Raw genomic sequence first — 56,198 nt, forward strand, 5'->3', positions numbered from 1 at the left:
ATAAGTCCAGCGGAAAGCGGGTGCAGCACATCCATATCAAGTACGATGGGCTGGGGTACATCCCTCTGGATGAACTGGAAGCAAAAGAAAAGGCGTGACCGAAGTCACGCCAAATCTTCCCCATTTCAGGAGCTTTTGCAAATACTGTTTTATGGGAACTCTGCTACACGGCATCTCCCATTTTTTATGCGATGGTTTCCAGCACCGGTTCCTCCGGCGGGGGAAGCAGGGTGGAGTGGGCTTCCACGAACTCTGCCGCCCGCTGGCTGGCGATGCCCTGCCGCACCTTGCGGAAATCGTTGGCAGGGAAGGTGCGCTCACCCTTCCAGTGCGCCAGCGCGGCCTCCACCTCGGCATCGGTGGGCCAGAGGTGTTCCCGCTCGGCCACCATCAGAAGGCCCAGACTGCCCCGCAGCTTCTGCTCTGCCTGTGCGTGGAGCTCGGTGCGGAACTGTTCCACGGTCTGGCCCCGCACCTTGAGGTACTGGTCAAAGTTGACGTTGTTGGCCTGCAGCCGCAGGTTGAAGTTCCGCTGTTCGGCAAAATAGTTGCCGGAGACCAGATCCTTGGGCAGGGTGCCCTTGACACAGCCGCCCAGCTGGAAGATAAGCTCCCGGCGGGCCAGTGCTTTGGCCTGCGCACAGCGCTGGGCATAGAGCTCCCGTGCAACCTGCTGGCGCAGGGCCGCCTTGCCTGCGGCATCGGCGGCGCGGTCTTCATCGCCGTGCCGGGTGTTCACTTCCAACTCAATGCTCACCTGACGGATGGGCCGGGGCTGGATGGGCTGGGTGAAGCCGGTGTAACGCTCCAGCTCCAGCGGCGGCAGGCAGTAGAACTCTGCTCCCGCCCGGAAGCCCTCGGCCCGGTTGACGGCCAGCAGCTCAAAATCCGGATCGGTCACGGGAACCAGATGCTCTTTTTCCACAAGCTCCTGATATAATGTGGAAAAACCGGTCAGGATAGCCCGGTTCACGGCGGCAGTCAGCAGGTCCTCTTCCGTCTGCGGCGGGTTCTCTGCGGCCTGCTCGGCCTGAATGGCCGCTTCCAGCTCCTCGGCGCTGGCGGAAAATACCACCCGGCAGTCCCCGGGCTGGGGCATTCCAATATGTTCCAATACCATTGCGGTGACCTCCTTTCAACGGCTAAAGCTGACCATCAGTGCCAGCAGCACAACGGCCAGACAGAAATAGAGGATCTCGGCCCCCAGAACGGAGCGGTCGCCCTCCACATACATCTTCTCGGGATCTTCGGGGTCGTAGTACAGCGTGACCGTTTCTCCGCTGGCAAAGCCCTTGCCTTTGGCGGCTTTGGGGTAGTGCAGGCGGTGGCTGCCGCCCTCGGTCTCGAACTCAAGCAGATAAGCCGCGCCGTCCCGGCTCTGAACGGTGCCTGCCACCCGGGCCTCCACACGCTGGCCCTTCTGCTGTAAGCGGCGGCGCTGCAGCACACTGCGCAGGCCCATGTAGAACATGATGCCCGCGCCGATGATGAAGATCAGAACATTGAACATTCAGTTTCCCTCATTCCGTCATTACTCGCCCGGCGGCATACAGGCCGGACGGTCAGCTTTTATTGTACCATATTCCGGCCCAAATGCCCCTGTACGGAGTGCCCGAAATTTAGAGCATTTTTTTGTCGAACAATTTTGAAAATAGTGCTTGACTTTTCTTGTGGCTGTGGTATAATAACTAACGTTCCGAGCCGAACGGCCCACGAACAAAACAGAATATGCGGATATGGCGGAATTGGCAGACGCGTTAGATTCAGGTTCTAATCGGGGCAACTCGGTGGAGGTTCAAGTCCTCTTATCCGCACCAAACAAGAAAGATCCGAACCTTTTCTCGATAGGAGAAGGGTTCGGATTTTTTATTTTCCTTGCGCTGGGATTTTCTGATTTACAAACCTGAAGTGCTGTATTATAATAAAGTAATCACACAACAGGAGGCTCCTCAGAATGTCCCACTTGATCGAAACGGTATACAACCTGCTCTGGGGTGATCTGTTCACCCTGCCGGTGGGCGGCGGCATCGGCATCTCGCTGATGGCGGTGCTGCTGCTCACGGCGGGCGTGTTCTTCACCCTGCGCACCCGGCTGCTGCCCGTGCGGCTGTTCCGGGATATGATCGCCGCTGTCTGCGAGAAGAACCAGAGCAGGGACAGCCTTTCCTCTTTTCAGACGCTCATCGTCTCCACGGCCACCCGGGTAGGCATGGGCAATCTGGTGGGCGTGGTGGCGGCAGTGTCTGCCGGTGGTGCCGGTGCGGTGTTCTGGATGTGGGTCACGGCCCTGCTGGGGGCCTCCACCTCCTTTGTGGAATCCACACTGGCCCAGAAGTACCGGCAGCCCGACCCGCTCTATGGCGGTCAGCGCGGCGGCCCGGCCTACTACATCCATGTGCTGGCCGAGCGCAAGCGGGGCAAAAAGCTGCGTCATTCTATCATCGCGGTGTTGTTTGCCATTTCGGGCCTCATCTGCTGGTGCGGCATCAGCCAGGTCATCAGCAACTCGGTCAGCTCTGCCTTTGCCAATGCGTTCTCCATCCCGCCCATTGTGACTACGGTGGTGCTGGTGGTGCTCTCGGCGGTCATTGTCCTGCGCAAAGATGCCACCGTGAAAAGCCTGGATGTTATCGTGCCGATCATGGCGGTCTGCTATTTCGTGATGACAGTCATCATCATTGCGGTAAATTTCCGCCAGCTGCCCGCTGTGCTGGGCCGCATCTTCTCGGAAGCCTTCGGCCTGCGGCAGGTTGCCGCGGGCGGCTTTGGCGCGGTGCTGATGAACGGTGTCAAGCGCGGCCTGTTCTCCAATGAAGCGGGCAGCGGTTCGGCCCCCTGTGCGGCAGCGGCTGCCTTCTGCGATGACCCTGTGAAGATGGGCTTTGTGCAGGCACTGGGTGTCCTGATCGACACGGTGGTCATCTGCAGCTGCACTGCCTTTATGATGCTGCTGGCTCCCGCAAATGTCACCACTGGGCTGACCGGCATGGACCTGCTGCAGGCAGCGGCGCAGTACCATCTGGGCAGCTTTGGCGTGGTGTTCATTGCCGTCACGCTGGCGCTGTTCAGCTTCTCCACCTTCATCGGCATCCTGTTCTATGCCCGCTCCAATGTGGCGTACCTCTTTGGTGACCGCTGGGGCTGGCAGACGGCCTATAAAGTGCTGGCCCTTGTCATGCTGATGGTGGGCGGCCTGGAAGCCTATACCGTGGTGTGGGACCTGGGCGATGTGGGCATCGGCCTGATGACCATATTCAATCTCATTGCCCTCTACCCCATGTCCGGCGAAGCCATTGCCGCCTTGCGGGATTACGAGCGCCGGAAACATCTGACCAAAAACTGACCCTGCCGACAGCTTCCGCAGAAAAGCTGCAAAAATCCGAAAAAAGTAGTTGACAAATCGCCCGCAGTCTGATAAAATAAACAAGTCGTCCGGCAACGGATGTGAACAGAATCTGGGCGTGTTCCCGAGTGGCCAATGGGGACAGACTGTAAATCTGCTGCTTTTCAGCTTCGGTGGTTCGAATCCACCCGCGCCCATAAAAAGACCGTCAGTGTAGAGATATGCTGACGGTTTTCTGTTTGCAGAAGGTTTGGGTTTTCATGCGGGCGGATTCGAACAGCTGCGGCCCCGTCGCAGAAGAAGGGGCAAAAACAGCCCGGTGGGCTGTTTTTAGCAGCGCGGCTTGCGTAATCCACCCGCGCCCATAAAAAGACCGTCAGCGTAGAGATACGCTGGCGGTTTTCTGTTTGCAGAGGATGGTGTGCAGAAAAGGAGAAGCGTGTTCCCGGGATCGGGAGCGCGCTTCTCCTTTAGTATATAGTAATTATAGTATCGGCTCAGATCTCGTTGCCGGGGAACCGGGGGATGCCGTCAAAGCCCTTTTGCAGGTCGGCATCGGTGGGGATGTAGTCGCTCATCTGGCCATCGTGGAACTTCTCGTAGGCCACCATGTCAAAGTAGCCGGTGCCGGTCAGGCCAAAGACGATGGTCTTTTCCTCGCCGGTCTCCTTGCACTTGAGGGCCTCGTCGATGGCGTGGCTGCTCTCGGGGGCAGGCAGGATGCCCTCTCACTGGTTTGGCTGGATTTTATCACGTCATTGTCCTGAAGTCAAGAAGGAGATTTCAATTTTTACAAAAAAATTTACGCCCCCGGCAGAAACAGCAGCGTGCCCCGGGTGGCCAGTACAGGCTGGAACAGGCAGCCCGCCAGCCCGGCGGTGAGCGCCACGACGAGAAACAGCAGTGCCAGGATCAGAACGAGCCGGGCCAGCCCGAAGCGGTGGTGCCCGGCGGGGACTTTTTTGCGCTGCATGGTCAAACCTCCCTTTGTATCAGAGCTCTGCGCCATCCTATGCCGGGCTGTGCCGATTGTGTGCGGGCGCAAAATGTGGTACACTGTTACCGACAAATCACGGAGGAACTGTTATGCTGACCATTACACTGCTGGGCACGGCGGCCACCATGCCCCTGCCGGACCGTGCCCTGACCGCCGCGCTGGCCGAATGCGGGGGCCATGCCCTGCTGTTTGACTGCGGCGAGGGCACGCAGGCGGCGGCCCGCCGCGCCGGGGTCAACCTGATGAAGCTGGATGCCATCTGCCTGACCCACTATCACGGCGACCATATCTTCGGCCTGCCGGGCCTGCTGCAGACGCTGGGCTGTCAGGGCCGGGAGCGCCCGCTGACCCTTTACGGCCCGGAGGGGTTGGGGGAGGTCTGGCCCGCCCTGCGCACCCTGGCCGGGCCGCTGCCGTATCCGGTCAGGGCTGTGCAGCTGGACACAGACCCCATCGACCTGACCACCCTTTCCTCCGGCTGGCCTGCGGGGGCGCAGCTTACGCCTTTCCGCACCCGGCACCGGGTGCCCAGCCGGGGCTACCGGCTCGACCTGCCCCGGGCGGGCCGCTTTGACCCTGCAAAGGCCCGGGCACTGAACGTTCCGGTGCCTGCATGGAAGCTGCTCCAGCGGGGCCAGAGCATCCCGCTGGAAAACGGGGCGGTGGTCGCTCCCGCGGATGTGCTGGGCCCGGCACGCCGGGGTCTGCGGTTCGTGTTCTCGGGTGATACCGCCCCCTGCCCGGCACTGGAACAGGCCGCGCAGAACGCCGACCTTTTCCTCTGCGATGCCACCTACCCCGACAACGAGCAGGAGGCGCAGGCAAAGCAGTGGGGGCACAGCACTTTTGCGCAGGGTGCGGCCATTGCAAAAAAGGCTGACGTGCGCCGGTTCTGGCTGATGCATTATTCGCCCATGATCCTTGAACCGGAAGCCGTCCTGCCCAATGCGCAGGCGGTATTCCCGGCGGCGGAGTGCGGCTTTGACGGTAAACAGATCATCCTGCAATATGACGAGGAAGCAACATGACAACGATCAAACTTGACCCGGGTGCAGCCCTGCTGCTGGATGCGCTCCATGGGGCGGGCCATGCGGCCTACGCTGTGGGCGGCTGTGTCCGGGACAGCCTGCTGGGGCTGGACCCCCACGATTGGGACCTCTGCACCAGCGCCCGCCCGGAGCAGGTGATGGCGCTGTTCGGGGAGGAAAAGTGTATCCCCACCGGCCTGCAGCACGGCACCGTGACGGTGAAGCAGGGCGGCAGGCTCTATGAGACAACAACCTTCCGCACCGAGGGGGCCTATTCCGATGGCCGCCACCCGGATGTCGTCTGCTTTGTGCCGGATGTGCGGGAGGATCTTGCCCGGCGGGATTTCACCATCAACGCTATGGCATACAGCGCCGAGGAAGGGCTTATCGACCCCTTTGGCGGGCGGGACGACCTTGCCGCCCATCTCGTGCGGGCGGTGGGGGAGCCGGAACGCCGCTTTGAGGAGGACGCGCTGCGCATCCTGCGGCTCTACCGGTTCGCGGCCCGGTTCGGCTTTGCCATCGACCCAGCCACCGGTACTGCTGCCCGGGCACTGGGGCCGCATCTGGACTGCGTTTCGGCGGAGCGCATCCAGGAAGAACTGCTCAAGCTGCTGGCGGCACCCCGGCCCGGAAGCTATCTGGAGCCCGCTATTCTGGCCGTTGTCCTGCCGGAGCTGGAACCGGAAAAACAGCCGGAACGGTTTGCGGAACTCTGCCGTACCATCGACCGGATCGAACCGACAGCGGAGAACGTGCCCGCCCGGCTGGCGGCCCTTCTCTGCCCGCTGGGAGAAGCCGGCGCCCGCAAAGCTCTGCGCAAACTGAAATGCTCCAACGCGCTGACGGATGAAGTGACGACCTTGGTGGGGGGGAGTGTCGGTAGCTTTCTCCTCGGACACGAGACGGGCCATTCCATCGCCCGCCCTATTGCCTGCGGCAACAGGGTCCCACCCCAGCGGACGGTCCTCGGAGAAACTCCCGACACTCCCGTCCAAACGCCCTGCGGGACACCCGTGTCCGAGGAGGAAGCTCCCGGTACGCCCGGCTCCGAGATGCAGCTTACAGCCAAACGTCTTTTGGGCCGCTATGAGCTGCCGACGATCCAGCGCCTGACCGCCCTTTGCAGTGCCCGGCATCCGGAACAGGCCGAGGCCTTTGCTGCCCTGCGGGCCGAGGCGGAGCGGCTGACAGTAGAAAATGCCTGCTGCCGGGTGAGCCAGCTGGCCGTGAATGGCCGTGACCTGATGGCGGCGGGGGTCAGACCCGGCCCGGGTCTGCGGCAGGTGCTGAACGCCCTGCTGGAGGCTGTCATCACCGGGCAGACACCCAATGAAAAAGACGCGCTGCTGGCAGCGGCGGCTCAATTTTCTGCGTCTTGACAAGAGAAAGAAGCTGCGGTAGTATTATACTACTGTTTTAGTGTGTTATTGAATGAGGGACGATATGACAGAAGCACAGAACACGAAGCGCCCCGGGGCACTCATCGCCATGAGCGGCGGTGTGGACAGCTCGGTGGCGGCATGGCTGATGCAGCAGGCAGGGTACGACTGCACCGGCATCACCATGCGGCTCACCCGCAACGAGACGCTGGGGCAGTCCGGTTTCCACACCTGCTGCTCCGAAAAGGACATCGAGGATGCCGCCGAGGTGGCCTTTGCGATGGATATCCCCTATGAGGTGCTGGATTTCACCGCCGACTTCCGGGAGAAGATCATCGAAAAATTCATCCGGGTATATGAGATGGGCGGCACGCCCAACCCCTGCATCGACTGCAACCGGTATATGAAGTTTGACCACCTGCTCCGCTGGGCTGAGAGCCATGGCATGGAGTATGTGGTCACGGGCCATTACGCCCGGGTGGAGCAGGACGAGGCCACCGGCCGCTGGCTGCTGAAAAAGGGGCTGGACGAGGGTAAGGATCAGAGCTATGTGCTCTATAACCTGACCCAGGAGCAGCTGGCCCATGTGCGCCTGCCGCTGGGGGGGCTGCACAAGGCCGAAGTGCGTGAGATCGCGGAAAAACAGCATTTCATCAACGCCCACAAGCATGACAGCCAGGATATCTGTTTTGTGCCGGACGGCGATTACGCCCGCTTCATGGAGGACTTCACCGGCAAGCATTACCCGGCAGGCGATTTTCTGGACGAGAACGGCAAAAAGGTGGGCACTCACAATGGCGCGGTGCGGTATACCATCGGCCAGCGCAAGGGCCTTGGCCTTGCCATGGGTGCGCCGGTGTATGTCTGCGCCAAGGATATGCAGGCCAACACCGTCACGGTGGGCCCGGAGGAGAACCTGTTTGACCGCATCGTCTATGCCGACGAGGTGAACTGGATCGCCATCCCGGAGCTGACCGCGCCCTTGCGGGTCACGGCCCGCACCCGCTATCACCAGACCGAGCAGGCTGCCACCGTCTACCCGGCAGGAGAGGGGCAGTTCCGACTGGAATTTGACCAGCCCCAGCGTGCCCCCACGCCCGGTCAGGCCGTGGTGCTGTATCAGGGGGATGTTGTGCTGGGGGGCGGCACCATCGTTGCGGTGGAATAAACCGCTCAGGCGCTTTGCAGGAAAGTGATAAAGTAAAACGAGAGCAACTGTGCCGAACCGGTAAAATGAACGACACAGTGTAAAATGGAGGAGCAAGTATCTATGCAGGATCAATATTCCCGCACCCAGCTGCTGCTGGGCAAGGAAGCAATGGAAAAGCTGCACAATTCCCGTGTGGCGGTGTTTGGCATTGGCGGCGTGGGCGGCTACACGGTGGAAGCGCTGGCACGCAGCGGTGTGGGTGCGCTGGATCTCATTGATGATGACAAGGTCTGCCTGACCAACCTGAACCGCCAGATCGTGGCCACCCGCAAGACCGTGGGCCAGTACAAGGTGGATGTGGCCGAACAGCGTATCCACGAGATCGACCCCAACATCAAGGTCACCACCTACAAGATCTTCTTCACCCCGGAAACGCAGGATCAGTTCGATTTCACCCAGTACGACTATGTAGTGGATGCCATCGACACCGTCACCGGCAAGATCGCGCTGGTGGTCAAGGCCAAGGAGGCCGGTACCCCCATCATCTGTGCCATGGGCGCGGGCAACAAGATGGACCCCACCCGCTTTGAGGTGACGGATATCTACAAGACCTCCGTCTGCCCGCTGGCCAAGGTGATGCGCACCGAGTGCCGCAAGCGGCGGATCAAGCACCTGAAGGTCGTCTACTCCAAGGAGCCTGCCATGACCCCCATCGAGGATGATTCCATCAGCTGCAAGAACCACTGCATCTGCCCCCCGGGCACCCAGCGCAAGTGCACCGTCCGGCGCTCGGTCCCCGGCTCCAACGCCTTTGTGCCCTCGGTGGCCGGGCTCATCATCGGCGGCGAGGTCGTGAAGGATCTGGTTGGATTTGTGCCGATGAAAGGTTAAAAACGAGAACGCCCCTCTCCGGTCTCACAGATGCCGGAGAGGGGCGTTTTGGGTCAGGGGGGAGCTGCTTCCACGGCATGGGCACAGGTGGAGCGTGCATCGGGCCGCAGGGCTGCCGCCTGCCCGGGCGTAGCCATTGGCGGTCACCCCAGCAAACACAATGTTGAAATACGTTCATTTGACAAAATACTTTTGCTAATTTATACTGGGATGCATATTCACATGCAAAAATCAAGGATAGAAGATAGGAAGTATCGTCATGCTGACTCTGGATAAGATCTACCACGCCGCCTTTGTGCTCAAGGACGTTGCCCGCAAGACCGACCTGATTGAAGCGCCCAAGCTCTCCAAGGACTGCCACCTCTACCTCAAGACCGAGAACCTGCAGGTGACCGGCAGCTTCAAGGTGCGGGGAGCCTATTATAAGATCAGCCAGCTCTCCAGGGAGGAGAGCGAAAAGGGCGTGATCGCCTGCTCTGCCGGAAACCACGCACAGGGCGTGGCTCTGGCCGCCACCCGCAGGGGCATCAGGAGCATCGTCTGTATGCCGGACGGTGCCCCCATTATGAAGGTAGAAAACACCAAGAGCCTGGGCGCGGAGGTCTGTCTGGTGCCCGGCACCTATGATGATGCCCACGACAAGGCCGTGGAGCTACAGGCCGAGACCGGCATGACCTTCATCCACCCCTACGATGATGAACAGGTCATCGCAGGTCAGGGCACCATCGGTCTGGAGATCCTTGACCAGCTGCCCGATCTGGATGCCGTCATCGTGCCCGTGGGCGGCGGCGGCCTGATCTCCGGCGTGGCCTTTGCCATCAAGAGCCTGCGCCCCGAGGTCAAGGTCTATGGTGTGCAGGCCGAGGGTGCCCCCAGCATGTACCGCAGCCTGCATGAGCACAAGTATCAGACCCTGAAAAATGTGGCCACCTTTGCGGACGGCATTCAGGTCAAGACCCCCGGCGAGCTGACCTATCAGCTCTGCGAGGAATATGTGGACGACATCGTGACCGTCAGCGAGGACGAGACTGCCGCCGCCATCCTCTCCCTGATGGAGAACCAGAAGCTGGTGGCCGAGGGGGCCGGTGCGGTGCCTGTGGCAGCGGCGCTGTTCCACAAGCTGCCCATCGAGGGCAAAAAGGTGGTCTGCCTGATCTCCGGCGGCAACATCGATGTGAACATCCTCAACCGCGTCATCACCCGTGGTCTGGTGATGAGCGGCCGCAAGGCCAACCTGACCATCGCGCTGGAGGATAAGCCCGGCCAGCTGGAGCGGGTGGCCGCCATCGTTTCCCGCTGCGGCAGCAATGTGGTCTCTGTCCTGCACGATGGCTCTGACCCCAACATGCCCATCTCCAGCTGCTTCCTCAAGCTGGCGCTGGAGACCCGCGACCATGCCCAGATCGAGCAGATCCGGCAGGAGCTCACCAAAGAGGGCTTCCAGCTGGTGGCCGAGCGCGTTTGATTTTCTGACCGCCTCATCTGCCGCCTGCGGCGGCAGGTTTCTTCCAAAATAGCAAAAAGCGCTGTGCAGTCATTTCACTGCACAGCGCTTTTTCTTATCCATAAAAACGAAAAAGCAAACATTATTTCTGCACGCCGCTCTCGCACTGTTCGATGAACTGTTTGGCCACGCGGGGGCTGCGGCCGCCGGCGCGGATGGCGAAGGCCTCGGCCTTGACCAGCAGCTCTTCCATGGGCATCTGGATGTGGTGCTGTTTTGCCAGCTCTTCCAGAATGGCGGCAAAGCGGGCTTTCTCGGGCCGCTGGAAGGTGACAGTCAGGCCGAACCGGGCGGAAAGGCTCATCAGCTCCTGCCGGGTGTCGGCTTCGTGGATGTCGTCGCCGGTGCGGTCGGTCAGGGTCTCCTTGATGAGGTGGCGGCGGTTGGAGGTGGCGTACACCGCAATGTTCCGGGCCCGGCCGCCCACGCTGCCCTCGAGGATGGCTTTCAGGGCGGCAAAGTTGTCGTCGTTGGAGGAGAAGCTCAGGTCATCGATGAAGAGGATGAATTTGAGCGGGTTGGCCGCCAGCTGATCCATCAGGTCGGGGATCTGGTAGAGCTGGTTCTTCTTGACCTCCACCAGCCGCAGGCCGTCGGTGGCGTACTCATTGGCAATGGCCTTGACCGTGCTGGATTTGCCGGTGCCGGCATCGCCGTAGAGCAGAACATTGTTGGCGGGGGAACCGGCCAGCAGGGCGCGGGTGTTGGCAATGACCTTTTCCCGCTCCTTCTCGTAGCCCGGCAGCTCGCTGAGCTTCTGGGGGTCGGGGTACTTCACGGGCACCAGCTGGCCGTTCTCCACTGTGAACACGTGGTGCTTGGCAAACATGCCGTAGCCCTTCTTCCCGGCTTCCCGCATCCGCTGGTTATAGGCGGCGGTCAGGTCGAGCTGCCTTGCCTCCCAGCGGGGCAGGAACGCCAGCTCCCGGTTCTGCCGGTCGGCGGCTTCCAGCAGCGCGTCCAGCGTCAGGCCGCAGAGCTTCTGCAAAAAGTTCAGCTCGCTGTTCAGGGCAGCCTCCATCACAGGGGAGAGCTGGCCCGCAGCAGCCTGTCGCACACAGAAGGTCTCGGTCTCCAGCACGGCGTTGGAAAGATAATCGCCCAGATTGGTGGTGTGGGCAAATAGGGCGGCTTCAAAGGCGGCTACAGCATCGCACAGGGGGGCGATGGTATCGTCAGCCGCTTCCAGCCGGTCGGTCAGCGCCGCCAGCTTTGCCACAACGGGGTCGCCCAGCAGGGCACGGAAAACAACAAGCCCGTGGAGCCGGGCGTTCCATTCACGAAGTTGCATAGGAAAATCCTCTCTTTTTAACGGCCTTGCCCTCTCAGGCGCGCCGCGCCAGCTCCCCCAAAGGGGGAGCCATTGGCAGGCCGGTCAGAAGGCTGTTTATTTTTATAACAGTGTAGAATTGATTATACTCTTGGAAAAGGCGCTTAGCAAGGGTGTGTTCAATTATCTTCATCTTTCGGCTGATTCACTTTACAAATCGTCGATTGACAAAGGCCCGATTTATAGTATAATTGACCCAACGTTCAAATCGGAATGCAAGATGCGAAAAGTAACGTGTCTGAGGGAAATTTTGTTGAGAGTGTAAGAGGAAAAGGAACAGGAGCAACTTACCATGCAGTTGAATGGTTCGCAAATTTTTGTTGAAGTCCTCTGCGAACAGGGCGTGGACACCATCTTCGGCTACCCCGGCGGTGCTGTGCTGAACCTGTACGACGAGCTGTATAAGAACTCTGACCGCATCCACCATGTGCTGACCGCCCACGAGCAGGGCGCTTCTCATGCGGCCGATGGCTATGCCCGCGCAACGGGCCGCACCGGCGTGGTGCTGGCCACCAGCGGCCCGGGTGCCACCAATCTGGTCACCGGCATTGCCACTGCCTACATGGACTCCGTGCCCATGGTCGCCTTTACCGGAAATGTGCCGACCCCCGGTCTGGGCAAGGACAGCTTTCAGGAGGCGTACATCGAGGGCATTACGATGCCCATCACCAAGCACAACTTCACGGTGCGCAAGGTAGAAGAGCTGGCCGACACCATGCGTGCGGCGTTCCGTATTGCGCAGAGCGGCCGCAAGGGCCCGGTGCTGGTGGATATCCCCAAGGATGTCACCGCTGCTGTCTGTGAGTTCACTCCCAAGCAGCCGGAGCCGATCCGCACCGTGACCACCTACGACGAACAGCAGGTCAAGTGGGCCGCCGATATCATCAACGCGGCCAAGCGCCCGCTGGTCTATTTTGGCGGCGGCGTGCGGAGCGCGGCTTCCTGCCAGCCCCTGCGTGACCTGATCCACAAGGCGGAGATCCCCGCCACCTATACCCTGATGGCCGCAGGCGTTGTGCCCTATGGTGACCCGATGAACATCGGCATGGTCGGAATGCACGGCTGCTACACCTCCAACCGGGCGGTCGCGGATTGTGACGTGCTGATCGCACTGGGTACTCGCTTTTCTGACCGCGTGGCCCTGAACCCCAAGACCTTTGCCAAGAACGCCACCATCATCCAGATCGATATCGACCCCAGTGAGCTGGGCAAGAACGTGGATGTGGACCTTGCCATTGTCGGTGATGTCTGCTATGTCCTGAGCGGGATGCTCCCCCTCATTGAGGAGAAAAAGCACCCCGACTGGATGAAGATGATCCACGAGTGGCAGGCGCAGGATTACCACCCCGTGTCCGACCCCACCCGCCTGATGCCCCATCAGGTCATCGGCGAGGTGTGCAGCCAGTGCGGCCCTGAGGCCGTGTATGTCACCGACGTGGGCCAGCACCAGATGTGGGCGGCCCAGTACATCCGCCACACCAAGAGCCGCGGCTTTATCACCAGCGGCGGCCTGGGCACCATGGGCTTTGGTTATGGCGCGGCCATCGGCGCGCAGATGGCGCTGGGCCGGGAGCAGCGGGTGGTCATGTTCACGGGCGACGGTTCCTTCCACATGAACCTCAACGAAGCCTGCACCGCTGTCAGCTATGAGCTGCCCATCATCACGGTCATCTTCAACAACTCTGTGCTGGGCATGGTGCGCCAGTGGCAGACCACTTTCTACGAAAAGCGCTACTCCCAGACCGACCCCCACCGCCGCACCGACTTTGTCAAGCTGGCCGAGGGCTTTGGCCTGAAGGGCTACCGCTGTACCAACCTCCCCGAGTTCCAGGCCGCATTTGCCGATGCCCTCAAGCAGAAGGGCCCCACCTGGATCGAGTGCATCATCGACAAGGACGAAAAGGTCCTGCCCATGATCCCCGGCGGCGGCGACATCAATGATATCATCATGGAATAAGGAGGACTGACCCATGGAATCCAAACGCAGAGTCATCAGTCTGCTGGTGGACAACCAGAGCGGTGTTCTGGCCCGGGTGTCCAACCTGTTCTGCCGCCGCGGCTTCAACATCGACAGCCTGACGGTGTCCGCCACCAACGACCCGGCGGTCAGCCGCATCACCGTGACCATCACCAGCGATGAAAAGGCGCTGAGCCAGCTCATCCTCCAGACCGAGCGGCTGGAAGTAACCCGGCAGGTGTTCGTGCTGGACCACGAGAACTCGCTGGAACGGGAGCTGCTGCTGCTCAAGTTGGCTGCCGATGTCCACAACCGCAGTGAGCTGCGGGAGATCGCCAGCATCTACAAGGCAAAGATCATTGATCTTTCGCCCGACAGCATGGTGCTGGAGCTGACCGGCCGCCCTGAAAAGGTGGACGCGTTCCTCAAGATCCTGGCAGATTACAAGATCCTTGAGCAGTGCCGCACCGGCGTGACCGCCCTGGAGCGCGGCGGGATGCACCAGCACATGCAGAAGCCCCCGCAGGAGGTGCGGGCAGCCCAGCTGCCCCTGCCCGGGACCCATTGCCCGCAGTAAGGGAAGAAACCCCACCGTCAATGCTTCGCATTGCCACCGCCCCTAGTAGGGGCGGCTCTGGCGTTGCATAAAGCCCTGCAAGTTCCCCTTTCTGCCAAGGGCTCCCCTATTAGGGGAGCTGGCGAGCAGATGCGAGCCTGAGGGGTTCAACTCAGTTTTCCATAAAAATCAAAATATAAAAATAAAACAGGAAAGAGTAAAAGGAGACTACTACCATGGCGATCAAGAAATACTACGATTCCGACTGCAACCTCGGCGTGCTGGACGGCAAGACCGTTGCTGTCATCGGCTTCGGCAGCCAGGGCCACGCCCATTCCGAGAACCTGGCCGAGAGCGGCGTGAATGTTGTTGTCGGTCTGCGCAAGGGCTCTGCCCACTGGGCAAAGGCCTCCGAGTTCGCTGCCACCCACGACAACTTCAAAGTCATGGAGGTCGAAGAGGCTGCCAAGGCTGGCGATGTTGTGATGATGCTGGTGCCCGATGAGCTGTGCGCTGATATCTACAACACGCAGGTCGCACCTTACATGACCGAGGGCAAGGCTCTGGCCTTTGCACACGGCTTCAACATCCACTTCAAGACCATCACCGCTCCCAAGAACGTTGACGTGATCATGATCGCTCCCAAGGGCCCCGGCCACATCGTCCGCCGCCTGTACACCGAGGGCGAGGGCTGCCCCTCTCTGATCTGCGTGGAGCAGGATTACACCGGCAAGGCAAAGGACATCGCTCTGGCTTACGCTTCCGGCATCGGCGCTGGCCGTGCAGGCATCCTGCAGACCACCTTCAAGGAGGAGACCGAGACCGACCTGTTCGGCGAGCAGGCAGTTCTGTGCGGCGGTGTCTGCGAGCTGATCCACGCAGGCTTCGATACGCTGGTTGAGGCTGGCTACGAGCCCGAGATGGCATACTTTGAGACCTGCCACGAGATGAAGCTGATCGTTGACCTGATCAACGAGGGCGGCTTCTCCAAGATGCGCTACTCCATCTCCAACACCGCTGAGTACGGCGATTACCGCACCGGCAAGCGCCTGATCACCGAGGAGACCCGCAAGGAGATGAAGAAGGTCCTGACCGAGATCCAGGACGGCACCTTTGCTTCTGAGTTCCTGACCGAGATGAGCCCCAAGGGCGGCCGCAAGGTCCACTTCCTGGCTGAGCGCCGGATGCAGGCCGAACACCCCATCGAGAAGGTGGGCGCAGAGCTGCGCAGCATGATGAGCTGGCTGAAGAAGTAATTAACTCCCCCAGTCGCCTGCGGCGACAGCCCCCTCAAAGAGGGAGCCTTTTGTCTGACCGCAGCGTGAAGCCTCCCTCCGTGAGGGAGGTGGCATCGCGCAAGCGATGACGGAAGGAGTTCAGCCAAAAGCTGCTTTTAAAACTAAGAAAGGCTCCCTCCTTTGGGAGGGGGTCTTTTGTTATAAGGAAAAGAGGATATGTTATGAGAAGCGATAACGTGACCAAGGGTTCGGAGCGGGCCCCCAACCGAAGCTTATTCTACGCACTGGGTTACACCCCCGAGGAGCTGGAGCGCCCGCTGATCGGCGTGGTCAGCGCTTACAGCGAGATCGTGCCCGGCCACATGAATCTGGATAAGATCGCCGATGCCGTCAAGGCCGGTGTGGAGATGGCGGGCGGCACCCCCATCCTGATCCCGGCCATCGGTGTCTGCGATGGCATCGCCATGGGCCATGTGGGCATGAAATACTCCCTGGCCTCCCGCGAGCTGATCTGCGACAGCGTGGAGACCATGCTGATGGCCCATCAGCTGGACGGTCTGGTGCTGGTGCCCAACTGCGATAAGATCGTGCCCGGCATGGTCATGGCCGCAGTCCGCATGGATGTGCCCGCGGTGGTCTGCTCCGGCGGCCCCATGCTGGCTGGCAGCTACGGCGGCGAGGAAGTCAGCCTTTCCAAGATGTTCGAGGCTGTGGGCGCTTACAAGGCCGGTATGATCACCGACGAGCAGCTGGAAGACTGCACCTGCAACTGCTGCCCCAGCTGCGGCAGCTGCTCCGGCATGTACACCGCCAACAGCATGAACTGCCTGTGCGAGGCCATTGGCATTGCCCTGCCCGGCAACGGCACCATTCCGGCGGTCTACTCCAAGCGCCTGCAGCTGGCCAAGCACGCCGGTATGGCCATCATGGACATGGTCAACAAGGGCATCACCGCCCGCCAGATCATCAACGAGCGCTCCATCCGCAACGCACTGACCTGCGATATGGCGCTGGGCTGCTCCACCAATACCGTCCTGCATCTGCTGGCCATTGCCTACGAGGCCGGTGTGCCCATTGACCTGAAGCTCTTCAACGAGATCAGCGCCAGGACCCCCAACCTCTGCCATCTGGCCCCCGCAGGCCCCACCCACATGCCCGACCTCTATGCCGCAGGCGGCATCCCCGCTGTGCAGGCAGAGCTGGCCAAGAAGGGCCTGCTGGATCTGGATGTGCCCACCGTCACCGGCAAGACCCTGGGGGAGAACATCAAGGGTGCCCACATCCTGAACGAAAAGGCCATCCGTCCCATCGAGAACCCCTACTCCCAGACCGGCGGCCTGCAGATCCTGTGGGGCAACATCGCTCCGGACGGCTGTGTGGTCAAGCGCAGCGCCGTGGCCCCCGAGATGCAGCAGCACTCCGGCCCGGCCCGCGTGTTCAACAGCGAGGAGACCGCCATTGCAGCCATCTACGCAGGCCAGATCGTTCCGGGCGATGTGGTGGTCATCCGCTACGAGGGCCCCAAGGGCGGCCCCGGTATGCGCGAGATGCTCAACCCCACCTCCGCTCTGGCCGGTATGAAGCTGGATAAAACCGTGGCCCTCATCACCGATGGCCGCTTCTCTGGCGCAAGCCGCGGCGCAGCCATCGGCCACGTCAGCCCCGAGGCTGCTTCCGGCGGTCCCATCGGCCTGATCGAGGAGGGCGATACCATCAGTATTGATATCCCCAACGCAAAGATCACACTGGAGGTCAGCGACGAGGTGCTGGCCGAGCGCAAGGCAAAGTACGTTGCGCCCGAGCCCAACATCAAGACCGGCTGGCTCAGCCGCTATGCCCGCATGGTCACCAGTGCAAACCTGGGTGCGGTGCTGAAGTGACCCGGAAGACCGCATAACAGCAAAAGCTCCCGACGCGCAGAACGTCGGGAGTTTTTTTATCCGAAACAGCGGGATACAGAAAATGGGACAAAAGAAAAAGCATCCTGAATCACTTCAAGATGCTTGGTGGTTGCGGGGGCCGGATTTGAACCAACGACCTTCGGGTTATGAGCCCGACGAGCTACCAGACTGCTCCACCCCGCGATATTTACTTGTCTGCATCAGCTGTTCGCTGACTGCTCAAGTATAATACCACAGAGGCGGGTGGATGTCAAGGGTTTTGGAAAAGTTTTTTACTTTTTCTTTCTGGGATGGCGGACACGGTAGTAGATCACGCCGCAGACCGCGCCGATGAGGATGGCGGGCCATGCGCCCACAAGGAACACCGCCGCGGCCTGTGCACCGGACACGAAGCCGGTCCAGCCATTGCGCAGGGCGGCCAGCAGCTTTGCGCCGAAGCTGGTGCTGGTGGGGGTCAGGGTCTCCACCTCGTTCAGGGTGATATAGACAGTGCAGCAGGAGACCTGATTGCTGTACCAGTCCAGCTGGCTCTGCCAGCTCTCGATCTGGTACTGCACATCGCTCAGGCTGGACTCGATCTCCAGCAGGTCGGCCAGGGTATCGGCCTGGGCCTGCAGCTCCTGCAGGCGGGTGCGCTGGGCGGTCAGGCTGGCCAGCCGGGCCTCGGTGTCCATATACCGGGTGGTGATATCCTCCGCCTGCTGGTTCTGGTAGGTCACGCTGCCGGACTGGGCAGCAGCGGCCAGAAAACTCTTGTAGCTGTCCTGGGGCACCCGCAAAGTCAGGCTGACGCTCCGGGTGCTGTCGGTGTTGGTGTACTCACTGCTGGATTCCATATAGCCGTCCGCGTCAGAAAGGGCCGCATCCAGTGCCGCACGGGCGGTATCGTAATCCCGGGTCTCCAGCGTGAGGTTGGCAGTATAGATGATCTTGGCGCTGTCGGCGGTGCGGGTGGAAGCATCGCTCTCCGCTTCGCCGGAGGTCAGCAGGGAACCGCCGGCGGCAGTGTCTGCTGACCGGTAGCCGTCCTCTGCGCCGAAGGTGGAGATACCGTTGTCCGCAGAACCGTAGGTGGCGTTTTCGGTGTCCTCCATGGAGTAAACAGCGGCCTGCGGGGCGGCTTCCTTGGTGGCGGCGGCAGAGTAGTTGGAGGAAGAGCCGCCGCCCAGCAGGGTGACCCCTTTCCATTCATAGGCATACACGGCACCGTACAGGCAGACCCCGCAGACTGCCACGCAGGCGGCCAGCTGGGCCCAGCGCCGGGCGGGGAAGCGGAGGGGCTTTTTCTGTTTTTTGGGGGTCGGGGAAGGCGCGGGCATGGCGATGCTCTTGGCACCGGGTGTTTCGGCGGCATTGGCCTGCAGGGCAAGCAGTTTTGCCTTCAGGTCATCGGAAGCGTGCAGATCGTCCACTTCCATCTTGTATTCATACCACCTCATCTTCGATCTCCTCCTTCAGCAGCGTATGTAACTGGGCGCGTGCCCGCCGCAGCCAGCTGAGCACCGTGTTGGTGGGCGCACCCAGCATCCGGCCTACCTCGGCGGCAGTGTAGCCCTCGTAATAATGGAGGTACACGGCGTTGCGGTAGTTTTCCGGCAGAGTGCGCACCGCATCGAGCACACTGCCGTCATTTCCGGATTCCGGGGCAGGAATGTTTTCGTCCAGTTCGGTGTCCTTCTGGCGCGCGGCCCGGGTGATATCCCGGCAGCGATTGATGGCGACCCGCAGCAGCCAGGCTTTGAGGTGCTCCTCACTCTCAAAGCGGCCTTCGTAGCGCAGGAGCTTTTCAAACACATCCTGCACCACGTCCTCCGCGTCGGCGGTGCAACTGCAATTGTGCATCGCGGCGCGGAACACGGTGTCGCTGTATCGCTGTACAGCCAGCGCAAAAACTTCGTCTTTGGTCAACTGTCCCATAAGTCTCTTTCTCTCCTTTACGGCCCCGGGCGGGGCTGGTGGAAACAACTGTTTCAAAGGGACGTTTCACCCCATATACGGGTGAAGCGCACGGATTATTGCATTAACGATATAGCCTTTGGAAAAGGGCAATTTTCTCCGCAAGATACAGATCTGCTTTGGGGTGGGCCAGCCAGTGCTTCTGCCGGGTGGTCTGGCACAGGCGGCGGGCAAGGGCGGCAGGGTCGGTGTCGATGGCCTCCACATCCTGCAGGGTCAATTGCAGGGTCAGAGCGGCCGGGACATCCGGCAGGGGAGGCAGCGGGTCCTCCCAGACAAAGGGAGGCAGCAGCTGCACCGCGCAGACAGCGCGGGAACACTCCTCGGTGAGCAGCAGGGCGGCGGGGGAGCCATCCGGCTCCACATGCAGGCTGCTGTAAAGCAGCTGGAGGTTCCGGGGAGCAGAGAGCAGAACAGCACCCTCGTCCGCCGTTTCGCTGAGGGTGAGGCACCCGGCGGCCTCGTCGGCATAGATGCGCCGGGCCGGTGCCCGGAAGCTGGCATAGAGCGCAGGCAGGTGGAAAACGCCCGCCTTGTCCAGCCCGTGCTGCAGCAGCAGATAGAATTCGGTCAGCGGGTGGTCCGGGTCCGGCTGCGGCATCCCGAAGTCCGGCCGGGAAAGATGTCCTCCGCCCATAGTCTCCCTCCTTTTCCAGTGCATTACCCTTTTAGTATATGGGTTTTGCAACGGATTTTCAACTGTAATTGCAACGCTTTCGGAGAATGGAAAATTTTCCCGCGCGGCCAGGACCCTTTGCAGGGGAGCCTCCGGCAGACCAAAACGGGAGACAGAAACAAAAAGCCCGATCGTTCGGGAACGACCGGGCCTGTGCATATTGTGCTGAGAGAGACGCAGTTACTTCTGATAGCCCAGCGTAGCTGCCATCACGGCTTTGATGGTGTGCATCCGGTTTTCGGCCTCGTCAAAGACGATGCTCTGGGGGCCCTCGAATACCTCATCGGTCACCTCCATGGCATCGCGGCCAAAGCGCTCGCCCATCTCCTTGCCCACAGCGGTCTTGTGGTCGTGGTAGGCGGGCAGGCAGTGCATAAACACGGCCTTGGGGCCTGCAATATTCATCAGCTCCTGATTGATCTGATAGGGGGCCAGGTCGTGGATGCGCTCGGCCCAGACCTCGATGGGCTCGCCCATGGAGACCCACACATCGGTGTAAAGGACATCGGCACCCTGGGCAGCCTTGGCGGGGTCCTCCTCAAAGGTCAGGGTGGCACCGGTCTCGGCGGCAATGGCCTGGCACTGTGCGATCAGGGCGGCATCCGGCTGATACTTTTTGGGGGCGCAGGCAGTGAAGTGCAGGCCCATCTTGGCACAGCCCACCATCAGGCTGTTGCCCATGTTGTAGCGGGCATCGCCGAAGTAGACGAAATGGATGCCCTTCAGGCTGCCGAAGTGCTCCCGGATGGTCAGGAAGTCGGCAAGGATCTGGGTGGGATGGAACTCGTTGGTCAGGCCGTTCCAGACCGGAACACCGGCGTAATGGGCCAGGTCTTCCACGATCTCCTGCCCATAGCCGCGGTACTCGATGCCGTCAAACATCCGGCCCAGCACCCGGGCGGTGTCGGCAATGGATTCCTTTTTGCCGATCTGGCTGCCCGACGGGTCAAGGTAGGTGACCTCCATGCCCAGATCGTGAGCGGCGACCTCAAAGCTGCAGCGGGTGCGGGTGGAGGTCTTTTCAAAGATCAGGGCGATGTTCTTGCCTGCCAGCTGCTCATTGTGGCGGATGCCGGCCTTTTTCCTGGCCTTCAGGTCAGCGGCCAGATCGAGCAGCTCCTCGATCTCGGCAGGGGTGTAGTCCAGAAGCTTCAGAAAACTGCGATTTTTCAGACTCATTGTATACTTTCCTCTCTATGCAATGCAAAATGTATATTTATTCGATAAGATGGTTCTATTATATAACGAATAAACTGTATTTTCAAGGGAAAGTTTTGGGAGAAACCTCTCAGTCGCGGGCGCTGCCGCGACAGCTCCCCTAGTAGGGGAGCCCTTGGCAGAGGATTCATTTTTCGCAATGATCGCTGGCGCTCCAAAACCGATGCCTGCCGCAGGGCAAACAGGAGCGAAGCGCTGACCCACGAAAACGCAACGGTATGCCAAGGCCTCTCCTACTAGGAGAGGTGGCATCGAGCGAAGCGATGATGACGGAGAGGTTTCGCTCCCCTTACAGCTCCAGCAGTTCCTTCCGCCCGCTGGGGGTGTAGGCGGTCAGCCGCACGCCTGCCTTTTTGAACATGAACCGCGCCGCCACGCTGGAATCGGAATCGTGGTACTTGTCGCCGTAGTACACCACCTCGGAGATGCCGGACTGGATGATGGCCTTGGCGCACTCGTTGCAGGGGAAGAGGGTCACATAGACCCGGGCACCCTTCAGGTTGTTGTGGGCGCTGTTCAGGATGGCGTTGAGCTCCGCATGGCAGACGTACATGTACTTCGTGTCCAGCGGGTCGCCCTCGCGCTCCCACGGCATGGCATCGTCATCGCATCCAATGGGCATTCCGTTGTAGCCCAGGGAGAGGATCTTGTTCTCCGGGCTGACGATGCAGGCTCCCACCTGGCTGCTGGGGTCCTTGGAGCGCATGGCGGTGAGCAGGGCGATGCCCATAAAGTATTCATCCCAGTTGATGTAATCGGTGCGTTTCATGGCAAAGTGCCTCCCTCTATCTTTCATTGGGTCTATTGTACCATGCCAACCCACGTCCTGCAATCGATTTTGCGCGCATCCGGTCAAAATGCACAAAAGAACCCTGGGAAGTTTGGCGGGCAGGTGAAAGAAAATTTCGGACAATCTATTTGAAAATCATTTTGAGTGTGGTATTATCTTTGTAAAATATGCCACAAAAACGGAGAGACTGCTCCGTGCGGCGGAAATGAGGGAAAAACCGATATGAAATACGCAAGCAACAACATCCGTAATATCTTGATTGCAGGCCATGCCGGCAGCGGCAAAACGACGCTGACTGAGGCACTGGTCTATTTTTCGGGCGCAGCAGAGCGTATGGGCCGTGTTGAGGACGGCACCACGATTTCGGACTTTGACCCTGAGGAAGCAAAGCGGAAGGCAAGTCTGTCGGCATCCGTGGTGCCGGTGGAGTACGAAGGCATCAAGTACAACCTGATCGATGCGCCGGGCCTGTTCGACTTTGAGGCAGGTGAGTATGAGGGCATCCGCGCTGCCGAGAGCGTGCTGGTGTGTGTTTCCGGCCGCAGCGGCGTGACCGTGGGCGCGGAGAAAGCCTTCCAGCTGGCCCGCAAGAACGGCAAGGCCACCATGGTGTTCATCTCCAAGTGCGACCTGGAAAATGCCAACTACTTCAAGATTCTGGAGGAGATGAAGATCAAGTTCGGCTCCACCGTCTGCCCCTGTGTTGTGCCCGCCAAGCTGGACGACGGCACCCTTGTCTACATCAACCTGTTCAGCCAGAAAGCCTTCAAGTATGAGAGCGGCAAGCAGATCCAGGTGGAGCTGCCCGATATCGGCCACCGCTTCCAGGGCCTGATCGAGGCCATGAGCGAGGCCATTGCCGAGACCGACGATGAGCTGATGGAAAAGTTCTTCGGCGGTGAACCCTTTACGACCGAGGAGATCGTTGAGGGAATGCGCAAGGGCGTTAAGGACGGCCTGATCACCCCTGTGTTCTGCGGCAGCGCCGTCAACCAGCAGGCATTGGATATGCTGCTGTTCAATATGCACAAGCTCCTGCCCAGCCCGCAGCACGATGCCGCCATCCTGGCCGAGAATGCCAGCGGCGAGCCTGTGGAGCTGCATTGTGATGAGACCGAGCCCACCGCAGCCTATGTCTTTAAGACTGTGGCTGACCCGTTCGTGGGCAAGCTGAGCTACCTGCGCGTGATCAGCGGCAAGGTGACCGGCGGCGCTGCTCTGGTCAACGCCCGCACCGGCGAGACCGAGAAGATCAGCAAGCCCCTGACCGTCATCGGCAAGAAGCAGGTCGAGACCGACGGCATCGGTGCCGGTGATATCGGCGCTGTGGCAAAGCTGGTCAGCGCAAAGACCGGCGATACCCTGTGCGATGCTTCCCGCGTGGTCAAGCTGCCTGCCGCTGCCTTCCCGCTGCCCAGCCTGTTCATGGCAGTCACCGTGGCCAAAAAGGGCGATGAGGGCAAGATCTCCAGCGCGCTGGCCCGCCTGATGGAAGAAGATCCGACTCTGAGCTACATCAATAATGCCGAGACCCACCAGCAGATCATTGGTGGCCTGGGTGAGCAGCATCTGGATGTGGTCAAGGCCAAGCTGAAGAATAAGTTCGGCGTGGAGATCGGTCTGGAAGCTCCCCGCATTGCCTACCGTGAGTCCATCCGCAAGGCCTGCCAGAAGCAGGGCCGCCATAAGAAGCAGACCGGCGGCCACGGCCAGTTCGGCGATGTCGTCATCAACTTCGAGCCCTGTGACAGCGAGCAGGTCGTGTTTGAGGAAAAGGTGTTCGGCGGCAGCGTGCCCAAGAACTTCTTCCCGGCAGTGGAAAAGGGTGTCCGCCTTGCCGCCGAAAAGGGCGTGCTGGCCGGCTATCCTGTGGTCGGCCTGAAGGCTACCCTGCTGGATGGCAGCTACCACCCCGTGGACAGTTCCGAGATGGCCTTTATTATGGCTGCAAAGCTGGCCTATAAGGCTGCAATGCCCGAGGCAGGCCCCGTCATTCTGGAGCCCATCCATACCCTGAAGGCCCATGTCCCCAACGACAACACCGGCGATATCATGGGCGATGTGACCAAGCGCCGCGGCCGCGTGCTGGGCATGGAACCCGATGAGGATGGCATGCAGACCGTCATTGCCGAGGTCCCGCTGGCTGAGCTGAGCAACTTCACCACCTTTATCCGGCAGATCACCCAGGGCCGCGGCTGGTTCACCACCGAGTTTGCCCGCTACGAGATCCTGCCCGAGATGCTGGTGCCCGCCGTGGTGGAGCAGGCCAAGAAGCTGGGCAACCTGGATGAGGGTGCGGAGGATTAAACCTCTCCGTCTCGCATACGCTCGACAGCTCTCCTGATAGGAGAGCCAAGTTAAGTTCATATTGACATTTCCGGAGCCCTGCTGGCAATTCCCTCTGCCGGCGGGGCTTTTTGTTGTTGGGGGAAGGGAACGAAACAGGAAAAAGGCGGGGCATCAGCTTACTGCACTGATGCCCCGCCCTTTGCAGGTCAGATCATTTTTTCCGTTTTCCGGGTCTCTTTTTCCGCACGCTGTACCCGAAGGTGCCCAGCTTTTTGCCCAGGCTCAGGTACTCGCCGTGGCTGTACACGATCAGCTTTGCTTTGTCCAGGCAGAGCTTGCCGTTTTCGTCCAGCAGGCTCTCATCCACATCGCAGGCCACGACTTCGGCCAGGAACAGGTCATGGCTGCCCAGCGGGATGACCTGCGTGACCCTGCATTCCAGATTGACCGGGCTCTCCTCCAGGATGGGGCAGTCGGTCAGAACGCTGCCCGGGGCGGCATGGAGCTTACAGGCGGCAAACTTGTCGTTGTCGCGGCCGCTCTTCACGCCGCACCAGTCCACCGCGCGCACCAGCTGTTCAGTGGGCAGGTTGATGGCAAATTGTCCGCTCTCCTTGATGAGGTGGTGGCTGTACCGTTCGGGGCGGACGCTGATGGATACCATGCTGGGCTGGGTGCAGATGGTGCCTGTCCAGCCGATGGTGATGAGGTTGGGCTGCTCCAGCCCGCCGCAGGAGACCAGCACCGGCGGTTCCGGGTTCAGCAGGGTGCTGCCCCGCCAGCTCTGTTTGCTCATCCGTGATACTTCCTTTCATAGGGGGCCCAGGTGCGCTCCGAGATGATGTAGCGCGGGCGGGCCTTTGTTTCCATATAGATCTTGCCGATGTATTCGCCGATGACACCCAGGCAGACCAGCTGCACGCCGCCCACAAAGCAGACGATGCAGATGGTGGAGGCCCAGCCGGCCACCACGCTGCCCATGGCCGCCTGCACGATGGCCCAGATCACGCCGATGAAGCTGATGAGGCTGACCACGATGCCTGCCCCGGTGATGAGCCGGATGGGCTTGTTGGAAAGGCTGGTGATGCCATCAAAGGCCAGCGCCAGCATTTTGCGCAGGGGATAGTGGCTCTCACCGGCCAGCCGCTCGTGCCGCTCGTAGAACACCTGCTCGCTCTGGAAGCCCACCAGCGGCACCATGCCGCGCAGGAAGATGTTGACCTCCTTGTAGTCGGCAAAGCTGTCCAGCACCCGGGCGCTGATGAGCCGGTAGTCGGCGTGGTTGAACACGATATCCGCACCAAGGGCATTCATCAGGTGGTAGAAGCCCTCGGCAGTGAACCGCTTGAAGAAGGTGTCGGTGTCCCGGCGGCTGCGCACGCCGTAGACCACCTCGGCACCGTCCAGATATTTCTGCACCATCTCGTCCATGGCGTTGATGTCATCCTGACCATCGCAGTCAATGGAGATGGTGATGTCGCAGTTGTTGGCGCGGGCCTCCATCAGGCCTGCCAGCACGGCGTTCTGATGGCCCCGGTTCCGGCTCTGGGAAATGCCGATGAAATGCGCATCCTGCTTTGCAAAGCTGCAGATGAGCTCCCAGGTCTTATCGCGGGAGCCATCGTTGACGAACAGCACCCGGCTCTTGTCGCTGATCATGCCTTTTTCGGTGAGGCTGGTGATCTTTTGCAGGAACATCGGCGCTGTAATGGGCAGCACCTGCTCCTCGTTGTAGCAGGGGATCACGATCCAGAGAATTGGTTTAGACATAGTTATAGATCACTTTCCTTTTATAGAATCATCTGCCGCAAAGCTTCCGGCTCCAGCAGCTTGAAGCTGGAACGGTAGGTGTCCAGCAGGCCGTCCCGCTGCATCAGGCTCAGCTCCCGGGAAAGGGCGCTACGGTCACAGTTGAGGTAATCGGCCAGCTGGATGCGGGAGAAGGGGATGGTAAAGGTCATGCTGCCCTGCTGCTCGGCCTCGCTGAGCAGGTAGGCGCAGACCTTGGCCCGCAGGGTCTTCATCACCAGCAGGTCCACCCGGCGGGAGAGCAGGAAATATTTATCGCTGATGGTCCGCACCAGATTCTGCAGCAGGCGCTGGCGGGCAGCGGAGCCGTCCGGCTGGAGCAGCTTCTCGTAGGGGAAGAGCAGGACCTCGCAGGGGGCGGATGCCACCACCGTGACCGGGCTGTCCAGGCTGGAACCGCCCAGCACGTCACCAAACACGCCCCCCGGCCCCATGTGGGTGATGGGGATCCGTGCCCCGCCCGGTGCCGGGCGGTAGGCCTCGATGCTTCCGGTCAGCACAACGCCGACCCGGCGGCTGGGGGCCCCGGCCTGCACCAGCGCCTCGCCCCGGCCATAACTGCGGATGCAGGCCCCAAGCTCACTGAGCAGGGGGCGCAGTTCCCCGGCAGAGATCCCGGCAAAAAGAGAGGTGGATTGTAACAGCGGCAGATAGTTTTCCATGTCAGTTCCGTGAGGTTTTCCCCGGGCCCTCACCGCCCTTCTGCAATTCCGTTGCATGGGCAACGGTATTTTTAGCTCCATTATAGTAAACTTGAGCGCGTAAAGCAAATGATTTTGCAAAATTTGCAAATTTTGTTTCTGGTTGGAACAACAAAGAGAGGAAGGAATCTGAACCATGATGAAAAAACTGACCTCCCTGCTGCTGTCGGCTGCGCTGATGATCAGCCTGCTGGCCTGCGGGGCTTTTGCCGCCAAAACAAAAAGCGGTGTGCGCATTGCGGGCCTGAAGGGCCCCACCACCATGGGCCTGGTCAATCTGCTGGATATGGAGCGCAGCGGCAAGGCCAGCCAGCACTACGACCTGCAGCTCTACGGTGCAGCGGACGAGATCGTGCCCAAGCTCATCAAGGGTGAACTGGATATGGCCGCCATCCCTGCCAATCTGGCCGCGACCCTCTACCAGAAGACCAATGGCGGCATCCAGGTGATGGCCGTGAACACGCTGGGCGTGCTGTATGTGGTGGAAAAGGGCGACAGTGTCCACAGCTTTGCCGACCTGAAGGGCCGCACCATCCTGTCCACCGGCAAGGGCACCACGCCGGAGTATGTTCTGCGCTACCTGCTCACCAAGAATGGACTGGACCCCGATAAGGATGTGAAGATCGAGTATTACAGCGAGGCATCTGAGGTGACTGCCCAGATGGCCGCCTCCAAAAAGGATGCCATTGCCGTTCTGCCCCAGCCCTATGTGACCGCCGCCCAGCTGAAGGACAGCAGCCTGCGGGTGGTGCTGGACCTGACCAAGGAGTGGAACAAGGTCTGTGACACCCAGCTCATCACGGGGGTCACCGTTGTCCGCACCGAGTACGCCAAAGAGAACCCGGACATCGTGGCAAATTTCCTGCGGGATTACGAGAAGAGCATCAAGGCCGCCCAGACAGATGTTGCCGGTACGGCGGCTCTCTGTGAGGAGACCGGTGTGGTGGCCAAAAAGGCCATTGCCCAGAAGGCGCTGCCCCAGTGCAACATCGTTTACCGTGTGGGGGACGAGATGAAGGCCGATGTCAACGCCTACCTCAAGGTGCTGTATGATGCTTCCCACGCTGCAGTGGGCGGCAAGCTGCCAGATGCAAACTTCTACTACACAAAGGCCACGCCCGGCCAGGTGTTCTGGAAAAGCGTCCAGCGCAGTTTTCAGTAAACCAATAAAAAGGAGAGCCGTGCAGCCGCACGGCTCTTTTTGAGTGAGAACGGAGCAGGTAAAATGAAACAGAAGAAAAAGTGCCGCACAGGGCTGCTGGCAGCGGCGGTGTTCTGGCTGGCCGTCTGGCAGGCGGCGGCCATGGCCATCGGGCAGGATGTCTTTCTGGTGTCACCCATTCAGGCGGCGGGCACCCTGATGGAGCTGCTGCCGCAGGCCGATTTCTGGCAGCGGGTGGGGTTCAGCGCCGGGCACATCCTGCTGGGTTTTGCGCTGGGCGTGGTGGTCAGCGTTCTGCTGGCGGCCGCCGCCGAGCGCTGGGCCTGGGTGGACACGCTGCTGGCTCCGGTCATCCAGCTGGTCAAGGCCACGCCGGTGGCCAGCTTCATCATTCTGGCGCTGGTGTGGGTCAGCGGGCGGTCGCTCTCCATCCTCATCAGCTTTCTGATGGTCCTGCCCGTGCTGTACAGTGCCGTGCGCACCGGCATCGAGAGCGCGGACGTGCAGCTGCTGGAAATGGCACAGGTGTTCCGTCTGTCGCTGGCCCGGCGGGTCAAAGCCATCTGGCTGCCCGCCATTCTGCCGGCCTTCCGGCAGGGGTGCAGCGTGGCGCTGGGCATCTGCTGGAAGAGCGGTGTGGCCGCCGAGGTCATTGGCCTGCCCGATGGCAGCATCGGAGATGCCCTCTACCGGGCAAAGATCACACTCTCTACCGGGGAGCTGTTCGCCTGGACGTTTGTCATCATCCTGCTGAGCGCAGGCTTTGAGAAGCTGTTCCTGGCCCTGCTGGACAAGGCAGTGGCCCGCGTGTTGGGAGAGGATGTGACGAAAAATGATTAACAAACTGGAAATTTGCGGATTAACAAAACGCTTTGGAGAAAAAACGCTCTTTGAGGATCTGGATCTGACCCTTGCGGAGCCTGCCATCCTCTGGGCCCCCAGCGGCTGGGGCAAGACCACCCTGCTCCGCATCCTGATGGGGCTGGAAGCGCCGGATTCCGGCACGGTGCAGGGCGTGGGCCGGGTCGGTGCTGTCTTTCAGGAGGATCGGCTCTGCCCGCAGCTGACCGCCGTGCAGAACGTGGAACTGGTGCTTCCGGAGGGAAAAACACAATACAAAACGCAAATCGTGTCGGATTTTCAACGATTTGGATATGATGAGCAGGCGCTTGCCCTGCCTGCCCGGAAGCTTTCTGGCGGGCAGAAGCGCCGTGCGGCCCTGCTCCGCGCCCTCTGGGCCGGGTGCGACACGCTGCTGCTGGACGAACCCTTCACCGGCATGGACCCGGAGACCATGAAAAAAGCCGCAGCGCTCCTGAAAGAGCGCCGCGGCGAACGGGCTGTTCTGTTGGCCACCCATGACCGGGAAGCCATCCGGGAGCTGGGGTGGAGGGTCATTGACCTGACGTAAGTGATTGTATTTTGTCAGAAAATATGATATCCTAAAAATACAGCTTTTAAGCTGTCATCAGGTGTTGCCTTAAACGTAGGCGGCTGAACGCTCCTTACCGAACCGCAAAGGTTTTACTTACTGGTAAACAGGCATCGGGAGGGCGGCTTTTTTGGGCGCACAATCCCGACGCTTCGGCGAAAGGAGGAATGCGCATGACTTTGTCAGAAGTGCTGCTGCTGTTGACATTTGTTTCCAGCGTAGCATATGGTGTTTTTGACATCACATGGAAAATCAGCCATGACGACAAAAGATATAAAAACAAAAAAGACTGACCGCCATCTATGCTTCCCCAAGCAAATCGGTCAATCTTTTTTGATACGAGTAACGTAAGGAGCTAGCCGTTTGGAGGGCAGCACCTTTTGTAATTTCAGTATATACGTTTCAACGTAAATTGTCAAGCAAAAGTCACAGCAGCTCCGCCAGAATGCTGTTCTGCACAATGAGCCCGGCGGGGGTGAGGGCAAGGGTACTGCCATCGAAGGTGGCATAGCCGGACTTCACACAGTTTTTCACAAAGGCAAGCTGGGCGGTGGAAAACTCCTTCCCGTAGCGGGCCTTATAGGCGGAAAGATCCAGCCCCTTGCGCAGCCGCAGCTGTAAAATGAGATAGTCCTCTGCGCCGCAGCCTCCGTCCATAACGGGGGCTGCTTTGTCGTTCAGGAAGGCCTCGGTGTCGGCGGGGTAATAGAATCGTCTGCCGCCCATGCAGGAGTGCGCCGCCGGGCCAAGGCCGAGGTAATCCCCACAGTTCCAGTAGATGAGGTTGTGCCTGCCCTCATAGCCGGGCTTTGCAAAGTTCGAGATCTCATACTGCCGGTATCCGTGGTGCTCCAGGTGTTCCACGGCGTAGAGGTAAAAGTCTGCTGCTTCGTCGGGGGAGGGCAGACCCTCGGGCGGGTGCCTGCCAAAGGCGGAATCCGGTTCGATCTTTAAGAGGTAAGCGGAGATGTGCGTTGCCCCGCCCTCCGCAATGAGCTCCAGTGTCTCGTCAAACTCGGCCTGCGTATAATGGGGCAGGGCCAGCATAATGTCGCCGCTGATGTTGGTAAAGCCTGCCCGCCGTGCCGCCGCAAAGGCAGCCCGAGCCTGCCGGGCGGTATGGGGGCGGCCCAGCGTTTTCAGCTGGCTGTCACGGGCCGACTGTACCCCGAAAGAGATGCGGTTCACCCCGGCTTTCCGGAAACCGCACAGGGTCTGCTCGGTCACGGTCTCAGGGTTGGCCTCCAGCGTGATCTCCGCCCCGGGTACCGGAGCTGCCGCCGCAATGAGCCGGGCGGCATCAGCAGGGGAGAGCAGGCTGGGGGTGCCGCCGCCAAAATAGATCGTGTCCGGGTGAAGAGGCGCTTCCGGCGCAAAGCGGGCAAGCTCCCGCAGAAGGGCATCCACATACTGGGTGGGCACGCCGCGCTGGCCGGGGGCAGAATAGAAATCACAGTACCGGCATTTGGAAAAACAGTAGGGAATATGCAGATAAAGTCCAAGAGACATACAATATCACAGCCTTTTTCACGAAACGTTCATTTCTATGCAGTATACTATAAAACGTAGACCGGAGCAAGGCGGAATGCCCGCCCCGGCAAAAAGACTGGAGGAGTTCCACAATGGATTACAGAAATTATGACCGCGGCTATGCGGAGCCCACGATGAGCGCATCGGACTATATGACCCGCACCTACCGCTGGATGGCCTGCGGCCTGCTCATCACCTTCGCCATGGCCTATCTCACTGCAACGACCTCGCTCATCTATCTGGTCGATTCGCTCTATCTTGTGCTGACCATTGCGGAGCTGGCGCTGGTGTTCGTGCTGAGCTCCCGGGTGCAGACCATGTCGGTGGGAGCTGCCCGTGCGACCTTTTTCGGTTATGCACTGCTCAACGGCATGGTGCTGAGCTACTATTTCCTTGTTTTCTCGGCAAGCACCCTGATCATGGCGCTGCTGGCAACGTCCCTTTACTTCGGGCTGATGGCTGTTTACGGCACCACCACCCATAAGGACCTGACCGGCTGGGGCCCCCGCCTGATGATGGCTCTGGTTGCCATGATCATCACCGGCTTTGTGGGGATGCTGTTCGGCTTCGGCTTTGGCGGCTCGGTGCTCTACTGCGGCATCGGTCTGGTGGTGTTCATGCTGCTGACCGCTTACGATACCCAGAAGCTGCAGCAGATGTACAGCTACTACTCCGCTGATGCTGAGATGGCCGAAAAGGCTTCCATCTATGGTGCGCTGACCCTGTATCTGGACTTCATCAACATCTTCCTGTATGTTGTCCGCCTGATGGGCAACAACCGCAGCCGCAGCTGATCTGTGTATTTCAGCCCTCTCCGTCAAGGCCTCAGGCTTTGACGGAGAGGGCTTTCTTTTTATAAAATGTGTATAAACCCGGTTCCGAAATCGCATACTGCAATCAGAAAATCAAGCGAAACCATGACGGATTGGAGTAACGAACATGGAACAGATCAGGAAATTTCTGCGGGACAAAGGGTTTGCACTGGCACTGCTGGCCTGTCTGGTGGCGGCAGCAGCGGCGGGGGTCTGGGCGGTGCGCACCGTGCGCGACGAGCTGGACAAGAACCTTTCGGGCCTGAAGACACCGGACAGCACATCCACGGCCCCCGGCATCGATGAGGGGCTTTCCACCACCACGCCACAGGAGGACGAAACAACATGGGAATGGCCGACCGAACCCGCCGCAAACAGTGTAAGCAATGTACCCAAGGCGGCCTCCTCGGCATCGCGGAGTGCATCTTCGGTCTCCTCTGCGCCGCAGGCTGGCTCTGGCTCGGTGCGCGAACCATCCGCGCTGCAAGGTGCATCCTCGCCTGCCAGCAGTTCGGCAGCGCCTGCTTCCACGCAGCCGATCTCTGGCAGGGTGCTCAATGGATACAGCGGCGATGAGCTGGTCTACAACAAGACCCTGGGCGACTGGCGCACCCACAACGGCATCGACTATGCCTGCGCAAAGGATGCCGCCGTCCAGAGCCCTACGGCGGGCACAGTGGTGCTGGCCGGTTCCGATGGCAGCTGGGGCCCCACTGTGGCGATCAAGGACAGTGCGGGCCGTGTCTGGCGGCTCTGCGGCGTGGCCAGCCCGGCGGTGAAGGAGGGCGAGACGGTCAGTGCCGGGCAGACATTGGGCAAGGTGGGCAGCGTCAGCTGTGAATGCGCCGAGGAAAGCCATATCCACCTGGAAGTGAAGCAGGATGACAGTTATCTTGACCCCGCAAAACTGATGCAGTGACCCAAAGCGGCAGACACGACCGTCTGCCGCTTTTCTGTGCTTTTCCAAAGGAATGCAGATTGCAATTGCGGGCCGATTCTGGTATGATAAACTAGAACAAATTTCGACAGGCAGTGAATTGCGGGAGGAACCAGAATGGCAAAGGTGTTGATCGTGGGGGCCGGTGCGGCCGGGCTGATGGCGGCGGGGGCCGCTGTGCGGCAGGGGCATCAGGTAACGGTGCTGGAGCATACCGACAAGCCCGGTCAGAAGATCCTGGTCACGGGCAAGGGGCGCTGCAATGTGACCAACGACTGCACCGCGGAGGAGTTTCTGCACCATGTCCGCACCAATCCGCGCTTTCTGTTCTCCTCGCTGGGGGCGTTCCCGCCCGCCAGGACCATGGAGCTGTTTGAGAGCCTGGGCGTGGAGCTGAAGGTGGAGCGCGGCCGCCGGGTGTTCCCGGTGTCCGACAAAGCCGAAGAGATCCGGCAGGCACTGCTCCGCTACGCACAGGACGCGGAGATCGTTTATGACGGGGCAAAAAAGCTGCTTCTGGAAGAGCTGCCCCAGGAGCCGGAAGCCGCCCCTGCCGTGCCGGAAAATCCGCGCCATCCCAAAAAGAAAAAGGCCGGGCCTGCCCTGCGGTGTGTCGGTGTGCGGGGGACTTCCGGGAAAGAATACCGGGCCGATGCCGTGCTGGTGGCCACCGGCGGTGTGAGCTACCCCACCACCGGCTCCACCGGCGACGGTTACCGGCTGGCCCAGCAGGCCGGGCACACTCTTGTGGAGCCGGTACCCAGTCTGGTCAGTCTGGTCAGCCATGACCCGGACTGCAAAAAGATGATGGGGCTTGCCCTGAAAAATGTGACCCTGACCCTTTTTGAGGACGGCAAGGACATCTTTGAGGAGCAGGGCGAGATGCTGTTCACCCACTTTGGCATCAGCGGCCCGCTGACCCTGAGCGCGTCCAGCCATCTGGGCGATATGAAAAAGCACAAGTACCACGCCGAGATTGACCTGAAGCCCGCCCTGAGCGAGGAGCAGCTCTATGACCGCATCACCCGGGATTTTGCCCTGCTGGCCAACCATGCCGCCCAGGGGGCGCTGGTCAAGCTGCTGCCTGCCAGTATGCAGCCGGTCATGGTGGCGCGCTGGGGCATTGACCCTGCCACAAAGGCCAACCAGATCACCCGGGAGCAGAAGCGGGAGCTGGTGCGCCTGATGAAGCACTGGAACGTGCCCATCGATGCCCGGGGCGACCTGGCCCATGCGGTCATCACTTCCGGCGGCGTGTCCGTGCGGGAGGTGGACCCCAGGACCATGCAGAGCAAGAAGGCGCTGGGCCTTTACTTTGCAGGTGAGGTGCTGGATGTGGATGCCTATACCGGCGGCTACAACCTGCAGATCGCTTTCTGTACGGCGCAGAGCTTTGCAAATCACCTCTGAGAGGTTGGACAGAGCAGAGCTTGACCGATGATAAAATACTTATTATATAAATAAAGGAGAATCCCAAATGGTTTCAGTTGCAATCGACGGCCCTGCGGGGGCAGGCAAATCCACCTTGGCGCGGCGGCTGGCCGCAGAGATGGGCTACATCTATGTGGATACCGGTGCCATGTTCCGCACCATCGGCCTCTATGCCCTGCGCAAAGGCGTGGACCCGAAGGACAATGCGGCGGTCAGCACTCTGCTGCCGGAGATCGGCCTGCGGGTGGACTGCATTGACGGGGAGCAGCATATCTATCTGAACGGTGAGGACGTGAGCACCGCCATCCGCACGGAGGAGGCTGGTATGGCCGCCTCTGCCGTGGGTGCCAACCCGGAAGTCCGCGCCTTCCTGCTGGAGCTGCAGCGCGGCATGACCAAGACCCAGAACGTCCTGATGGATGGCCGGGATATCGGCACTGTGGTGCTGCCGGATGCCACTGTCAAGATCTTCCTGACCGCTGCTCCCGAAGCCCGGGCCAGACGGCGCTGGCTGGAATACCAGCAGAAGGGCATGGAGGTCGCCTTTGAGGATGTGCTGGCTGATGTGAAGCAGCGGGACTATCAGGACACCCACCGTGCCGCCGCCCCCCTGAAGCAGGCCGAGGATGCAGTGCTGCTGGATACCTCTGACCTCGACTTTGAGCAGAGCCTTGCGGCGATGAAAAAGATTATTGCAGAAAAGGTTAATTAAATGGTACTATATTACATATTGCTGCCGCTGGCCTGGCTGGTGTTCCACATCGGCTTCCGGGTCCATACCGTTGGCCGCGAAAACCTGCGCAAGGTGCGGACCAAAGGCTGCATCATTGCCCCCAACCACGTTTCAGCCATTGACCCGGTGTTCATCGTCATCAGCCGGTTCTGGGGCAGGCGGATGCTCGTTTTTGCCAAAAAGGAGCTGTTTGAGATCAACGCCCTGCTCACCTGGTTCTTCCGCTGCAGCGGCGCGCTCTGCGTGCGCGGTACCAAGGAGGAGCTGGAGATCATTGACCGGACCGTGGAGGCCTGCCGGGCGGGGGAGACTTTGCTCATCTTCCCGGAGGGCACCCGCGAAAAAGAGGGCAGGCTCCTGCCGCCCAAGAGCGGCCTGTTCGTCATTGCGGCGCAGGCCGGGGTGGATGTGGTGCCGGTGCGCATCCGCTACGATACGCCGGACGGGAAGATGCGGCTGTTCTGCCGGGTGAACGTCATCTACGGCGAGCCGATGCCCGCCGCCCAGTTCGCCATGGAGAGCCGCCGGGATATGAAGGTGCTCCGGGCCAATAAGCAGGCACTGCTGGATGCCTGGGAACAGCTGAAGTGAGAACCTCTCCGTCACCTTCGGCGACACCTCCCCTGGTAGGGGAGGCAGGAAAACAACAGCGTAAACTTGACTCCCCTATTAGGGGAGCTGCCGAGCGAATGCGAGGCTGAGAGGTTTAGAGAAGGAGAAACGCTATGGAAATTCGTCTTGCCAAGACCGCCGGCTTCTGCTTTGGCGTGAACCGCGCGGTGGAGCTGACCTACAATCTGCTGAACGAGGGCCATAAGGTGGCAACGCTGGGCCCGCTGATCCATAACCCGCAGGCAGTGGCCGATATGGAAAGGCGCGGTGCGCTGGTGGCCGATACCGTGGACGATATCCCCACCGGGTACGAGGTCATCATCCGCAGCCACGGCGTGCCCCGCACCATCTATGATACTTTGGAGCAGCGCGGCCTTGTTTACCACGATGCCACCTGCCCCTTTGTGAAGAAGATCCAGAGCATTGCCGCCCGGGCCGAGGCCGAGGGCGCGGTGCTTCTGGTGGCCGGTGATGCTGCCCACCCCGAGGTGCAGGGCATCGTGGGCCATACCCGGGGAGAGGTATTTGTGTTCAGCGATCTGGACGAGCTGAAGGCCTGGAAAGGCCCTTCTGACCCCCAAAAGCCCATTTTTGCGGTTGCACAGACCACATTTCAGGTAACAAAATGGCAAGAAAGTTCGGAGTTTCTCAAAAAAGCCTATACAAACGCCCGAATTTTTGATACAATATGTAATGCGACGTGGGCGAGGCAACAGGAAGCGGAAGACCTCAGCCAACAATGCGACATCATTGTTGTCATTGGCGGTCATCATTCTTCCAATACCCAAAAGCTGGTACAGGTCGCCGCAAAGCATACGAAAGCCGTGACGGTCGAGACAGCGAGCGAACTTCGGCCGGAATGGTTTGCAGATGTAAAAACGGCGGGCGTAACAGCAGGGGCTTCAACGCCATCGTCTATTATTGAGGAGGTACTTAACAGTATGAGCGCAGAAATCAATGACAGCATGAGCTTCGAGGAGATGCTGAACGCATCCGAGGAGAAGCGTGTTCATGCAGGCAGTATTGTGAAAGGAATCGTGACCAGCATCTCTGCCAACGAGATCCAGGTGGATATCGGAGCCAAGCAGACCGGCTTTGTCAAGCTGAGCGAGCTGACCGATGATTCCTCCGCCAAGGTCGAAGACCTGGTGAAGGTTGGCGATGAGCTGGACCTCATCGTCGAGAAGGTTATGGACCAGGACGGCGTTATCCAGCTCTCCCGCAAGAAGCTCGCATCTCGCAAGGGCATGGAAGAGATCGCCAAGGCTGCTGAATCCGGCGAGGTCGTCGAGGGCGATGTCACCGAGTTCAACAAGGGCGGCGTTGTCGTCAACGTCAAGGGTGTTAAGGTGTTCGTTCCCCGTTCTCAGGCCACGATGCGCCGTGACGAGGACTACACTGCTCTGGTTGGCCAGCATGTCCAGCTGGTTGTTACCGAGTGCTCCGGCCGCAAGATCGTCGGCAGCATCAACAAGGTCACCGCTGAGCAGAACAAGGCAAAGCGTGAGGAGTTCTGGGCAAATGTCGAGGTGGGCAAGACCTACACCGGCGTTGTCAAGAGCCTGACCTCTTACGGTGCATTCGTCGATATCGGCGGTGTGGACGGCCTGTGCCACATCAGCGAGCTGAGCTGGAACCGCATCAAGCATCCCTCCGAGGTTGTCTCCGTTGGTGACACCATCGAAGTGTATGTGAAGGACATCGACACCGAGAACCACAAGGTCTCTCTGGGCTACAAGAAGGCTGAGGACAATCCCTGGGAGCAGCTGAAGAACAACTACCCCATCGGCAGCACCTTCCATGCTCCGGTCGTGTCCCTGACCAAGTTCGGTGCATTCGTCCGCATCCTGCCGGGTGTTGACGGTCTGGTCCACATCAGCGAGATCAGCAATGACCGCGTTGAGAAGGTCTCCGACGCACTGAAGGTCGGCGATATGGTCGATGTGAAGCTGCTGGATGTTGACTTCGACAAGAAGCGCATCAGCCTGTCCATGAAGGCTCTGCTGAACGACGACGCTGAGTAATCAGTCCGTGGTTCGCTGAGTTTCAGACACAATGCGACTGCAGCCCCGTTGCCGGGTAACGGCGGCGGGGCTGTTTTTGTTAACAAAGCCATGATAAAAATTTTTAAAAAGCACTGGGAGGTCATCTCCTACCTGATCTTCGGCGTGCTGACCACCCTGCTGAATATCCTGCTGTACGCCCTGTTCAACAGGCTGTTCGGCTACACCGCCGCCAACAGCTGGGGCAATGTGCTGGACAACATCCTCTGCATCCTGTTTGCCTACACCACCAACCGGGCCTTTGTGTTCAACAGCAAGACCAGAGGCAGGGCGATGGCAAAGGAGTTTGGTGCATTTGTCACCTGCCGTCTGGGTACAATGCTGCTGGACACTGCAATTATGCTGGTGCTGGGCAATCTGCTGGCGGCCCAGGGCGCAGCACTGATGGACGAGCTGATGCAGGGGGTGCTGAGCGTGGTGGCCCACTGGCTTGGCCCGGATACGGCCATACAGATGGCAGCCTCCTATGCAGGCACACCGGCGGGGGTCACGGATGGCTCTGCCGCTATTGCCGTCATCGGCGGTGCAGACGGCCCCACGGCAATCTTCATTACCAGCTGCTACAATGCGCAGGCACTGTGGGGGCTGTGCGTCAAGGTGTTCTCGAATGTGATCGTTGTGGTGCTGAACTATGTGTTCAGCAAGCTGATCATCTTTAAGAAAAAGTAACTCCCTCTGTCTGCACCTACGGTGCAGCCACCTCCCTCTGGGAGGGAGGCATTGCCTTGCATTTGCCGACAAGGCTCCCTCTCAGAGGGAGCTGTCACCGAAGGTGACTGAGGGAGTTTTAAGTAACAAAACAATGGAGGTACGGTATTATGAAACGTGGTCTGAAAGGTTTTGCATTCCTGGTTTCCGGTCTTGTTCTGGGCATCATTGGTGCCACCGCATCCGTAACGGCAATTGCCCTGAGCGCTGTGGGCATGGCAAAGGTCCGCCGTGCCAGCAAGAATTGATGGAGGAAAATAATATGACCCGTGAAGAAATCCTCTCCCATGTCGATCATACCCTGCTGAAGCCTGAGGCCACCTGGCCCCAGATCCAGACCATCTGTGATGAGGCCATTACCAACCACACCGCATCCGTCTGCATCAACACCTGCTATGTAAAGCAGGCGGTTGAGTATATGGCGGGCCGAATCCCGGTGTGCTGCGTGGTGGGTTTCCCTCTGGGTGCCATGGATACCGCCAGCAAGGCCTTTGAGGCCAAGACTGCCATTGAGAACGGCGCTGCCGAGGTGGACATGGTCATCAACATCGGCCGCCTGAAGAACAAGGAATACGATGCTGTCCGTGAGGACATCCGTGCCGTGAAGCAGGCCGTGGGCGACAAGGTGCTCAAGGTCATCATTGAGACCTGCCTGCTGACCGACGAGGAAAAGGAAAAGATGTGCGACATCGTTTGCGAGGCAGGCGCTGACTACATCAAGACCAGCACCGGCTTCTCCACCGCAGGCGCTACCTTCCACGATGTGGAGCTGATGGTCAAGGGTGTGCATGGCCGCTGCAAGGTCAAGGCTGCCGGCGGCATCTCCACCGTGGAGGATATGGAAAAGTTCCTTGCTCTGGGCGCAGACCGTCTGGGCACCTCCCGTGCGGTCAAGCTGCTGAACGGCGAACAGGCCAAGGGTTACTAAGAGAGCTTCGGGAAACTCCCGGTACTTCTAGGGAAAATCCTAATCAATTTCGTTGAGATGTCTAAAAAGAGTGATACTCTTCTTGACAATCTGACGAAGAGATGATAAGATATCTCTCGGAAAACAACTGAATACCGACTTATCAAGAGCGGCTGAGGGGACAGGCCCTGTGAAGCCCGACAACCTGTGCGAAAGCATAAGGTGCCAAATCCTGCGGGAAACCGAAAGATAAGAGTGCAAACGCTCAGAGCTTCGGTTCTGAGCGTTTTTGTTTGCGCAAACTTGATGGACGTGTATGAAGCTGTGCAAGATTCACCACACACATGGAGGACAAAATTTATGGCAAGACACCTGTTTACTTCTGAGTCCGTCACCGAGGGACATCCTGACAAGATCTGCGACCAGATCTCCGATGCCATCCTGGACGAGATCCTGACCCACGACCCCGATGCCCGCGTGGCCTGCGAGACCTGCGCTTCCACCGGCCTGGTCCACATCATGGGCGAGATCACCACCAGCTGCTATGTCGATTTCCAGAAGATCGTCCGCGAGGTCATCTCTGACATCGGTTACACCCGTGCAAAGTACGGCTTTGACGCTGACACCTGTGCTGTTATCTCCAACATCGACGGCCAGAGCCCCGATATCGCACTGGGCACCAACGACCAGGTTGGCGGTGCCGGTGACCAGGGTATGATGTTCGGCTATGCCTGCGATGAGACCCCTGAGCTGATGCCCATGCCCATCAGCCTGGCCCACAAGCTGGCCAAGAAGCTGACTGAGGTGCGCAAGAGCGGCGAGCTGGATTACCTGCGTCCGGACGGCAAGAGCCAGGTCACCGTGGAGTACGACGAGAACAACAAGCCTATCCGGGTGGATGCAGTCGTCATCTCCAGCCAGCACAGCGAGAGCGTGACCATGGAGCAGCTCCGGGCCGATATCATGGAGAAGGTCATCAAGGCCACCATCCCTGCCGAGCTGCTGGATGAGAACACCAAGTACTACATCAACCCCACCGGCCGCTTTGTTGTGGGCGGCCCGCAGGGTGACAGCGGCCTGACCGGCCGCAAGATCATCGTTGACACTTACGGCGGCTACGCCCGCCACGGCGGCGGCGCATTCTCCGGCAAGGACCCCAGCAAGGTGGACCGCAGTGCCGCTTACGCAACCCGCTGGGTTGCCAAGAACATCGTGGCTGCCGGTCTGGCCAAGCAGTGTGAGGTGCAGGTGGCCTACGCCATCGGCGTGGCAAAGCCTGTGTCCATCATGGTGGATACCTTTGGCACCGGCACCGTGGCCGATGAGAAGATCGAGCAGGCAGTGGAGAAGGTCTTTGACCTGACCCCCGCTGCCATCATCCGTGACCTCGGCCTGCGGAAGCCCATCTACCGCAAGCTGGCCGCCTACGGCCACATGGGCCGCGAGGATCTGGGCGTGAAGTGGGAGAACACCGACCGCGTGGATGAGCTCAAGGCCGCTGTTGCAGCGCTGTAAAACTGAAACGCAAAGCGCCCTGTACCGTGAAAGGTGCAGGGCGCTTTTCTATGGTGGGCGGCAGACAAACAAAAAACGCTCCCCCGTGCAGGTGGGAAAGCGTTTTTTGTTTGTCCTTTTCAGGACAGGGTAAATGATAAGAAGGTAAATGAAGAAAATAGCATAATAATAGAAGGATGAACAACAGGAGTACCGGAGAGGAAAGCGCGTCGTTTCGCTTTGTATCCAACTGACGCTCCTGTTGGATACAAGATAACACTTTTCACAGAAAAATACAAGAGCTTTTTTGAAAAAAGTTCTTTTGTTCGAGCAAAAAATGTAATTTTGTCACAACGCACAAAAATGGGAGAGATGCGTTTGGCAAAGTGATGAAACAAGCTTCAATTGCATCGGGACATCTGGTACTCCCCACGCAAGTGAAACGGGCCATTCCATCGCCCGCCCTATTGCCTTGCGGCAACAGGGTCCCACCCCAGCGGACACTTGCTTTGGGGAGCACCAGACATCCCTGACAAAAGCTGATTCTTTACAACGGGATGCGGCTGTGTTATGATGGATACATCTATGAGAAAAGAACGCTCTGCGGCCTGGAAGGGCAGAAAGCGTGTGAAGAAGTGAGGAATAGAATGGAACATACGATCACACAAAACAAGGCCCCGTGCTTTGGCGGGCGGGCCCCGCTGTTCAGCCAGCGTGACCTGCTCAGGCTGGTGGGGCCGCTGCTGGTGGAGCAGCTGCTGGCCGTGACGGTGGGCATGGCCGATACCATGATGGTCTCCCGCTGCGGCGAAGCCGCCATCTCGGGTGTCAGCCTGGTGGATATGATCAACAACCTCATCATCGTGCTGTTTGCGGCGCTGGCCACCGGCGGCGCGGTGGTGGTCAGCCAGTATCTGGGTGCAAAGGAGCAGAAGCACGCCAACGCAAGCTCAGGTCAGCTGATCCTGCTCAGCGCTCTGCTGGGCGTGGGTGTGGGGGTGTTCTGCTTTGTGCTGGCCCGTCCCATGATCCGGCTGTGCTATGGCAGCATCGATGCCGACGTACTGGAGGCTGGTGTGCTCTACCTGCGCATCACGGCGGTCAGCTACCCGTTCCTGGCCATGTACAATGCCGGTGCGGCGCTCTTCCGCAGCATGGGCAACTCCAAAATCTCCATGCAGATCAGCATCCTGATGAACATCATCAACATCGTGGGCAATGCGGTCTGCATCTTTGTGCTGGGCATGGGCGTGGACGGCGTTGCCTGGCCCAGCGTCCTCTCCCGTGCCGTGGCGGCGGTGCTCATCCTGAACCGCTGCTACCAGAAGGGCCACATGCTCACCGTGCCCAAAACGATCCGGCTGGATGGCCGGATGGCAAAGCGCATCCTGGGCATCGGCATCCCGTCCGCCTTTGAGAACAGCCTGTTCCAGGCGGGCCGCATTCTGGTGGTGAGCATGATCTCCACCTTCGGCACCGTGCAGATCGCCGCCAATGCCGTGGCAAACAATCTGGACGGCATGGGCTGCATCCCGGGGCAGGCCATTGGTCTGGCCATGATCACGGTGGTGGGCCGCTGCGTTGGCGCAGGGGACAATGAGCAGACCGTTTTCTACACCCGCAAGCTGCTGCTCTGGGCCTACATCTCTATGGGGATCTTCAACGGCGGCATCCTGCTCTTCCTCAAGCCGCTGGTGGGCATCTACGCCCTCTCCGGCGAGACCATGGCGCTGGCCATCCTGCTGGTGCAGATCCACGCAGGCAGCGGCCTGTTCCTGTGGCCGGCCTCCTTTGTTCTGCCCAACGCCCTGCGCGCGGCCAACGATGTGAAATTTACCATGGTGGTCTCTGTGCTCAGCATGGCTGTCTGGCGGCTGGGATTCAGCTACCTGCTCTGTGTCAGGATGGGCTGGGGCGCTGTGGGTGTCTGGATCGCCATGGTCATTGACTGGGTCTGCCGTGTCATCTGCTTTGTGGCGCGCATGAAGAGCGGCGCATGGAAAACAAAATATCAGGCATAAGAAAGGAACAGGATATGAAACTGATCAGCTGGAACGTCAACGGCCTGCGGGCCTGCCTGACCCACGATTTTGCCGCAAGCTTTGCGGCGCTGGATGCCGACATCTTCTCGGTGCAGGAGACCAAGATGCAGCCGGGGCAGGCTGATTTTGCCCCCGAGGGCTACACCGAGTACACCTACTCCGCCGAGAAAAAGGGCTACTCCGGCACGGCCTGCTGGTGCAAAACGGCCCCGCTGGCCGTGACCACCGGCATCGGCAGGGAGGAGCACGACCACGAGGGCCGGGTGCTGACGCTGGAATATCCCGGCTTCTATCTGGTCAACTGCTACACGCCCAACAGTCAGGACGGCCTGAAGCGGCTGGACTACCGCATGACCTGGGAGGATGCGTTCCGGGCCTACCTGCTGGAGCTGGACGCGAAAAAGCCGGTCATCCTCTGCGGTGACCTGAACGTGGCCCACACCGAGATCGACATCAAGAATGCGAAGACCAACCGGATGAGCGCGGGCTTCACTGACCAGGAGCGGGCCAAGATGACCGAGCTGCTGGCGGCGGGCTTTACCGACACCTTCCGCGCGGTTCACCCGGACGAGGTGAAGTACAGCTGGTGGAGCTACCGCTTCCACGCCCGGGAAAAGAACGCGGGCTGGCGCATTGATTATTTCATCGTTTCAAACCGCATCGCCGACAAGGTGACCGCCGCCGAGATCCACAACGAGGTGTTTGGCTCCGACCACTGCCCGGTGGAGCTGGTCATCGACCTGTAAGCCGTTGCGATCATGATCTTATCATAAGGAGAAACCTGGATGCTCAAGAATTATCTGATGGTGTTTTTTGTCTCGATGGTGCCGGTCATTGAACTGCGCGGTGCCATTCCGATCGGGCTGGGCATGGGCCTGCCCGCCCTGCCCACCTATCTGGTCTGCGTGCTCGGCAATATGCTGCCGGTGCCCTTTATCTATCTGTTTGCCCGCAAGTTCCTCATCTGGGGCTACCACAAGCCGGTCATCGGGCCGGTGTGCAAGTTCTTCATCACCAAGGGGGAAAAGGGCGGCCGCAAACTGGAGGAAAAGGCCGGCAAGGGCCTGACTGTTGCCCTGCTGCTCTTTGTGGGGATCCCGCTGCCCGGCACCGGTGCCTGGACCGGCACGCTGGCAGCCTCCATTCTGGACATGAAGTTCAAGGATGTTCTCATTGCCTGCATGGGTGGTGTGCTGCTGGCGGGCATCATCATGGGCCTGGCCAGCGCCGGTGTGCTGGGCGCGGCCAGCAGCCTGTTTGCAGTGTGACAGATTCGGGCTTTGCCGCGACAGCCCCCCTGGCAGGGGAGCCAGGTCCTGCTTCGCCTATTAAAAGAGGTGGCATCGAGCGATAGCGATGATGACGGAGAGGTTTCGTACAGAAGTACGCTGCCGAAGGCTGGCAAAAGCGCTTTAAGTGTGTTACAATAAACAGTAACGTGTCGTTACGACAAAGAAAGGACGAAGCAATCATGGATCAGGCATTGAATCAGAAGATCGACGCCTTTATTGCGGCGAACAAGGAGCAGATTCTGGAGGACATCGCGGCGCTGGTGGCCATCAACAGTGTGGAGGGCACCCCGACCGAGGAAGCTCCCTTTGGTGAGGGCCCCCGCGCGGCACTGGACAAGACGCTGGAGCTGGCTGCAGGCATGGGTCTGGCGACCCGCAACTGCGAGAACTACATCGGCTATGCCGAGCTGGCCGGTGCAGACCCCGAGAAGTATCTGGCAACCATCTGCCATGTGGATGTGGTGCCCGTGGGCAACGGCTGGAGCCAGGACCCCTTCAAGATGCAGATCCGGGACGGCTGGATGATCGGCCGTGGTGTAGCCGATGACAAAGGCCCCATGGTGGCTACCCTGTACGCCCTGAAGTTCCTCAAGGAGGAGGGCGTTTCCCTGCGGTATCCCATCCGCGCAATGGTTGGCGACAACGAAGAGACCCACATGAACGATGTGGAATATTACCTCAAGAACTACCCGGCCCCGGTGTTCTGCTTCACCCCGGATGCAGAGTTCCCGGTGTGCAACGGCGAGAAGGGCCATTTCGGTGCGGAGCTGGTCAGCCCGGTCTGCAACGGTGAGATCAAGGAGTTTGAGGGCGGCGTTGCCAACAATGCAGTCCCCGACCGCGCCAGCGCACTGGTGGAGACTGACATCACCAAGCTGAAGAATGCCCCCAACATCACGCTGGAGCCGGAAGGCAATGGGGTACGTATCCGGGGCTGGGGCAAGAGCGGCCATGCCGCCATGCCCGAGGGCACGGTCAATGCCATCGGTCTGGTGGTGAACTACCTGCTGGACAACGATCTGTGCAACGATGCAGAGCGCGCCTATCTGGAAGCCCTGAAAAAGCTGCACGCTTCCACCGCAGGCACCGGCCTGGGCATCGACTGCGCCGACGGCCCCTTTGGCCCCCTGACCATCATCGGCGGCCGCATCTTCATGCGGGAGGGCCGGATCGTCCAGACCATGGACAGCCGTTACCCCACCTGCACCAACGCCGAGAAGATGAAGGAGCAGATCAAAGCTGCCATTGGCGCGGGTGCTTCTCTGGAGAAGGCCGAGGGTGCCGAGCCCTTCTATATCGCAGCCGATACCCCCGCCATCAAGGCCTGCATCGAGACCTACAACGAGGTCACCGGCGAGAATGCCACGCCCTTTACCATGGGCGGCGGCACCTATGCCCGCCACTTCCCCTATGCGGTGAGCTTTGGCCCCGAGCACGAGGACATGGTGCTGCCTGAGTTCGGCGGCCCGATGCACGGTGCCAACGAGGCAGCTCCCATCGATAAGCTGCTGGAGGCCCTGAAGATCTACATCATCGCCCTGCTGCGGCTGGAGGAGATCGACTTCTGATGAACGTTCTGGTCATTGACGGCCAGGGCGGCGGTCTGGGCCGCCAGCTGGTGGCGGCCATCTCTGCCGCCTGCCCGGAAGCCCGGCTGACTGCCGTGGGCACCAACAGCCTTGCGACTTCGGCCATGCTCAAGGCGGGGACGGTCCGCGCCGCCACCGGTGAGAACGCCGTAGTTGTGAACTGCCGCACCGCGGATGTTATCGTGGGGCCCATCGGCATTGTGATCGCTGACGCGCTGCTGGGCGAGATCACCCCCGCCATGGCAGCGGCAGTCTGCCAGAGCCCCGCCCGGCGGGTGCTGGTGCCCATCAACCACTGTGAGAACATCGTGGTGGGCGTGCCCGACCAGCCCATCGGCCAGCTGGTGACGGCAGCGGCACAAAAGGTCAAAGAACTGGCTGAAACTCCTTGTAAATAACAGAAAAGCAGCTGCGTTCCGTGTGTGCGGAGCGCAGCTGCTTTCGTTTTGCAGAAGCTTTGTGCAGTTTTTGCGGATAGTACCGCCATGCCAGCGGCTCCCCTATGAGGAAAGCTGGCACGCAAAGTGGGACCGAGAGGTTCAGCGCTGCTGTTTCTGGATGACCTCGTGGATGCTGGGGGGCACATCCCCCTGTGCGTCCTTTTCCAGCCTGCTGATGCGGCGGTCCAGCTCGGTGAGGCGCTGGGCCATGACATCCGGCAGATCCTGCTGGTCCAGGTCATCGGCGGGGTTGACGGCCTTGTTGTTGATGCGCACCACCTCGGCGGGCACGCCCACGGCGGTGCAGTTGGCGGGCAGGTTGCGCAGCACAACGCTGCCTGCGCCGATGCGGGCGTTATCGCCGATATACACCGGGCCCAGCACCTTGGTGCCCGCGCCGATCAGCACATTGTTCCCCAGGGTGGGGTGGCGCTTGCCGGTGTCCTTGCCGGTGCCGCCCAGCGTCACGCCGTGGTAGATGGTGCAGTTGTCGCCGATCACGGTGGTCTCGCCGAACACGATGCCCATGCCGTGGTCGATGAACAGGCACCTGCCGATCCGGGCACCGGGGTGAATCTCGATGCCGGTCTTGTGGCGGCCATGCTGGCTGACCCAGCGGGCAAGGAAAAAGTGCCCGTGCTCATACAGCCAGTGGGCAATGCGGTGGTAGACCAGGATATGGAAGCCGGGATACAGCAGGATGACCTCCAGCACGCTGCGTGCGGCGGGGTCTTTGCGCTGGATATTCCGTGCGTCTTCCAATAAGCTCATGTGGGAAACCCTCCCTTTTTGTTCAGCCGCCTCGGTGCGGCTCTCTCTATTTGACAGATACTATAATAACACATGCAAACTTCAATGTACAGTGCTTTGGTAGGAATTGACGGAGAAAAATCACCCTCCGCGCAGGGAGTATGGGGCGGGAAACGGGTTTTCGGTAGAGTAGCCAAAATTCCGGGAGATACAGCCAAAACCTTTTCACACAGGAATCTTACAGAAAGCATTGACACATTTTGCGTTTCTATGATAAAATATAACGAAAACAAATGCGAAGGAAAAGGAGAAGCGGACGAATGCTGTCAAAAATGAACGCTGAACTGAAAAAGCAGTTTGCAGCCGTTTTTGCGGTGGGTTCCGTGTTTCCTTTTTTCGCTTTTTGAACTTTTCCGTTTGTGGAAAAGTTCTTTTTTTTGCCTGTCCGCGGGCTGCAATGCCCGCATCCGCCCATCCGAAATACGAACAGGGAGGTAAAAGAATATGCTGCTCATCAACGCTGTAAACGCTGCGGGCCGCCCGGTGGAACTTTTCGTGAAAGACGGAAAGATCGCCGCCGTGGGTCAGGACCTTTCCGCACTGGCCGGGGAGGGGGAGACTGTCCTCGATGCAGGCGGTCTGACCGTGCTGCCTGCCTTTGTGGATCTGCACTGCCACTGGCGCACCCCGGGCTTTGAATATAAGGAGGACATTGCCACCGGAAGCATGGCTGCGGCCGCAGGCGGCTACACCTTTGTCAACCTGATGCCCAACACAAAGCCTGTCTGCTCCTCTGCCGCACAGGCAGCCATGGTGGAGCAGAAGGCCGCCGAGGTGGGCCTGTGCGATGTGAACCAGACTGTTTCCATCACCGAGAACTTTGACGGCAAGACCATCGATCACCTCAAGACCCTGCCCGCCAGCGTGAAGTTCATCACTGAGGATGGCCACGGTGTGCAGGACAACGCCACCATGGCCCGGGCCTTTGCCATCTGCACCCAGCGGGATATCACCGTGATGAGCCACGCCGAGGATATGGAGATCAGCCCCTGGGATTACCGGCTGGCTGAAGATCTGGAGACCGTGCGCAACTGCTGGCTGAGCGAGTACTACCAGACCAGGCTGCACATGTGCCACGTTTCCACCCGTGGCGCGCTGGAGGCCATCCAGATGGCCAAGCTGCGCGGCGCACCCGTGACCTGCGAGGTGACCCCGCATCACCTGTGGTTCAACAATGAGACCTGCGATTACCGGGTCAACCCGCCCATCCGCACCGCGGATGATGTGCAGGCGCTCATCGATGGCATCCGTTCCGGTGTGGTGGATGCCATTGCCACCGACCACGCTCCCCACTCCGAGGAGGACAAGCTGAAGGGCATGGCCGGTATGGTGGGCAGCGAGACCGCCTTTGGGGTCTGCTACACCAAGCTCTGCAGGGAAGAGGGCCTGCCGCTGGAACTGCTGGTGCACCTGATGAGCACCCGCCCGGCAGAGATCCTGGGCCTTGCCAAGGGCCAGCTGGAGCCCGGCTACGATGCAGACTTCGTGCTGGTGGATCTCGACACCCCCTACACCGTGGACAAAGAAAAGCTGCACTCCAAGAGCCATAACTGCCCCTTTGATGGTGCACAGCTCTACGGCAGGGTCTATGCCACCATCAAGGGCGGCAAGCTGACCTATCAGGCGGAGGAGTAAAAGTCAGAACGTATCACTTCACCTCTTTGCCAAGGGCTCCCCTACTAGGGGAGCTGGCAGCGCGTCAGCGCTGACTGAGAGGTTTAATTCGTAATAAGAGAGTATGGAGGAACCCGACAATGACAAACATGGACAAGCTTTACGAAGCAGTTGCAGCCCGCGGCCCGGTGTGTGTGGGCCTGGACACTGATTTCAGCTACCTGCCCGCTGACTTTGTGGACACCACCCTGACCAAGGGGGAGAACATCGTCCGCTTCAACAAGAAGCTCATCGATGCCACCAAGGCTGTGGCTGGCTGCTACAAGGTGCAGATCGCATACTACGAGTCCCTGGGTCTGGAGGGCATGAAGGCCTACGCCGAGACACTGGCCGCTGTCCGCGAGGCCGGTATCCCTGTCATCGCCGATATCAAGCGCGGCGATATCGCCAAGACCGCCGAGATGTACGCCATGGGCCACTTCACCGGCGACTTCGAGTCCGATTTCGTTACCCTGGCCCCCTACATGGGTCTGGATTCCATCAGCCCCTACCTGCCCTATGCCGAAAAGCAGGGCAAGGGCATGTTCGTTCTCTGCCGCACCTCCAACGGCGGTGCCAAGGACTTTGAGTATGAGAAGCTGGCAGACGGCCGCCACGTCTACGATCTGGTGGGTGACAAGCTGAACGCTCTGGGCAAGGACTACATGGGTGAGCACGGCTACTCCTCCATCGGTCTGGTCATCGGCGGCACCCACATCGAGGAGGCCACCGAGATCCGCGCCAAGTATCAGGACAGCTTCTTCCTCATCCCCGGCTACGGCGCACAGGGCGGCAAGGCGGAGGATATTGCCCAGTACCTGACCAAGGGCAACGGCGGCGTGGTCAACTCCAGCCGCGGCATCCTGCTGGCCTACAAGAAGCAGCCCGGCGTGGCCTTTGATGAGGCCGCCTACAACGAGTGTGTGAACATGAAGGAGGCCATTGCTCATGCGTGCAGCCTGCTGTGAAGCCACCGTTCTGAGCCATGAGAGCATCCTGCCGGACATCCGGCTCCTGCGTGCCCTCTGGCCTGACCGGGAGCATGCCCCCCACGCCGGGCAGTTTTTTACCCTGCGTGCCTGGGGTGCCGATGAGGCCCCCTTCCTGTCCCGCCCCATCAGCGTGCACAAGTGGGAGCCGGAGACCCAGACCATTGAGTTCCTGTATCAGGTCATCGGCGAGGGCACTCACAAAATTGCCCAGCTGAAGACCGGTGATACCTTCCAGCTGACCGGCCCCATGGGTAACGGCTTTGATATCCCGGCCCTGACCGAACAATACCATAAGATCGCTGTGGTGGGCGGCGGCATTGGCACCGCCCCCATGTATCAGGTCACCCGGGAACTGGCAGCTGCCGGTGTTAAGCCGGACGTGTTCTTCGGCTTCCGGGATACCCCCTACTGCATGGAGGAGTACCGCTCCATCGCAAATGTGGTAAAGGTCTCCACCGATACCGGCGCGGTGGGTTTCCACGGCTTTGTGACCCAGCTGTATGACCCGGCAGATTACGATGCCGTGCTGATCTGCGGCCCCACCGTGATGATGAAAAACGCTGCCCGGATGTGTGCCGAAAAGGGCACCCCCTGCTTCGTGAGCCTGGAAAAGAAGATGGCCTGCGGCATTGGTGCCTGCCTTGGCTGCACCTGCGAGACCAAGGGCGGCGAGGGCAAGAGCGTGTGCAAGAATGGCCCGGTCTTTGATGCAACGGAGGTGTTCTTCTGATGGCTGACCTGAAAACAAACCTGCTGGGCTTTGTGATGAACAGCCCGGTCATCGGCGCTTCCGGCACTGTGGGCTACGGTGTGGAGTACGAGGAACTGGCCGATTTTTCCAAGATCGGCGGCATCTCCGGCAAGGGCCTGACCCTGCACGGCCAGTACGGCAACAAGGGTGAGCGCCTGTGGGAGACCCCCTCCGGCCTCATCAACAGCATCGGCCTGCAGAACCCCGGCGTTCAGCACTTCATTGACGTGGAGCTGAACGAGATGCTGGAGCTCAAGCAGAAATACGGCACAGTGGCCATTGCCAATCTGGGTGGACACAGTGAGGAAGAGTATGTTGAGGGCGCGGCTCTGCTGAGCGAGAGCGCAGTGGACATCGTGGAGCTGAACATCTCCTGCCCCAACGTCAAGGTGGGCGGCATGGCCTACGGCGTGAAGGCCGAGGCTGCCGGTGAGGTGGTGCGGATGGTCCGCGCGGCCTGCAAAAAGCCCCTGATGGTCAAGCTGAGCCCCCAGGCAGAGAACATCCCCGAGATGTGCAAGGCTGTGGAGGCCGCCGGTGCGGATGCCATCAGCCTGACCAACACCTTCCAGGCCTGCGCCATCGATCTGGAAAAGCGCAAGCCGGTGTTCAACAACATCTTTGCCGGTCTGTCTGGCCCGGCGGTGCGGCCCATTGCCCTGCGCATGGTCTGGCAGGCTGTGGGTGCCGTGAACATCCCGGTGGTGGGTCTGGGCGGCATTGCCACCGGCCGTGACGCACTGGAATTCATCATGGCAGGTGCCACGGCGGTACAGGTGGGCGCGGCAAACTTTGCCAACCCCCGCGCCATGGAGACCATTGCCGACGAGATGGCACAGTGGATGGATGCCCACGGCGTGAAAACGCTGGAGGAGATCCGCGGCTGCGCCCGAAATGTTGAATAATTGAGCTGATATACCAGAATAACCACGGACTATGCGTATAAAATGAAAACTTGCGCATAAATTTGCAATTGCTGCAAAAGCGTGGTACAATACCGTTCAAAAGATATTTTTTCATAAAAAAGAGAGGGAGAACTACAATGAGTGAAGCACTTGAAATTCTGAAGAGCTGTGACGCATTCCTGGAGGGCCATTTCCTGCTCTCCTCCGGCCGCCATTCCAGCGCATACTGCCAGATGGCCTACCTGCAGCAGTACCCTGACCGCTGCGCCGAGGTAATGAAGGCTGTGGCCGATCAGATCAAGAAGCTGGATGTGGATGTCATCGTGGGACCTGCCATGGGCGGCATCGTCTATGCTTACGAGCTGGCCCGCCAGACCGGCAAGCGCGCCATCTTCACCGAGCGCGTGGACAATGTGATGACCCTGAAGCGCTTTGCCATCCATCCGGGTGAAAAGTGCATCATTGCTGAGGACGTTGTCACCACCGGCATCTCCTCCCTGGAGACCAAGCGCGTGATCGAAGAGGCCGGCGGCATCTGCCTGGGCATCACCTGCGTGGTGGACCGCACCAAGCCCGAGGCTCCGTCTCCCATTCCCATCCTGGCCAGCGCCCTGAAGCTGGACCTGCCCAACTACGCACCCGAGGAGTGCCCCATCTGCAAGGAGGGCAAGCTGCCTCTGGTGCATCTGGGCAGCCGCAAGATGAAGCAGGAAGCCAAGCAGACCCTGTAACTTGACAACAACCGTGTTGAAACAAGGAGTACCTATGAACGCTTATCTTCTTTTGGCAAACGGCATGGTCTTTGCAGGCCAGTCAGTGGGTGCTGAGGGCGTTACCGTGGGCGAAGTCGTCTTTGCCACCGGTATGGTGGGCTTTGAAGAGACCCTGACCGACCCCAGCTACTACGGCCAGATCATCACCCAGACCTATCCCCTCATCGGCAACTACGGCATGAACAAGGACGATATGGAGTCGGACCGCATCTGGGCCAAGGGCTACATTGTGCGCGAGGCCTGCACCACCCCCTCCAACTGGCGCTGTGAGGAGACGCTGGACAGCTTTTTGAAGAAAAACAATACCATCGGCATCGAGGGCATCGACACCCGCCACCTGACCCGCATCATCCGGGAGAGCGGCGTGATGAACGGTGCCATCCTGACCACCTTTGACCCCGCTGACCCTGCCAACAAGGCCGAGACGGAGAAGCTGCTGGAGACCATCCGCGCCTATGCCGTGACAGACGCTGTCAAAAGCGTGACCTGCGAGAAGCCCGAGGTCTTTAACGAGAAGGGCGAGACCCACATCGTGCTGATGCACTACGGCTGCAAGCGCAATATCGTGCGCTGCCTGGTCAAGCGCGGCTGCAAGGTAACGGTGATGCCCGCCTTTGCCACCGCTGAGGAAGTGGCTGCCCTGAACCCGGACGGCATCATGCTGTCCAACGGCCCCGGCGACCCCGCCGAGCCGGTGGAGGTCATTGAGAACCTGAAGCAGATCTTTGCGCTGGGCATCCCCACCTTCGGCATCTGCCTGGGCCACCAGCTCAGCGCTCTGGCCGCCGGTGCCAAGACCATGAAGCTGAAGTATGGCCACCGCGGTGCCAACCAGCCTGTCACTGATTTTGAGTCGGGCCGCACCTTTATCACCAGCCAGAACCACGGCTATGCGGTCGTGGGCGAGGAGCTGCCCGCCGAGATGGGCGAGGTGGCACAGGTGAACGCCAACGACGGCACCTGCGAGGGCATCAAGTACAAGAAGTGGAACTGCTTCACGGTCCAGTTCCACCCGGAAGCCAACGGCGGCCCCAAAGACACGGAGTTCCTGTTCGACCGCTTCCTGAACAACGTCAAAGCAGCAAAAAAGGAGGTGCGCTGAAATGCCCAAGGACCCCAGAATCAAAAAGGTGCTGGTCATCGGCTCCGGCCCCATCATCATCGGCCAGGCCGCTGAGTTCGACTACTCCGGCACCCAGGCGTGCCGCGCCCTGAAAGCAGAGGGCATTGAGACCGTTCTGCTCAACTCCAACCCCGCTACCATTATGACCGACCCCGATGTGGCCGATCATGTCTATATCGAGCCCATGACCCTTGAGGTGGTGGAGCGCATCCTGGAGATCGAGAAGCCTGACTCCGTTCTGCCCAACCTGGGCGGCCAGATGGGCCTGAACCTCTCCATGGAGCTGGCCCGTTCCGGCTATCTGGACCGCACCGGTATCCGCCTGCTGGCCTGCAAACCTGAGACCATCGACCGCGCCGAGGACCGTGAGCTGTTCAAGGAGACGATGGAAAAGCTGCATCAGCCCATCATCCCCTCTGAGGTCGTGGAGACCCTGCAGGATGCGCTGGCCTGTGCGGACCGCATCGGCTACCCCGTCATCGTCCGCCCGGCCTTTACCATGGGCGGCACCGGCGGCGGCATCTGCGAAAACAAGGAAAAGCTCATCGAGATCGGCACCAACGGCCTGCGGCTTTCCCCCATCCATCAGATCCTGGTGGAAAAGTGCATCGCCGGTTGGAAAGAGATCGAGTACGAGGTCATGCGCGACCACAAGGGCAACGTGATCACCGTCTGCAACATGGAGAACCTGGACCCCGTCGGTATCCACACCGGCGATTCCGTGGTCGTGGCTCCCTCCCAGACCCTGACCGATCACGAGTACCAGATGCTGCGCACCGCCGCACTGGATATCATCACCGAGCTGGGCATCGAGGGCGGCTGCAACTGCCAGTTTGCCCTGAAGCCCGACAGCTACGATTACGCGGTCATCGAGGTCAACCCCCGTGTGTCCCGCTCCTCCGCTCTGGCCTCCAAGGCCACCGGTTACCCCATTGCCAAGGTGGCCACCAAGATCGCCATCGGCTATACGCTGGACGAGATCACCAATGATGTCACCGGCAAGACCTGCGCCTGCTTTGAGCCTGCGCTGGACTACATCGTGGTCAAGTACCCGAAGTGGCCCTTTGATAAGTTCGTCTACGCCGACAAGTCTCTGGGCACCCAGATGATGGCTACCGGCGAGGTGATGAGCATTGGCAACAGCTTTGAGGCGGCCATGATGAAGGCGGTCTCCTCCATCGAGCTGGGTATGGACACCCTGACCCACAAGCCCTTTGAGGAGCTGACCGATGACGAGATCGTGGCCCACCTGCATGTGCAGGATGCGGAGCGCGTGTTCTGCGTCTATGAGGCCCTCAAGCGCGGCATCGACCACGAGACCATCTGGAAGATCACCAAGATCGACTGGTGGTTCCTGGATAAGATGCAGCACCTGGCTGACCTGGAAAAGGGTCTGGCAAAGTGCAACGGCGTTCTGAGCCTGGAGCAGTATCAGACCGCCAAGAAGTATGGCTTCCAGGATAAGACCATCAAGCGTCTGGCACAGGTGGATGCTCTGCCTGTGGAGAACTACCGCGCCGGTTTCAAGATGGTCGATACCTGTGCTGCTGAGTTCTCGGCCAACACCCCGTACTTCTACTCCACCTACGACGGCGACAACGAGGCCGCCGAGTTTATTGCTGCCAAAGAGGCAGAGGCTGCCGCCAACGGCCAGCCCAAGAAGAAAAAGGTGCTGGTCTTTGGCTCCGGCCCCATCCGCATCGGTCAGGGCATCGAGTTCGACTACTGCTCTGTCCACTGTGTCTGGACTCTGAAGAACCACGGCTGCGAGGCCATCCTCGTCAACAACAACCCCGAGACCGTCTCCACCGACTTTGACACCGGCGACCGTCTGTACTTCGACCCCCTGAACCCGGAGAGTGTGGACAACATCATCGCCACCGAAAAGCCCGATGCCTGCGTGGTCCAGTTCGGCGGCCAGACCGCCATCAAGCTGGCAAAGCACATGGATGAGATCGGCCTGCCCATCCTGGGCACCCCGGCGGATGCCATTGACGAGGCAGAGGACCGTGAGCGCTTTGACGAACTGCTGGAGCGCTGCAAGATCCCCCGTGCGCCCGGCCGCACCGTGTTCAATCTGGAGGAGGCACTGGCTGCTGCCGATGAGATCGGCCTGCCTGTTCTGATGCGTCCCTCCTACGTTCTGGGCGGTCAGAACATGATCGTGGCCTACACCAAGGCCGATGTCATCGAGTACATGGGCGTTATCACCGAGCATGTGGACATGGATCACCCTGTCCTGCTGGATAAGTATATCATGGGCACCGAGTGTGAGGTCGATGCCATCTGCGATGGCGAGAACTTCCTCATCCCCGGCATCATGGAGCAGGTGGAGCGTACCGGTGTCCACTCCGGCGACTCGATCTGTGTCTACCCGGCACAGCATCTGACCCAGGCCGAGATCGACACCATAGTGGATTACACCGGCCGCTTTGCCCGCGAGCTCCACGTCACCGGTCTGGTCAATGTCCAGTACGCTGTTTCCAACGGCAAGGTCTATGTCATCGAGGTCAACCCCCGTTCCTCCCGTACCGTGCCTTACATCTCCAAGGTCACCGGCGTGCCCATGGTGGATCTGGCTGTGCGCTGCTGCCTGGGTGAGAAGCTGGCAGATATGGGCTACGGCACCGGCCTGCACCCCAACGCCCCCTATGTGGCTGTTAAGGTGCCTGTGTTCAGCTTTGAGAAGCTGCACGGCGTGGACACCCAGTTTGGCCCTGAGATGAAGTCTACCGGCGAGGTGCTGGGCATTGCCCCCAACTATCACGATGCCCTGCTCAAGGGCCTGATCGGTGCGGGCTATACCTTTAAGACCCCCGGCCCCGCCTCCTGCTGCATCTTTACCGTGAAGGACAGCGACAAGCCCGAGTTCGTGGATATCGCCTGGAAGCTCAAGAGCATGGGCTACAAGCTGTACGGCACCTCCGGCACCTGTGCATGGCTCAACAAGCACATGGTCCCCTGCAACGAGGTGCGCAACATGTCCGGCGAGTCCCCCAACATCGTGGACCTGCTCCAGAGCGGTCTGGTGGACTATGTGTTCTCCACCAGTGCCAAGGGCCGGGACCCCAAGCGTGATTCTGTCCGCCTGCGCCGCAAGGCCGTGGAGCTGAGCATTCCCTGCATCACTGCTGTGGATACCGCCAACGCACTGGTCGATTGCCTGCGCAGCGACCATGACCTGAAGAATATCCCGCTGGTGGATATTGCAACGCTGTATCATAAAAAATAACGCTCAAAATGTAACTCGTGCGCAATATTATGCGTTTCGTGCGCAATCTCTCGTAATGA

At 60.0% G+C, this 56,198-nt stretch carries 50 protein-coding genes, 3 tRNA genes, 1 pseudogene and 1 riboswitch; of the genes and pseudogenes, 38 read left to right on the forward strand and 16 right to left on the reverse strand.

All coding sequences use genetic code 11. The features are described 5' to 3' along the window. Positions 1–184: 184 nt before the first annotated feature. Both P0G09_RS14590 and P0G09_RS14595 read right to left on the reverse strand, forming a co-directional pair. Positions 185–1,120, reverse strand: a complete 936-nt coding sequence (locus P0G09_RS14590) for an FKBP-type peptidylprolyl isomerase (RefSeq protein ID WP_097772786.1) — start codon at positions 1,118–1,120, stop codon at positions 185–187. Between the two features lie 15 nt (positions 1,121–1,135). Then, positions 1,136–1,510 (reverse strand): DUF3592 domain-containing protein, encoded by a 375-nt coding sequence (locus P0G09_RS14595; protein ID WP_097772785.1) that lies wholly within the window; start codon positions 1,508–1,510, stop codon positions 1,136–1,138. A gap of 220 nt (positions 1,511–1,730) precedes the next feature. Between P0G09_RS14595 and P0G09_RS14600 the strand changes: the two genes are divergently transcribed. The 3 genes from P0G09_RS14600 (at position 1,731) to P0G09_RS14610 (ending at position 3,540) form a co-directional block, all read left to right on the forward strand. Beyond that, positions 1,731–1,817 (forward strand) — tRNA-Leu (locus P0G09_RS14600). A gap of 137 nt (positions 1,818–1,954) precedes the next feature. After that, positions 1,955–3,343 carry an alanine/glycine:cation symporter family protein gene (locus P0G09_RS14605; protein WP_275253007.1) on the forward strand — a complete coding sequence of 463 codons (1,389 nt, stop codon included), beginning with the start codon at positions 1,955–1,957 and terminating at the stop codon, positions 3,341–3,343. 114 nt (positions 3,344–3,457) lie between these two features. Then, a tRNA-Tyr gene (locus tag P0G09_RS14610) sits at positions 3,458–3,540 on the forward strand. Between the two features lie 300 nt (positions 3,541–3,840). On the opposite strand, the pseudogene P0G09_RS14615 reads toward P0G09_RS14610, so the two are convergent. Beyond that, a pseudogene (locus tag P0G09_RS14615) lies at positions 3,841–4,071 on the reverse strand (TrpB-like pyridoxal-phosphate dependent enzyme); the annotation flags it as partial. A gap of 74 nt (positions 4,072–4,145) precedes the next feature. Beyond that, the gene (locus tag P0G09_RS14620; protein ID WP_275253010.1) at positions 4,146–4,316 is read right to left on the reverse strand and encodes a hypothetical protein; all 171 of its coding nucleotides are present in this window, start codon (positions 4,314–4,316) and stop codon (positions 4,146–4,148) included. 113 nt (positions 4,317–4,429) lie between these two features. Here P0G09_RS14620 and P0G09_RS14625 point away from each other — a divergent pair, with 113 nt between their 5' ends. From P0G09_RS14625 to ilvA, 5 genes are all read left to right on the forward strand, one after another. Beyond that, positions 4,430–5,368 (forward strand): ribonuclease Z, encoded by a 939-nt coding sequence (locus tag P0G09_RS14625; protein ID WP_275253011.1) that lies wholly within the window; start codon positions 4,430–4,432, stop codon positions 5,366–5,368. Continuing rightward, positions 5,365–6,750, forward strand: a complete 1,386-nt coding sequence (locus tag P0G09_RS14630; RefSeq protein ID WP_275253012.1) for a tRNA nucleotidyltransferase — start codon at positions 5,365–5,367, stop codon at positions 6,748–6,750. Before P0G09_RS14625 ends, P0G09_RS14630 begins: the two co-directional genes overlap by 4 nt. Before the next feature lie 64 nt (positions 6,751–6,814). Next, on the forward strand, positions 6,815–7,918 hold the full coding sequence (gene mnmA, locus P0G09_RS14635; RefSeq protein WP_275253014.1) for a tRNA 2-thiouridine(34) synthase MnmA: 1,104 nt from the start codon (positions 6,815–6,817) through the stop codon (positions 7,916–7,918). 102 nt (positions 7,919–8,020) lie between these two features. Continuing rightward, positions 8,021–8,791: a tRNA threonylcarbamoyladenosine dehydratase gene (locus P0G09_RS14640; protein WP_156069403.1), complete on the forward strand. Its 771-nt coding sequence runs from the start codon at positions 8,021–8,023 to the stop codon at positions 8,789–8,791. Positions 8,792–9,050: 259 nt separating this feature from the next. Next, positions 9,051–10,256 carry a threonine ammonia-lyase gene (ilvA, locus tag P0G09_RS14645; RefSeq protein WP_098923287.1) on the forward strand — a complete coding sequence of 402 codons (1,206 nt, stop codon included), beginning with the start codon at positions 9,051–9,053 and terminating at the stop codon, positions 10,254–10,256. Between the two features lie 121 nt (positions 10,257–10,377). Here ilvA and P0G09_RS14650 read toward each other — a convergent pair whose 3' ends face one another. Next, on the reverse strand, positions 10,378–11,586 hold the full coding sequence (locus tag P0G09_RS14650; protein ID WP_275253017.1) for an ATP-binding protein: 1,209 nt from the start codon (positions 11,584–11,586) through the stop codon (positions 10,378–10,380). Between the two features lie 331 nt (positions 11,587–11,917). Here P0G09_RS14650 and ilvB point away from each other — a divergent pair, with 331 nt between their 5' ends. The 4 genes from ilvB (at position 11,918) to ilvD (ending at position 17,256) form a co-directional block, all read left to right on the forward strand. Continuing rightward, on the forward strand, positions 11,918–13,582 hold the full coding sequence (ilvB, locus tag P0G09_RS14655) for a biosynthetic-type acetolactate synthase large subunit (RefSeq protein WP_275253018.1): 1,665 nt from the start codon (positions 11,918–11,920) through the stop codon (positions 13,580–13,582). A gap of 13 nt (positions 13,583–13,595) precedes the next feature. Continuing rightward, positions 13,596–14,159, forward strand: a complete 564-nt coding sequence (gene ilvN / locus P0G09_RS14660; protein ID WP_098923283.1) for an acetolactate synthase small subunit — start codon at positions 13,596–13,598, stop codon at positions 14,157–14,159. Between the two features lie 215 nt (positions 14,160–14,374). Then, positions 14,375–15,394 carry a ketol-acid reductoisomerase gene (gene ilvC, locus P0G09_RS14665; protein ID WP_005929348.1) on the forward strand — a complete coding sequence of 340 codons (1,020 nt, stop codon included), beginning with the start codon at positions 14,375–14,377 and terminating at the stop codon, positions 15,392–15,394. A 203-nt stretch (positions 15,395–15,597) separates the two neighbouring features. After that, a complete protein-coding gene (gene ilvD, locus P0G09_RS14670; RefSeq protein WP_005929346.1) occupies positions 15,598–17,256 on the forward strand; it encodes a dihydroxy-acid dehydratase in 1,659 nt (552 codons plus the stop codon). 127 nt (positions 17,257–17,383) lie between these two features. Here ilvD and P0G09_RS14675 read toward each other — a convergent pair. From P0G09_RS14675 to P0G09_RS14700, 6 genes are all read right to left on the reverse strand, one after another. Then, positions 17,384–17,460 (reverse strand) — tRNA-Met (locus tag P0G09_RS14675). 89 nt (positions 17,461–17,549) lie between these two features. Continuing rightward, positions 17,550–18,716: a DUF4349 domain-containing protein gene (locus tag P0G09_RS14680; RefSeq protein WP_275253021.1), complete on the reverse strand. Its 1,167-nt coding sequence runs from the start codon at positions 18,714–18,716 to the stop codon at positions 17,550–17,552. Continuing rightward, a complete protein-coding gene (locus P0G09_RS14685; RefSeq protein WP_097769967.1) occupies positions 18,703–19,194 on the reverse strand; it encodes a sigma-70 family RNA polymerase sigma factor in 492 nt (163 codons plus the stop codon). Before P0G09_RS14685 ends, P0G09_RS14680 begins: the two co-directional genes overlap by 14 nt. A gap of 103 nt (positions 19,195–19,297) precedes the next feature. Continuing rightward, positions 19,298–19,870 carry a hypothetical protein gene (locus tag P0G09_RS14690; RefSeq protein ID WP_035393305.1) on the reverse strand — a complete coding sequence of 191 codons (573 nt, stop codon included), beginning with the start codon at positions 19,868–19,870 and terminating at the stop codon, positions 19,298–19,300. A 219-nt stretch (positions 19,871–20,089) separates the two neighbouring features. Next, positions 20,090–21,088: an ornithine carbamoyltransferase gene (argF, locus tag P0G09_RS14695; protein ID WP_117506136.1), complete on the reverse strand. Its 999-nt coding sequence runs from the start codon at positions 21,086–21,088 to the stop codon at positions 20,090–20,092. A gap of 328 nt (positions 21,089–21,416) precedes the next feature. Then, positions 21,417–21,896 (reverse strand): dCMP deaminase family protein, encoded by a 480-nt coding sequence (locus P0G09_RS14700; RefSeq protein WP_035393303.1) that lies wholly within the window; start codon positions 21,894–21,896, stop codon positions 21,417–21,419. A gap of 243 nt (positions 21,897–22,139) precedes the next feature. Here P0G09_RS14700 and P0G09_RS14705 point away from each other — a divergent pair, with 243 nt between their 5' ends. Continuing rightward, positions 22,140–24,224 (forward strand): elongation factor G, encoded by a 2,085-nt coding sequence (locus P0G09_RS14705; RefSeq protein WP_275253025.1) that lies wholly within the window; start codon positions 22,140–22,142, stop codon positions 24,222–24,224. 193 nt (positions 24,225–24,417) lie between these two features. On the opposite strand, the gene P0G09_RS14710 is transcribed toward P0G09_RS14705, so the two are convergent. Genes P0G09_RS14710 through P0G09_RS14720 form a run of 3 tightly spaced genes read right to left on the reverse strand, consistent with a single transcriptional unit; the run spans position 24,418 to position 26,677 of the window. After that, positions 24,418–25,002: a flavin reductase family protein gene (locus P0G09_RS14710; protein WP_097769965.1), complete on the reverse strand. Its 585-nt coding sequence runs from the start codon at positions 25,000–25,002 to the stop codon at positions 24,418–24,420. Further along, positions 24,999–25,976 (reverse strand): glycosyltransferase family 2 protein, encoded by a 978-nt coding sequence (locus P0G09_RS14715; RefSeq protein ID WP_005929329.1) that lies wholly within the window; start codon positions 25,974–25,976, stop codon positions 24,999–25,001. Before P0G09_RS14715 ends, P0G09_RS14710 begins: the two co-directional genes overlap by 4 nt. A gap of 20 nt (positions 25,977–25,996) precedes the next feature. Further along, positions 25,997–26,677 (reverse strand): Crp/Fnr family transcriptional regulator, encoded by a 681-nt coding sequence (locus P0G09_RS14720; RefSeq protein ID WP_097769964.1) that lies wholly within the window; start codon positions 26,675–26,677, stop codon positions 25,997–25,999. A 178-nt stretch (positions 26,678–26,855) separates the two neighbouring features. Between P0G09_RS14720 and P0G09_RS14725 the strand changes: the two genes are divergently transcribed. From P0G09_RS14725 to P0G09_RS14735, 3 genes are all read left to right on the forward strand, one after another. Continuing rightward, complete coding sequence (locus P0G09_RS14725; protein WP_275253044.1) at positions 26,856–27,878, forward strand: ABC transporter substrate-binding protein; 1,023 nt, start codon at positions 26,856–26,858, stop codon at positions 27,876–27,878. Between the two features lie 63 nt (positions 27,879–27,941). After that, the gene (locus P0G09_RS14730) at positions 27,942–28,718 is read left to right on the forward strand and encodes an ABC transporter permease subunit (protein ID WP_275253027.1); all 777 of its coding nucleotides are present in this window, start codon (positions 27,942–27,944) and stop codon (positions 28,716–28,718) included. After that, positions 28,711–29,289, forward strand: a complete 579-nt coding sequence (locus tag P0G09_RS14735) for an ATP-binding cassette domain-containing protein (RefSeq protein ID WP_275253029.1) — start codon at positions 28,711–28,713, stop codon at positions 29,287–29,289. Before P0G09_RS14730 ends, P0G09_RS14735 begins: the two co-directional genes overlap by 8 nt. Before the next feature lie 447 nt (positions 29,290–29,736). Here the strand turns inward: P0G09_RS14735 and hemW are convergent, their stop codons facing one another. Beyond that, on the reverse strand, positions 29,737–30,819 hold the full coding sequence (gene hemW / locus P0G09_RS14740) for a radical SAM family heme chaperone HemW (RefSeq protein WP_275253031.1): 1,083 nt from the start codon (positions 30,817–30,819) through the stop codon (positions 29,737–29,739). Positions 30,820–30,932: 113 nt separating this feature from the next. Here hemW and P0G09_RS14745 point away from each other — a divergent pair, with 113 nt between their 5' ends. From P0G09_RS14745 to P0G09_RS14815, 15 genes are all read left to right on the forward strand, one after another. Continuing rightward, positions 30,933–31,634 (forward strand): Bax inhibitor-1/YccA family protein, encoded by a 702-nt coding sequence (locus P0G09_RS14745; protein ID WP_275253032.1) that lies wholly within the window; start codon positions 30,933–30,935, stop codon positions 31,632–31,634. Between the two features lie 145 nt (positions 31,635–31,779). Then, positions 31,780–32,571, forward strand: coding sequence for a M23 family metallopeptidase (locus P0G09_RS14750; RefSeq protein ID WP_275253033.1), 792 nt, complete (start codon positions 31,780–31,782; stop codon positions 32,569–32,571). A 135-nt stretch (positions 32,572–32,706) separates the two neighbouring features. Further along, positions 32,707–33,999, forward strand: a complete 1,293-nt coding sequence (locus tag P0G09_RS14755; protein ID WP_275253034.1) for an NAD(P)/FAD-dependent oxidoreductase — start codon at positions 32,707–32,709, stop codon at positions 33,997–33,999. A 67-nt stretch (positions 34,000–34,066) separates the two neighbouring features. After that, positions 34,067–34,732: a (d)CMP kinase gene (gene cmk / locus P0G09_RS14760; RefSeq protein WP_275253035.1), complete on the forward strand. Its 666-nt coding sequence runs from the start codon at positions 34,067–34,069 to the stop codon at positions 34,730–34,732. Then, positions 34,733–35,344, forward strand: a complete 612-nt coding sequence (locus P0G09_RS14765; RefSeq protein WP_275253036.1) for a lysophospholipid acyltransferase family protein — start codon at positions 34,733–34,735, stop codon at positions 35,342–35,344. 134 nt (positions 35,345–35,478) lie between these two features. Then, a complete protein-coding gene (locus P0G09_RS14770; protein ID WP_005929303.1) occupies positions 35,479–37,389 on the forward strand; it encodes a bifunctional 4-hydroxy-3-methylbut-2-enyl diphosphate reductase/30S ribosomal protein S1 in 1,911 nt (636 codons plus the stop codon). A gap of 90 nt (positions 37,390–37,479) precedes the next feature. Then, the gene (locus P0G09_RS14775; protein ID WP_275253037.1) at positions 37,480–38,097 is read left to right on the forward strand and encodes a GtrA family protein; all 618 of its coding nucleotides are present in this window, start codon (positions 37,480–37,482) and stop codon (positions 38,095–38,097) included. A gap of 149 nt (positions 38,098–38,246) precedes the next feature. After that, positions 38,247–38,384 (forward strand): hypothetical protein, encoded by a 138-nt coding sequence (locus P0G09_RS14780; protein ID WP_005929299.1) that lies wholly within the window; start codon positions 38,247–38,249, stop codon positions 38,382–38,384. Positions 38,385–38,398: 14 nt separating this feature from the next. After that, entirely contained in the window at positions 38,399–39,064 is a 666-nt protein-coding gene (gene deoC, locus P0G09_RS14785; protein WP_275253038.1) for a deoxyribose-phosphate aldolase, read from the forward strand. Positions 39,065–39,200: 136 nt separating this feature from the next. Beyond that, positions 39,201–39,299: riboswitch (SAM riboswitch) on the forward strand. A gap of 104 nt (positions 39,300–39,403) precedes the next feature. After that, the gene (gene metK / locus P0G09_RS14790) at positions 39,404–40,558 is read left to right on the forward strand and encodes a methionine adenosyltransferase (RefSeq protein WP_098923264.1); all 1,155 of its coding nucleotides are present in this window, start codon (positions 39,404–39,406) and stop codon (positions 40,556–40,558) included. Positions 40,559–41,184: 626 nt separating this feature from the next. Beyond that, positions 41,185–42,558: an MATE family efflux transporter gene (locus P0G09_RS14795; protein WP_275253039.1), complete on the forward strand. Its 1,374-nt coding sequence runs from the start codon at positions 41,185–41,187 to the stop codon at positions 42,556–42,558. A 14-nt stretch (positions 42,559–42,572) separates the two neighbouring features. Next, positions 42,573–43,325: an exodeoxyribonuclease III gene (locus P0G09_RS14800; protein WP_035393287.1), complete on the forward strand. Its 753-nt coding sequence runs from the start codon at positions 42,573–42,575 to the stop codon at positions 43,323–43,325. A gap of 39 nt (positions 43,326–43,364) precedes the next feature. Continuing rightward, positions 43,365–43,847 carry a small multi-drug export protein gene (locus P0G09_RS14805; RefSeq protein WP_098923259.1) on the forward strand — a complete coding sequence of 161 codons (483 nt, stop codon included), beginning with the start codon at positions 43,365–43,367 and terminating at the stop codon, positions 43,845–43,847. Positions 43,848–44,050: 203 nt separating this feature from the next. Further along, complete coding sequence (locus P0G09_RS14810; protein WP_156059889.1) at positions 44,051–45,439, forward strand: Sapep family Mn(2+)-dependent dipeptidase; 1,389 nt, start codon at positions 44,051–44,053, stop codon at positions 45,437–45,439. After that, positions 45,439–45,858: a DUF3842 family protein gene (locus tag P0G09_RS14815; RefSeq protein WP_275253040.1), complete on the forward strand. Its 420-nt coding sequence runs from the start codon at positions 45,439–45,441 to the stop codon at positions 45,856–45,858. The genes P0G09_RS14810 and P0G09_RS14815 overlap by 1 nt, the downstream gene beginning before the upstream one ends. A gap of 141 nt (positions 45,859–45,999) precedes the next feature. Here the strand turns inward: P0G09_RS14815 and epsC are convergent, their stop codons facing one another. Then, the gene (epsC, locus tag P0G09_RS14820) at positions 46,000–46,671 is read right to left on the reverse strand and encodes a serine O-acetyltransferase EpsC (RefSeq protein WP_097772761.1); all 672 of its coding nucleotides are present in this window, start codon (positions 46,669–46,671) and stop codon (positions 46,000–46,002) included. 483 nt (positions 46,672–47,154) lie between these two features. On the opposite strand from epsC, the gene P0G09_RS14825 reads away from it, so the two are divergent. The 7 genes from P0G09_RS14825 (at position 47,155) to carB (ending at position 56,139) form a co-directional block, all read left to right on the forward strand. After that, entirely contained in the window at positions 47,155–48,345 is a 1,191-nt protein-coding gene (locus P0G09_RS14825; protein WP_005929278.1) for a dihydroorotase, read from the forward strand. Positions 48,346–48,464: 119 nt separating this feature from the next. Next, positions 48,465–49,331, forward strand: a complete 867-nt coding sequence (gene pyrF / locus P0G09_RS14830) for an orotidine-5'-phosphate decarboxylase (RefSeq protein ID WP_117506121.1) — start codon at positions 48,465–48,467, stop codon at positions 49,329–49,331. Next, positions 49,312–50,085 carry a dihydroorotate dehydrogenase electron transfer subunit gene (locus tag P0G09_RS14835; protein ID WP_249259758.1) on the forward strand — a complete coding sequence of 258 codons (774 nt, stop codon included), beginning with the start codon at positions 49,312–49,314 and terminating at the stop codon, positions 50,083–50,085. The genes pyrF and P0G09_RS14835 overlap by 20 nt, the downstream gene beginning before the upstream one ends. Continuing rightward, positions 50,085–51,011 carry a dihydroorotate dehydrogenase gene (locus tag P0G09_RS14840; RefSeq protein ID WP_275253041.1) on the forward strand — a complete coding sequence of 309 codons (927 nt, stop codon included), beginning with the start codon at positions 50,085–50,087 and terminating at the stop codon, positions 51,009–51,011. Before P0G09_RS14835 ends, P0G09_RS14840 begins: the two co-directional genes overlap by 1 nt. Before the next feature lie 137 nt (positions 51,012–51,148). After that, on the forward strand, positions 51,149–51,742 hold the full coding sequence (pyrE, locus tag P0G09_RS14845; protein WP_035393285.1) for an orotate phosphoribosyltransferase: 594 nt from the start codon (positions 51,149–51,151) through the stop codon (positions 51,740–51,742). Between the two features lie 34 nt (positions 51,743–51,776). Next, positions 51,777–52,886, forward strand: coding sequence for a carbamoyl phosphate synthase small subunit (locus P0G09_RS14850; protein WP_154277555.1), 1,110 nt, complete (start codon positions 51,777–51,779; stop codon positions 52,884–52,886). Between the two features lies 1 nt (position 52,887). Continuing rightward, entirely contained in the window at positions 52,888–56,139 is a 3,252-nt protein-coding gene (carB, locus tag P0G09_RS14855) for a carbamoyl-phosphate synthase large subunit (RefSeq protein ID WP_275253042.1), read from the forward strand. The last annotated feature ends 59 nt before the right edge of the window (positions 56,140–56,198 follow it).

The organism is Faecalibacterium sp. DFI.5.82, from assembly GCF_029076575.1.
In the GTDB taxonomy this organism is placed as follows: domain Bacteria; phylum Bacillota; class Clostridia; order Oscillospirales; family Ruminococcaceae; genus Faecalibacterium; species Faecalibacterium duncaniae.

Excerpts from the sequence above, each read along its gene's own strand:
- P0G09_RS14590 (WP_097772786.1), bottom strand. The coding sequence starts at position 1,120 with ATGGTATTGGAACATATTGGAATGCCCCAGCCCGGGGACTGCCGGGTG.
- P0G09_RS14595 (WP_097772785.1), bottom strand. The coding sequence starts at position 1,510 with ATGTTCAATGTTCTGATCTTCATCATCGGCGCGGGCATCATGTTCTAC.
- P0G09_RS14605 (WP_275253007.1), top strand. The coding sequence starts at position 1,955 with ATGTCCCACTTGATCGAAACGGTATACAACCTGCTCTGGGGTGATCTG.
- P0G09_RS14620 (WP_275253010.1), bottom strand. The coding sequence starts at position 4,316 with ATGCAGCGCAAAAAAGTCCCCGCCGGGCACCACCGCTTCGGGCTGGCC.
- P0G09_RS14625 (WP_275253011.1), top strand. The coding sequence starts at position 4,430 with ATGCTGACCATTACACTGCTGGGCACGGCGGCCACCATGCCCCTGCCG.
- P0G09_RS14630 (WP_275253012.1), top strand. The coding sequence starts at position 5,365 with ATGACAACGATCAAACTTGACCCGGGTGCAGCCCTGCTGCTGGATGCG.
- mnmA (WP_275253014.1), top strand. The coding sequence starts at position 6,815 with ATGACAGAAGCACAGAACACGAAGCGCCCCGGGGCACTCATCGCCATG.
- P0G09_RS14640 (WP_156069403.1), top strand. The coding sequence starts at position 8,021 with ATGCAGGATCAATATTCCCGCACCCAGCTGCTGCTGGGCAAGGAAGCA.
- ilvA (WP_098923287.1), top strand. The coding sequence starts at position 9,051 with ATGCTGACTCTGGATAAGATCTACCACGCCGCCTTTGTGCTCAAGGAC.
- P0G09_RS14650 (WP_275253017.1), bottom strand. The coding sequence starts at position 11,586 with ATGCAACTTCGTGAATGGAACGCCCGGCTCCACGGGCTTGTTGTTTTC.
- ilvB (WP_275253018.1), top strand. The coding sequence starts at position 11,918 with ATGCAGTTGAATGGTTCGCAAATTTTTGTTGAAGTCCTCTGCGAACAG.
- ilvN (WP_098923283.1), top strand. The coding sequence starts at position 13,596 with ATGGAATCCAAACGCAGAGTCATCAGTCTGCTGGTGGACAACCAGAGC.
- ilvC (WP_005929348.1), top strand. The coding sequence starts at position 14,375 with ATGGCGATCAAGAAATACTACGATTCCGACTGCAACCTCGGCGTGCTG.
- ilvD (WP_005929346.1), top strand. The coding sequence starts at position 15,598 with ATGAGAAGCGATAACGTGACCAAGGGTTCGGAGCGGGCCCCCAACCGA.
- P0G09_RS14680 (WP_275253021.1), bottom strand. The coding sequence starts at position 18,716 with ATGAGGTGGTATGAATACAAGATGGAAGTGGACGATCTGCACGCTTCC.
- P0G09_RS14685 (WP_097769967.1), bottom strand. The coding sequence starts at position 19,194 with ATGGGACAGTTGACCAAAGACGAAGTTTTTGCGCTGGCTGTACAGCGA.
- P0G09_RS14690 (WP_035393305.1), bottom strand. The coding sequence starts at position 19,870 with ATGGGCGGAGGACATCTTTCCCGGCCGGACTTCGGGATGCCGCAGCCG.
- argF (WP_117506136.1), bottom strand. The coding sequence starts at position 21,088 with ATGAGTCTGAAAAATCGCAGTTTTCTGAAGCTTCTGGACTACACCCCT.
- P0G09_RS14700 (WP_035393303.1), bottom strand. The coding sequence starts at position 21,896 with ATGAAACGCACCGATTACATCAACTGGGATGAATACTTTATGGGCATC.
- P0G09_RS14705 (WP_275253025.1), top strand. The coding sequence starts at position 22,140 with ATGAAATACGCAAGCAACAACATCCGTAATATCTTGATTGCAGGCCAT.
- P0G09_RS14710 (WP_097769965.1), bottom strand. The coding sequence starts at position 25,002 with ATGAGCAAACAGAGCTGGCGGGGCAGCACCCTGCTGAACCCGGAACCG.
- P0G09_RS14715 (WP_005929329.1), bottom strand. The coding sequence starts at position 25,976 with ATGTCTAAACCAATTCTCTGGATCGTGATCCCCTGCTACAACGAGGAG.
- P0G09_RS14720 (WP_097769964.1), bottom strand. The coding sequence starts at position 26,677 with ATGGAAAACTATCTGCCGCTGTTACAATCCACCTCTCTTTTTGCCGGG.
- P0G09_RS14725 (WP_275253044.1), top strand. The coding sequence starts at position 26,856 with ATGAAAAAACTGACCTCCCTGCTGCTGTCGGCTGCGCTGATGATCAGC.
- P0G09_RS14730 (WP_275253027.1), top strand. The coding sequence starts at position 27,942 with ATGAAACAGAAGAAAAAGTGCCGCACAGGGCTGCTGGCAGCGGCGGTG.
- P0G09_RS14735 (WP_275253029.1), top strand. The coding sequence starts at position 28,711 with ATGATTAACAAACTGGAAATTTGCGGATTAACAAAACGCTTTGGAGAA.
- hemW (WP_275253031.1), bottom strand. The coding sequence starts at position 30,819 with ATGTCTCTTGGACTTTATCTGCATATTCCCTACTGTTTTTCCAAATGC.
- P0G09_RS14745 (WP_275253032.1), top strand. The coding sequence starts at position 30,933 with ATGGATTACAGAAATTATGACCGCGGCTATGCGGAGCCCACGATGAGC.
- P0G09_RS14750 (WP_275253033.1), top strand. The coding sequence starts at position 31,780 with ATGGAACAGATCAGGAAATTTCTGCGGGACAAAGGGTTTGCACTGGCA.
- P0G09_RS14755 (WP_275253034.1), top strand. The coding sequence starts at position 32,707 with ATGGCAAAGGTGTTGATCGTGGGGGCCGGTGCGGCCGGGCTGATGGCG.
- cmk (WP_275253035.1), top strand. The coding sequence starts at position 34,067 with ATGGTTTCAGTTGCAATCGACGGCCCTGCGGGGGCAGGCAAATCCACC.
- P0G09_RS14765 (WP_275253036.1), top strand. The coding sequence starts at position 34,733 with ATGGTACTATATTACATATTGCTGCCGCTGGCCTGGCTGGTGTTCCAC.
- P0G09_RS14770 (WP_005929303.1), top strand. The coding sequence starts at position 35,479 with ATGGAAATTCGTCTTGCCAAGACCGCCGGCTTCTGCTTTGGCGTGAAC.
- P0G09_RS14775 (WP_275253037.1), top strand. The coding sequence starts at position 37,480 with ATGATAAAAATTTTTAAAAAGCACTGGGAGGTCATCTCCTACCTGATC.
- P0G09_RS14780 (WP_005929299.1), top strand. The coding sequence starts at position 38,247 with ATGAAACGTGGTCTGAAAGGTTTTGCATTCCTGGTTTCCGGTCTTGTT.
- deoC (WP_275253038.1), top strand. The coding sequence starts at position 38,399 with ATGACCCGTGAAGAAATCCTCTCCCATGTCGATCATACCCTGCTGAAG.
- metK (WP_098923264.1), top strand. The coding sequence starts at position 39,404 with ATGGCAAGACACCTGTTTACTTCTGAGTCCGTCACCGAGGGACATCCT.
- P0G09_RS14795 (WP_275253039.1), top strand. The coding sequence starts at position 41,185 with ATGGAACATACGATCACACAAAACAAGGCCCCGTGCTTTGGCGGGCGG.
- P0G09_RS14800 (WP_035393287.1), top strand. The coding sequence starts at position 42,573 with ATGAAACTGATCAGCTGGAACGTCAACGGCCTGCGGGCCTGCCTGACC.
- P0G09_RS14805 (WP_098923259.1), top strand. The coding sequence starts at position 43,365 with ATGCTCAAGAATTATCTGATGGTGTTTTTTGTCTCGATGGTGCCGGTC.
- P0G09_RS14810 (WP_156059889.1), top strand. The coding sequence starts at position 44,051 with ATGGATCAGGCATTGAATCAGAAGATCGACGCCTTTATTGCGGCGAAC.
- P0G09_RS14815 (WP_275253040.1), top strand. The coding sequence starts at position 45,439 with ATGAACGTTCTGGTCATTGACGGCCAGGGCGGCGGTCTGGGCCGCCAG.
- epsC (WP_097772761.1), bottom strand. The coding sequence starts at position 46,671 with ATGAGCTTATTGGAAGACGCACGGAATATCCAGCGCAAAGACCCCGCC.
- P0G09_RS14825 (WP_005929278.1), top strand. The coding sequence starts at position 47,155 with ATGCTGCTCATCAACGCTGTAAACGCTGCGGGCCGCCCGGTGGAACTT.
- pyrF (WP_117506121.1), top strand. The coding sequence starts at position 48,465 with ATGACAAACATGGACAAGCTTTACGAAGCAGTTGCAGCCCGCGGCCCG.
- P0G09_RS14835 (WP_249259758.1), top strand. The coding sequence starts at position 49,312 with ATGCGTGCAGCCTGCTGTGAAGCCACCGTTCTGAGCCATGAGAGCATC.
- P0G09_RS14840 (WP_275253041.1), top strand. The coding sequence starts at position 50,085 with ATGGCTGACCTGAAAACAAACCTGCTGGGCTTTGTGATGAACAGCCCG.
- pyrE (WP_035393285.1), top strand. The coding sequence starts at position 51,149 with ATGAGTGAAGCACTTGAAATTCTGAAGAGCTGTGACGCATTCCTGGAG.
- P0G09_RS14850 (WP_154277555.1), top strand. The coding sequence starts at position 51,777 with ATGAACGCTTATCTTCTTTTGGCAAACGGCATGGTCTTTGCAGGCCAG.
- carB (WP_275253042.1), top strand. The coding sequence starts at position 52,888 with ATGCCCAAGGACCCCAGAATCAAAAAGGTGCTGGTCATCGGCTCCGGC.